Genomic DNA, 57,671 nt, shown 5'->3' on the forward strand with positions numbered 1-57,671 from the left:
GATAGTTTTCTGGCTGTTGGAACGCTGTGGACGACGTAGATCGCTTGCCGGTGATTTGTCCGTCTTCGTGTTCCCCCAACTCAAACTGGATACTCAAAAGGCGCATCAGGGCAACGTTTTCTGTTGAGCTTGCCTGTTCGTAATCAGACACCGGTCGCGGGGAAAAGTTCAAAAAAGAACCTCTTTTCCGATTTCGGGGTCGCTGTACCGAGCCTTTTGAGTGTCATCAGTCAACCAGTAGTCAGTCGTTGGATTCATGGCGGCTCCCGGGTGGGAGTCGCTGGATGACAGTCAGGGGAGTAAAGGATATGCGAGTCAGTATTTTTGGTTTGGGTTATGTCGGGGCGGTGTGTACCGCCAGTCTGGCCCAGCGGGGGCATCACGTGGTCGGTGTGGATGTGTCGCCCATCAAAATTGATCTGATCAACAGCGGCAGGTCTCCCATTGTGGAGCCGGGGCTGGAGGAGCTGCTCCGGAGCGGGCGCGAGAACGGATTCATCAACGGCGTTACCGACGGGCACATCGCGGTCCAGGAGAGTGAGCTGTCGATGATCTGCGTGGGCACGCCCAGCAAGCCAAATGGCGATCTTGATCTGCAGTTTGTCGAGAAAGTGTGCGGCGATATCGGTAATGCCCTGAAGGACAAGGGTGACTGGCACTTGGTAGCGGTGCGTAGCACGGTGCTGCCCGGAACGGTTCGTGAGGTGGTCATCCCGGCTTTGGAGAAAGCGTCCGGGAAACGCGCCGGCGTTGATTTCGGTGTGTGTGTGAACCCGGAATTCCTGCGGGAAAGCACGGCGATCAAGGATTATGACCACCCTCCGATGACGGTCATTGGTGAGCTCGACGAACGCTCCGGCGAGTTCCTGGCGCGGATATACCAGGACCTTGATGCCCCCATCATCCGTAAGCCCATCGAAGTGGCTGAGATGATCAAGTACACCTGCAACATCTGGCACGCGACCAAAGTCAGCTTCGCCAACGAGATCGGCAATATTGCCAAGTCGATGGGCGTGGACGGCCGGGACGTCATGGACGTTGTCTGCCAGGACAAGAAGCTGAACATTTCACGCTATTACATGCGTCCGGGCTTCGCCTTCGGCGGTTCCTGCCTGCCCAAAGACGTGCGGGCACTGACCTATCGGGCCAATCAGATGGACGTGAAGCACCCGCTGCTGAGTTCCATCATGAGCAGCAACAATGAGCAGGTTGCCCACGCCTTCAAGATCCTCACCAGCTATGGCTGCCGCAAGGTGAGCATGCTCGGCCTGAGCTTCAAGTCCAACACCGACGATCTGCGGGAAAGCCCGCTGGTGGAGCTGGCCGAGATGCTGATTGGCAAGGGGTATGACCTGCAGATCTTCGACCGCAACGTGGATTACGCCCGCACCCACGGCGCCAACCGCGAATACATCAACCAGAAGATTCCGCACCTCTCGAACCTGATGCACAGCGACCTGCGTGGCGTGATTGATCACGCGGACGTGATCGTGGTCGGCAATAACGACGAGCTGTTCGAAACGGTGATTTCGGAAGTGCCTGAGGGCAAGCGGGTGATTGACCTTGTGGGCTTCATGAAGACCACAAGTACCGAGGTGCTGGAAGGCATCTGCTGGTAGGTCTTCACCCCCATGCGTGACGTCCTGGTGCCCTGGTGGGGCGGGGCGTCACGCTCAGAAAACGCACGGAATGTTATTTCAGGAACGGACGGCATGTCTTATATCTCAGACAACATAGTGTCCAGAACAGGCGGTTGGCTGCTTTTTCTCTCCGTACTCGGGGCGTTGGCGATCTCTTTGCCCACTACCTACACGGTGAGGGGCGGCGCCCACTTCCTCCTGGTCATCGGGGTGATTGGTATCTGGCGGTACTCCGTTGGGTTTATCCACTTTTTGCGTGCGATGTATTTCCTTAAATGGGCATTCCCCAAGATTCGGCGCCGGGCAAAGGCGTTGGGCGAAGACGCCGCTCCGTCCCATGTCTATCTGATGGTGACCAGTTTCCGTATCGATGCCGACACCACGGCCATGGTTTACAACTCTATTATCCGCGAAGCGGTTGAGTGTGGTTGGCCGACAACGGTGGTGGCATCGGTGGTGGAGCTTTCCGATGAAATGCTCATGCGGGCAATGTGGCGGAAGCTTGACCCACCCAGCCACATCAGGCTCAAGATTGTGCGCATTCCGGGGACCGGTAAGCGGGATGGTCTGGCGTACGGCTTTCGTGCCATTTCACGGGATCTGCCTGACGAGAATGCCGTGGTGGCCGTGGTGGACGGCGATACCGTGCTGGAACCCGGAGTGGTACGTAAAACCGCCCCTTACTTCCGGTTGATGCCGAACATCGGCGCGCTGACCACCAACGAGTTTTGCGAGGTGCGCGGCAGCTATCTGATGTCTGAATGGCACAAGCTGAGGTTCGCCCAGCGCCACATGAATATGTGCTCGATGGGGCTGTCGTATCGGGTTTTGACGCTCACCGGTCGCATGTCGGTATTCCGGGCCAGCGTGGTTACGCGCCCGGAGTTCATCAGCGACGTGGAGTATGACTCCCTGAAGCACTGGCGGCTGGGCGAATTCCGCTTTCTGACCGGCGATGACAAGTCCAGCTGGTTCAGCATGATGCGCCTGGGCTACGACACCTTCTATGTGCCGGACGCCACGATTCGCACAGTGGAGCATCCACCTGACCCCAGCTTTATCCGTTCTGCCCGTCAGCTGATGTTTCGCTGGTATGGCAACTCCCTGCGGCAGAATTCACGGGCTACCAAGCTTGGCCCCCGGCGCCTTGGATGGTTTACCTGGTACGTGCTTTATGACCAGCGCATTTCAATGTGGACCAGCATCCTGGGGCTGACTGCGGCTATCGTCGCGTCCATCAAGTACTCCGGTATTGTGCTGGTGGCCTACCTGCTTTGGATCGGGCTTACCCGTTTGGTGCTGACGTTGCTGCTTATCACTACCGGACACTCGGTCGGGCCAGCCTATCCGTGCATTCTCTATTTCAACCAGATCTTCGGCTCGCTGGTGAAAATCTATGTCTTTTTCCGGCTCGACCGACAGTCGTGGACACGCCAGAAAACCCGGTTCAGCGCGAACAACGCGTCTTTCCAACAACGCATGAACCGTTGGTCGTCAAGAGTGATGACGATATCCGCAGGCAGTGTCTTTCTGGCGGTGGTGATGAAGCTGGTATAGCGCAAGGGGAGTTTTTCTTATGTACACCAATCATCGTTGGGACAACACACAAGGATCAAAGCAATGAATATGGCAGCAAGTAGGGCAGATATTGAACCGCAGTTTGTCCATGAATCCGAGGCACAGCGACAGTATGCCCGGGTAAGAATTCCGGCCAAGCTGTTTGTAAACCTTGGTGGCTCAACCCACAACTTTCCGGTGGCCGATCTTTCGGCCGGTGGGTTCAGTGTCAACACGGGCCTGGAGTCGTTTCGTCAGGGCCGGGTCTACAAGGGTCGCCTGGTGTTCAAGGTTGACGGCTTTGATCTTGCCATTGACGTGAACTTTGTCCCGCGCAGTTTCGATTCGATGAATGATCGCTGTGGGTGTGAGTTTCAGGATCTGGGAGCCCGGGAGGTTTCCGCCCTGAGATACCTCATTACCGCATTCCTCAGCGGTGAAGTGGTTTCCGCCGGCGATGTGCTCAACACGCTGTCCCGCGAAAACTTCACCAAGGCCCGCAAAGGCAAGGGCAGCAATGACCTTGGATTCTTCGGCAAGCTTCGCGCCATGGTCGGAAGCCTGATCGTGATGTTGATAGGTCTGTTTGCGATCAGCTTTGTGGTTTCCGAACTGTGGGACATCTACTTCGTAACCAAGGCGGAGTCCGCCATGGTGGCGTCGGAGCAGATTCCCCTGCGGATTCCCAAAGACGCAAAGGTCACAACGCTGGTCAAGCCTGGGCAGGAGGTTAAGGCGGGCGAGGCTATCGCTACTTTTGACGCGCCCATGATGTCTTATGTGAATGACCTGGTTGGAGAGGGCAACTACAGCGTCGGCCAGATCGAAGAGCTGTTGGACCAGCGGGTTCGGGGAACGATCACCAGCCCCTGTGACTGCAAGGTGGTGAACATGAGGCCGGCGGAAGACCAGTACATGAGCAAGGGTGAGCAGCTTGCGGTTATGGCGCCGATGGACTCGTCCGCCCACGTTGTTGCCAACTTCCCGTTTAATCAGGGTGAAAAGCTCGAAGAAGGGCAGCAGGTGATATTGCGGCTCCCCAACGGCAAGGAACAGACCGGGCACATTACGTCGCTGTATGTGAACTCCCAGGCTCAGGGCGGGCTGGTTGACGTTATCAGTGCGTCTATCGAATCCGCCGAACCGCTGCCGATTGAAGCAATCGGACGCCCCATTGGTGTCACGGTCGACCAGTTCCGGATGCCGAGCCTGCAGAAGGTTGTTGAACGGTTTTCGGAAGGTTGAGGGAGTTGCAGAGCATGAAGCGAGTAGCGTGCATTGCCGGTCTGTTCACTCTGGTGCTGTCTGGTTGCGGCAACCTGCCCGACATTCAGCGGGCTGAGAAGGCTGCTGCCGAAGGTGACGTTCAGGAGGCCCGGGCGCAGTTGGAAAAGCTGGCGAAGTTTGGCCTGGCGGACGCCCAGGTGGAGCTGGGGGATCTTTATGGTGCGCAGGACACACCGGAAGCACGCCAGAAGGCGCTGGATTGGTACAGGAAGGCCGCGGAGCAGGGTAGTGAACGAGCTGCTATCCGGATAGGCAAGATGAATGCGCGGGAAGGGGAAACCCCGGAGCAGCGGGCCAATGGCGCCCGTTACCTGCGCAAAGCGCTTGCGGAAGGTGATAAGACGGCGTTGATCCCGTTGATCAACCTGTACATCCATTTCCCCCGGGAGTTCCCCAACGGCAAACCGCTTGAGCTGATTCAGCAGGCGCGGGAAGCCGGCGATCCCAAAGGTGACGTGGCTCTGGCTCGCTACTACCTGCTGACGGACCAGTTCGAAAGCCACACGGATGAAATTGAAGGGCTGTGCGCGCCCATTGCCGAGGCCCAGCCCGAATGCTTCCAACTGCTCGCCAGAGTGTATCTGGTTGACGGCCGGAGTGAGGATCTGAAGGCACTTGTTGACCGGGCCAAGCAGGCCTGGGAGCAGGGCAGTATTGAAGATCGCGATCTGTACCTGTTCGCGCGGTGGTTGTCGGACGACGAAACCCCGCAAAAACAGGTGGCTGCCACCAACGAACTCTACCAGATGTTGACGCCCGACTACGTGCCCGCCCTGACGGCGCGCGCCAAGTTGATCATGGAGAACAACTACCTCGCTGAACCGAAGGTCGTTATCGAGATGCTTCGGGAGGCGCGAGCCAATGGTGACCTGAAGGCGTCGCTGTCACTGGCCCGGGCCTATGAGCGAGGCCGCATTGTGCCGACCGATCCGAAGAAGGCGATCGAGTACGCCATGGAAGCGCGTGAAAAATACCCCTCGGCGGAATACCTGCTCGGGCGCATCTACAAGCGTGGCTATCTCGGGGAGCCAGATCCCGAAAAGGCCAAGCAGCATCTTCTGACGGCGGCACGCCGAGGCTTTCCAAAGGCGGATTACGCCCTTGCCGAGCTTTACTGGGAAGCAAAAGGCATCGAGGTGAACCGTGTTTATGCCTGGAGTTTCGCGTTGCTGGCAGTGGAGGGCGGCGTTGAGCGTGCCAAAGAACTGATGGTGGATATGGTTCTGTCGCTACCCGAACACACCGAAAAGAGAGCTGAGGCCCTGTACAGGCAGGAACGTGCCGCGCGGCGACAGATGATCGCCGGAGGCACTTCAGGCCCGGCAACGACCACAAAACAAGGAGGATAAGCTCAATGCAGCTTATAACGAACTATCGATTAACTCGCCTCGCACTCTCTGTCAGTTGCCTGGCATCACTCGTCGTAGCGCCCGCCGCAGCGAAGTCTACAGACGAGGCGAACCAGAGTTATCCGCGGCTGGTTGAACAGAACATAAAGTCCAAGCTCAGTTTTATCAGCGAAGGCGACCGGCGCCTTGGACTGGGCTCCAATGGCGAGACCAAATCCAACGAAGCCGGCCTCGACATCAAGCCCGAGTGGGTCTGGCAATTGTCACCTCACTGGCGCTCAAAACTGCGTCTGCAGGCGTTTGGCGCAACCGGTCAGGTGGATGTTAGCGACGAAATCGGCGGCACGACCACCACCGACGGCTTTCTTGCGCTCAGGGAGGCTTGGCTGGATTACAACGGCCTGAGCGACTATCCCGGGGAGTCGATTCGCTTTGGCCGTGAGCGTCTGAAGGAAAACAGCGGTATGTGGTGGGACGACGATATTACCCTCACGCGCTGGATCTTCAACACGTCGCTGCTGGACACCACCGTGGGTGTCGCCCAGAAGTTCGCCGAGTTGCGGACTGACAACAACGAACTTCAGGACGAAGAGCAGGACATTGCTCGATTTTTTGCCCATACACGCTGGCAGTGGCGGAAAGGTCACTACCTGGGCTTCCTGGTGACCCATGGCCAGGGCTACGGAGATCAGGCTGAAGAATACGCATTGCGAGGCCAGACGCTGGATGAAGGTTTCACGGACTCGCTGACCTGGACGGCCCTCCAGGCGGATCGGAGCTATTTTGATTGGCACTCCCACGATACGTTCCAGTATTTCGCGTCGGTTGCGGCAGTGAATGGTACGGACACTGTGGTCGGCACAGACCCCAGTGCGCCCAATGGCTTCAGCGATCGTGAACGCGATGTCTCCGGTTGGGCGGCAGACCTGGGCGCGCGTGCCCAATTGCTGGATACGCCTCGCTGGGTTGTCGGCGCTCACGGTGCCGTTGCGTCCGGTGGTGGTGAGCCTGGCGAAAGTGATGCCTTTCAGCAAACCAGCCTGGAAAGCAACCGCTCAAGGTTTACCGGAACCCGCTCCCAGGTGCCTCGGTTTGGTGAAGCCATTCAACCGGAGTGGAGCAATATCCGGGTCTTGACCTTCTACACCGCATTGTCTGACCGCGATACCTGGGACGCCAACCTGCTGTACCACCGTTACTGGCTGAGTGATGAGAACGGCGCCGTGCGTTCCGACCTGGTCGAGCCAGGCTTTACCGGCAGCAGTGATGACCTGGGCCAATCTGTGGATCTGGTATTGGGCTACTACGGCGATAGCGCTTCAACCTCCTGGGCGGCGTTTGATGTCCGTTTGCGTGGTGGCGTTTTCATGCCAGGGGATGCCTACGGCGAGGACGCAGATGACGCCAGGCATCGGGTAGTTGTAGACGTGTCGAAGCGGTTCTGAGGAGAACTCATGAAAATCCTGGAAACCCGATGGGCTTTTTGCCTTCTTACCACGGTGCTCATATTGCCGCTGAATGCGTTGGCTGCAGCCAGCGCCGACGATGGCAATGTGGTAAATGCGCCGCCGGCGATTGCGCCCTTGGAGGAAGACTATGGCATCGAGATAAAGTCTGGCGAGGAGCTGTATTTGCCTGAGCCTGAGATCCCTGATGTATCCGGCTATAGCCGTGACGCCATCGAGGCAAAGCTTGCCGGTCGGCAGGATTCCGCACCGAATGTAACAGTGGAACGTATGGGCGGGGTCAGTGCACTGGGGGATTTCGTGGACGAAGGGCGGGCGCGCGAGTGGGTGATCCGTCAGTTTTCACATCCTCAGGCGATTATGGTTAACAGCGGAAAGGTGACGCTGGAGGATGTCTATCGGCAGGTGAATGATCGTCGCTACATGGAACAGGTCGGCGATGGTACTTACATCATTCGTTTGCCGCTGGCGGTCAAACAAGAGGCCACCCTGGTTCTGCGCGATGAGACCCTGCGGCTGTCGGAGGAGCGTGGTTCGTTTATTGCCAACGACGGCTGGCTGTTTGCCATTGACAGCAAGATTATTGGGTGGCGCGAGGAGGCCAATGGCCCGGCCACGTTCCAGAAGAAAAGCAACTTCCGTCCGTTCTATGTGGGCTGGGGCGGTAGCGAGAACTTTATTCTCGGCACCACCATGGCAAATCTGGGTTATCTCCAGAGTAAATCCTATGGGTTTACCGTGGCCCAGTACTCTGAGTACGACAACGCCCGTCTGCAGCGCAGCGCGCCCCATGCCTGGCTGGTGGAATCCACCTTCGAGGATCTCTATTACGGGTTTTACTGCTATGAGGCGGAAGACGTTGCCATCGTCGATAACGTCTACCGAGACAACATCGTGTATGGCATCGACCCCCATGACTACTCCAGCCGACTGCTGATTGCCAACAACGAGGTTTATGGCACCCGTGAGAAGCACGGCATCATCATCTCCCGCGAGGTAAATAACAGCTGGATTGTTGGCAACCGTAGCTACGACAACGGGCTATCCGGCATCGTTCTGGACCGTCAGAGCTCCAACAACGTGGTGGCCAATAACGTTTCCTATGACAACCAGGGTGACGGTATCGGGCTCTACGAGTCGCCGGACAACCTGCTCTGGGGCAACCGGTTGATGAACAATCTGCGCAATGGCATCCGTGTCAGAAACAGCAGCAATGTGAATGTCTACCACAACGTTGCGGTGCTCAACGGCACCTGGGGTATTTATGGTCAGTTGAAAGACCTGTCCGCCACCGACCGTAATTTCAAAGAAGACTTCTACTCCTACGAGGTGTCGATGAACGTGGTGGGCGGCGAATTAGCCTCCAACGCCAGCGGCCCCCTGTCGACCGACAACCCTGCTTACATCGCAATTTATGACGTTGGAATGCGATTCCCCAGGTCAGACGTGGGGATCCACTTCGAGGGTGTGCTTGGCAAATACCAGATGCAGATTTTTGACGCACTACGGAACCAGGGGCGTGCAGTATTCATAGAGCCCACGGCTGTGGTGTCGGGCCAGGTTACGCAGGCGGAGAACTGACATGGTTTTTTCATCCAATATCTTCCTGTTTCTGTTCCTGCCCGCCTTCCTGGGGCTGTATTACCTGACACCGTTCAGGCACCGCTCACTGGTTATCCTGATCGGCAGCTACGCCTTCTATGCCTGGTGGCGGGTGGATTTCCTGTTGCTGTTCGTGGCCGTGACCTTCTGGAACTATTTCATCGGCCTGGCAATACACCGCGCCGGTGTTGGCACCGCGAGTGCCCGCAAGTGGGTTGCCATCGGTGTTGGTGGTGACCTGGCGACGCTCGGCTACTTCAAGTACGCCAACTTTGGTGTCGACAGCCTGAACGACCTGCTGGTCAGCGCCGGCAGTCAGCCGCTGGAACTGGCGAATATCATCCTGCCCATCGGCATTTCCTTCTACATCTTCCAGGCCATTTCCTACGTGGTGGATGTGTATCGAGGGGATACCGAACCGACCCGGCGGTTTATTGATTTCGCGGCTTTCATTGCGTTGTTCCCCCAGCTTATTGCCGGGCCGGTGCTGCGTTACAAGGACCTGGCGGATCAGTTCACCTACCGCACCCATACCATGGAAAAGTTCGGTGAGGGCGCGTTCAGGTTCATGCAGGGCTTCATCAAGAAAGTCTTCATTGCGGATTCGATAGCACCGCTGGCGGACAGTGCCTTTGCGTTGTCTGACCCCAGTACGGCGGATGCCTGGCTGGGCATCCTGGCGTACACCGCGCAGTTGTATTTCGACTTTTCCGGCTACTCCGATATGGCCATCGGCCTGGGTCTGATGATGGGCTTCCGGTTTAACGAGAACTTCAACCAGCCCTACATCAGCCAGAGCATTACCGAATTCTGGCGTCGTTGGCACATCAGCCTGTCCACCTGGCTGCGGGATTACCTGTACATCCCCCTGGGCGGCAACCGCAACAGTACGGTCAAAACTTATCGCAACCTGCTACTCACCATGTTGCTCGGCGGCCTCTGGCACGGCGCCAACTGGACGTTCCTGTTGTGGGGTGCCTGGCACGGTCTGTTGTTGTCTGTGGAAAGGGCGCTGGGTGTGTCGGGCAGTCCGTCCGGATTCCGGTTCTTCCGGTGGGCGCTGACCTTCCTGTTCGTGATGCTCGGTTGGGTCACCTTCAGGGCCAGCACGATCACCGAGGCCTTCGGTTTCTACGGTGCCATGTTCAGCTTCGACGGTGCCGGCCTGAGTGATGTCTTTGTCCAGGGCATCCGGGACCTGAACCTGGCGATCCTGGTCGTGGCTTTCGGAGTGATCGCGATGATGGGGCTGAAGGATCGGCTCGGGCATCGTGAGGTTGGCCCCATCCTGTCCGGCTGGCGGTCCGCCGCTGCGCCGTTGCTGGTTCCGGTGTTTGCGCTCGCCGTGTTGAAACTGTCCGCTGAGAGTTTCTCACCGTTCCTGTACTTCCAGTTCTGAGGGTGGATTTGATGACTAAAACGTCTGCACGAATCACAGCTGTTCTCTTCATCGCGCTGGTTCTGGGGCTGGGTGTGCTGTCCTTGCGGCCCTTGCTGGGCTATCAGGCCGAAACGGGGCTGAGCCCAGTCAACGGTGAGTTGGCCCGCAACCTGGAGAGCCATTACGACGATCAGTTCCCGGCGAAGGATCTGGGAACCAATCTCTGGGCCGCGATCAACTACACGCTCTTTGACGAGGGCCGGAAAGGCGTTGTCGTGGGACAAGACGAGTGGCTGTTTACCGATGAGGAAATCTACCCGGCCAGCCGTGACGGCGAGGTGGTCGATCGCAACCTGAGTCGTGTACAGCGCGTCGCCGACTATCTGTTGGCCGAGGGCGTTCCGCTGGTTGTGCTGGTGGTGCCCGCCAAGGCCCGAATCCATTCGGACATGCTGGGCAGTACGAAGCCCGAACCGACGATGATGTCACTGTACGACCGGTTCCAGCAGTCACTGGCGACAGCGGGCATTCCCGCGCCGGAGCTGAAACCGTTGTTGGAGCAGGCGACACGTCATGGAGAGTCGGTGTTCCTGAGAACTGACACCCACTGGTCGCCGAACGGCGCAAACCTCTACGCGAAAGGCGCTGCCGAGTTCATCCGCGATCGCTTCAATGGCCTGTCCTGGGGCGAGCAGAGCTTTGTGACATCCATTGGCCAACCGGTCCAGCACCGTGGTGACCTGCTCAATTACATTCCAGTGGAGCCAGCGTTTACCGACTTCGGTCCTGCACCTGACCAACTGGAACCGAGAACGACGCGCGCCCAGAACGACGGCCAGGCGAACGCCAGCGCCCTGTTTGGCGATGACGTCACCAACACCGTTCTGGTTGGCACAAGTTACAGCGCCAATGAACAGTGGGATTTCCCCGGCGCCTTGCGAAAGCACCTGGGGCAGGACCTGATCAACGTGGCCGAAGAAGGCGACGGCCCTATCGTACCGATGATCGAGTACCTGAACTCTTCCGATTTCCGGGATCAACCGCCGCAATTGGTGATCTGGGAATTTCCCGAGCGTTACCTGGCACAGCCACTGGAGTCCGAACAGGCCCAGGCTTGGTTCCGCCGGGCTGATAACACGCTGACCGCGCAAGCGGATAGCCGTTCTGAAACCAACCCCTGAGGATGATGAAAATGAGAGCACTGATGCATACCGCTTTTTTTGCCCTGATCAGCAGTTTGCTGGTCTCCATGAACATGGCCCAGGCCGGCGAGGACGCGCTTTATGCCGCGGAGGCGCCGGACGGGGCGGCCTTCATTCGCGTGGTGAACGCGGATGCCAGCGGCGCCATCGCTCGCGCCTCTGTGGGCGACAAGGTGATCAAGGAAGTATCGCCGTTGGAGGCGAGCCCCTACATCTACCTTTCTGAGGGTAACTATCAGGTGGACGTTGCCGGTCAGAAGACGTCCGTCAACATGAAAAAGAACGAGTTCTACACGGTGGTTGTACTGGATTCCGGTGAGATGAAAGTGATGAAGGATGTCGCCTTCGACAACCCTCGCAAGGCACTGCTTTCATTCTACAACCTGACCAGCAATAGCGGGGTCACTCTGAAAACGTCCGACGGCAAGGTAGCCGTGATTGATGCAGTGGGCTCCCTTGATGTGGCCAATCGCGAAATCAACGCCGTCAGCATTGCGCTGGGCGCTTTCCAAAGCAACAAGGCGCTGGCAACCACCAGTGAAGTCAATCTGCAGCGCGGCAAGGTATTCAGCGTATTTGCCATCGACGTTGGTGGCGAGCCGAGGCTGGTTGTCGCTGAAAACCGAGTGGATACATCGGTATGAAGCAGGTGTTCAGAGGCCGTGGATTATGGGCGCTGGTTGCGCTCGGGCTGCTCGGCGTCGCGGGTGTAAAGGCCCGCGCCGCCGAGCTGCCCGAGTACAACATCGAACGCTGTTGTGACCTGTGCCCACTCACGGCATACCCATCCAGCTACGACACCGGTTATCTGAAGAACTTCAAGATGCTGGTTCAGGGCAAAGACGGTTGGCTGTTCCGTTCTGAAGCGGAACTGGTTGAGCAGTTCGGGCCGAACCTGGAAGGCCTGAAACACCTGAAGCGCTTTGCCAGGCACCTGAAGCAAACCACCGGTACCGAATTGGTGATGGTGTTCCAGCCGACAAAAGGCCTGGTTCATCCCAATCATCTGCCCGCGACATCGCCGGTGCCGTTCAGCTGGAACGTGGCCCGTAAAAATTACGCTGACGCGTTGATGCGTTTTCGCCAGGCAGGGCTGGTGGTTCCAGACCTGACGCCCCTTCTGGACGAAGAGACACGTGAAGACGCCTTCTTCTTTAAGCGGGATCACCACTGGACACCTTATGGTGCCCGGCGGACCGCGGAGGTCGTGGCGGAGCGAATCAAGGACATGCCGGCCTATCAGTCGCTGTCGCAGCAGGAATTCGTGACTCGTCGGTCCGGGTTGATCCGAAAGGACGGGTCGCTTCAGGACGCGGTTAAACGGATATGCGGTTTCGAGTACGGCTCGCAGTACGTGGACGAGTTTCGCACCGAGTCCTCCGGTACCGGCCAATCCGCTGAAGCCAGCGCCCTGTTTGGCGACCAGGACTTGCCCCCCATCACCCTGGTGGGCACCAGTAACAGTAAGGGTGCCCAGGACTACAACTTTGTCGGGGCGCTGCAGGAGTTTCTGGGTGTAGAGGTGCTCAACGTGGCGGTTGCCGGCGGTAGCTACGACGGCTCCATGTTCGAATACCTGCTTTCCGACAACTTCCGGGAGTCGCCACCCAAGATCATGATCTGGGAGGTGCCCGGTTACCACAACCTCGACAGTGCGGAGTTCTATCGGCAGGTCACACCGATGATCAGTGGTGCCTGTGAGAGCCAGGAGCCGGTGTTGCAGAAAACCACGCCGGTCAAGGCCGGGACCACCGAAGTGCTCTACAACGGCGGTGGACAGTTCATCGAAATGCCGAGCAACGAATACGTCGTCGACCTGCAGTTCAGTGACCCGGGGGTGAAAGAGGTTGATGCCTTCATCTGGTACGTGTTCGGGCGCAAGGACCGCGTGGATATGGAGTACGGCGATCGGGTTGAAACCCCTGGCCGGTTTGTCTTCGAGCTCCCGGAAGGGCCGAACTGGAACGATGAAATGTTCATGTCGCTGGACCTCGCGCTGAAACCGGAGCAGGTCTCGGAAGGCTTAACGGTAACCACGAAAATCTGTCGCCGTCAGGACATCTGACGCACATTCATCCAACGCATAGAGAGGATGGTTATGCGAATCCAACAACGCTCTGAACATCGACAATGGGGCCGGGTGCTGCTGTCTGCGGCGATAACCGCCGTCTTTGGTGTGAGCAGCGTTCACGCCGGGCAGTGCCTGAACGGACAACTGCGTGCTCCGGTGGGCTATTACCAGACGCCGGAAGACAAGGATGGCGGTGACTACGACTGCGAGCGGGTGGAGCCGCACGTCGGCTCGCTGTCGCTGACCAGTAAGTACAAGGGCAGTGACAGCGCTCGCAACAATCTGAACAAGCAGGCCTATGAAGAGTACAAGAAGGCCACCAGCAACGTGCGTGATTTCGAGAAGGCTGTTATCGCTGCCGCCGATGACTACCAGGTTGATGGCGATGGCCCCGAAGCGCTGGATTGCGTATTGGACAACCTCGACGCGTGGGCATCATCGGATGCCCTGTTGACGGATGACATCAATCACGTCGGTCAGGCGGTACGCAAATGGGCACTGGCAGCCGCTGCGAACGCCTATCTCAGGATGTGGACGTCGGCGCCGGAGGCCGCCATGGATCTGGAGCGGGCGCGCCGAATTGAAGACTGGTTTCTGCGCTTGAGTGATGGGGTCCGTGATTACTACACGGATCGAAAAGCCAAGAAGGTCAACAACCATGATTACTGGGCCGCCTGGGCCGTGATGTCGGCATCGGTGGCAACCCAGGACTGCGACGACTGGAACTGGTCGCTGGCCAAGTTCGATGAAGCCATGGGGCAGATCAATGAGGACGGTTACCTGCCCAAGGAACTCAGCCGGGAAACCCGGGCCTTGGAATACATGAACTACGCCATGCAGCCCCTGACCATGATCGCGCTGTTTGCCGAGGTCAATGGCAACTCTGTTTACGAGCGTTACCAGGACCAGTTTACGAAAATGGCCGGAAATGTCGTCGCGGGGCTGGATGATCCGGAACGAATTGAAGACATCACCGGAGACGAGCAGATTGTCGACGGGCTTTATAAGGCCTGGTCCCTGGCCTGGATGGAACCCTGGCAGGCCGCCTGGGGACCTGTTGAGGGAATGCCTGCCTTTCTGGATGAACTTCGGCCGATGAAATCCACCCGTCTGGGTGGCGATATTTCCTATCTGTACGGCATTAACCCGCTGTGGCCCGAGGGCGCGCAGCCGGATCCACCCAGCAACATCACCCTAAGTAAACGGTTCTAACGGGCCCTGGTTCAAGGGTCCAGATTAATACGCCAACGGACGTCCCTGTGGTACGTCTTTGTAGAGCAAAGGAGCAGAACGATGATTCCAGTCATACTCTCAGGTGGTAACGGTTCACGGCTTTGGCCCCTCTCGCGCCAGGCCTATCCCAAGCAGTTCCTCCCATTGGTGGGGGAACAAAGTATGTTGCAGGAAACTCTGTGCCGGCTGCCGGTCGACGACGCCGAGTCGCCGGTTGTGGTGGCCAACGATGAGCACCGCTTTATTGTCAAAGAGCAGTTGGAGGCCATAGGCCGTCAACCGTTGTCGATACTGCTGGAGCCGTTTGGCCGCAACACCGCCCCGGCGGTCGCGATGGCCGCTATCGAAGTGGCGCGAAAAGATCCCAAAGCCATCATGCTGGTGTTGCCCGCGGATCATGCCATTGAAAATGTCGAGGCGTTCCAGCGGGCTGTTGCCCAGGGGCAGGAAGCCGCCAGGTCCGGAGGGTTGGTGCTGTTTGGTATTACGCCAACCCGGCCGGAGACTGGCTACGGCTATATCGCTGCCGGCCAGTCCGGAGAGGCGCCCGGCGCTGCCCGGCCGGTGTCCCGCTTTATCGAGAAGCCGGACGCCGAAAAAGCCGCCGCGCTGCTGTCTGCCGGTGGTTACTACTGGAACAGCGGCATGTTCATGTTCCGGGCCGACAGCTACCTGGCGGAGCTGAAGAAACACAGCCCGGACATTTACGACACCTGTCTTCTGGCCGCCCGAAGCCTCGAGCGCGACATGGATTTCACCCGTATTCCCGCCGAGATATTCGAGCATTGCCCGGACGATTCCATTGACTACGCAGTGATGGAGAAAACATCGAAAGCCTTGTTGGTGCCGATGGATGCAGGCTGGAGCGACGTTGGCTCCTGGTCCACGATCTGGGATGTGACCGACAAGGACGAGAACGCCAATGCCATCCTGGGTGATGCCTGCCTGGAAGACAGTAACAACTGCCTGGTGCACACCTCGGACAAGCTGGTGGCCATGTTGGGCGTGAAAGACCTGGTGGTGGTCGACACCAAAGATGCGTTGATGGTTGCCCACAAGGACAAGGTGCAGGACGTCAAGAAACTGGTGAAGCGGCTGAACGGTGACCAGCGCTCGGAAACCCGCACGCACAGGCAGGTGTATCGCCCGTGGGGCAGCTACGACAGCATCGACATGGGCAACCGTTTTCAGGTGAAGCGCATAAGCGTCAAGCCGGGCGAGAAGCTGTCGTTGCAGAAGCACCATCACCGGGCTGAGCACTGGATCATCGTCAAGGGTACTGCCGAAGTGACCCGTGACGAGGAAACGTTCCTGCTGTCCGAGAACCAGTCCACCTACATACCGATCGGCGCGGTACACCGGCTGTTCAATCCCGGCCGCATTCCCCTGGAGCTGATTGAAGTCCAGTCCGGCGCCTACCTTGGCGAGGATGACATTGAACGCCTGGACGACCGGTACGGTCGCGCGGCGCCCACCCCGGACGTGGAGGAAGAGCAGATTCCGGTGATGTCGGAAAAGGTATAGGGCCAACGCGGCCCGCTTTGCAAAACCGCCAGGGGCAGCAGGGTGGGCCGCGCCATTGATCGAAGGTTAGACGGAGAAACAGCTATGGACGTGTCCTGTTTTAAGGCTTATGACCTGCGCGGCCGGGTTCCCGACCAGTTGAATCCTGAACTGGCAGAGCGAATCGGGCGTGCTTACGTGGAGCTGACAAGTGCCCGCCGGGTTGTGGTGGGGTATGACATCCGGTTATCGAGCCCGGAGATTGCAGAAGCGTTGACCATCGGGCTCAGGGCGGCGGGGGCAGATGTCTATGACATCGGTCTTTGCGGTACCGAGCAGATCTACTTTGCCACCAGTCATTACAGTATGGATGGCGGCATTATGGTGACGGCCAGCCACAACCCCAAGGATCACAATGGTATGAAGCTGGTTGGCCGCGAATCGCGCCCCATCAGCTCGGATAACGGCCTGAACACCATCCGTGACAGAGTCTCCCAGCCGTTTATGGATGCCGCCATCCCCGGGCGCCTGGAAAGCCTGTCAGTGGAGGCCGACTATATCCATCACTTGCTGGGATACATCGACGGCACCACGATTGGCCCTCTGAAGGTGGTGGTTAACGCGGGCAATGGCGGTGCGGGCCCGGTCATCGACGCGTTGTCACGATGGCTGCCCTTTGATTTCGTACAACTGCATCACGAACCCGACGGGCACTTCCCGAACGGGGTTCCCAATCCCCTGCTGGAGGAAAACCGGGCGGTAACGGCTGAGGCGGTTCTGCGCGAAGGGGCCGACATGGGGATCGCCTGGGACGGCGACTACGACCGCTGTTTTTTCTTTGACGAAAATGGCCGGTTTATCGAAGGCTATTACATCGTGGGCCTGTTGGCGGACCAGTTCCTGCAGAAGGTAGACGGCGGCAAGATCATTCACGACCCGCGGCTGACCTGGAACACCCAGGAGTTGGTTCGAAAGGCTGGCGGAACACCTATCGAAAGCAAAACCGGACACGCGTTCATCAAACAGCGCATGCGCGAGGAAGATGCCCTGTATGGGGGTGAAATGAGTGCCCACCACTACTTCCGGGACTTCGCCTACTGCGACAGCGGCATGATTCCATGGCTGCTGGTTGCCGAACGCCTGTGCCAGACTGGGCAGCCGTTATCGTCGCTGATCGACGCCCGCATTGACGCTTTCCCCGCCAGTGGGGAGATTAACCGCACGGTGGATGATCCGGCCCGGTTGCTTGCGGTGATCGAGGAGATCTATGGTGCCGATGCGGTATCTGTGGGACACGTTGATGGCCTGAGTGTTGAGTTTGAACGCTGGCGGTTCAATCTCCGGATGTCGAACACGGAGCCGCTGGTGCGGCTGAATGTGGAGTCACGAGGGGACATTGCCCTGATGAAGGAAAAGACCTCGGAGCTGCTGGCGGAAATGGCGCGGCTGGATCAGCCGGATACCCGTCGAACGGCTGCGGGGGCTCGCTGAAACGTCGGCTGTGCCCTATAGTCAGGTGTTGGATAACAACACCAGGAGACCAGTATGAACTCCATCTTCGACAAGGGATTAGAGCCAACCGACGCCAATAACGCCACACTGACACCGCTGGATTTCCTGGCCCGCACGGCCAGCGTGTACCCGGAATACCCGGCGGTGATTCATGGTGCCACACGCCGCAACTGGCAGCAGACCTACGAGCGTTGTCGCCGCCTGGCGTCCGCGCTGGCTGACAAAGGTGTCGGCAAGGGCGACACCGTGGCGGCCATGCTGCCAAACATTCCGCCCATGCTGGAGTGTCATTTTGGCATCCCCATGTTGGGGGCAGTACTCAATGCCCTGAACACCCGCCTGGATGCCAAAGCCATCGCCTTCATGCTGGAGCACGGCGAGGCGAAAGTGCTGATTGCCGATCGGGAGTTTGGCGACGTCATCAACGAAGCCGTCGGCATGCTCGACAACCCGCCACAGGTGATTGACGTCAACGACCCCGAATTCAGTGGTGCCGGAACCCAGGTGAGCGATCTGGATTACGACGCTTTCGTGGCCAGCGGCGACCCGGCCTTTGACTGGCAAATGCCGGCGGATGAGTGGGATGCGATTTCGCTGTGCTATACCTCCGGCACCACTGGTAACCCGAAAGGCGTGGTGTATCACCATCGCGGTGCCTATGAGAACGCCATGGGCAACCAGGCGGTGTGGTCCATGGGTATGCATCCGGTGTACCTGTGGACACTGCCGATGTTCCACTGCAATGGCTGGTGTTTCCCCTGGACCATCACCGCCTTTGCGGGTACCCATGTGTGCCTGCGTAAGGTAGAGCCGGAGAAAATCCTGCAGCTGATCAGCGAACACAAAGTCAGCCACATGTGCGGTGCGCCTATTGTATTGAACACCTTGCTGGGCGCTTCGGACGCCGCAAAATCCAGCTTCAGCCATACCGTTCAGGCAATGACCGCAGGTGCGGCACCCCCGGCAAAAGTCATCGAAGCCATCGAAAACATGGGCTTTCGCGTGACCCACGTTTACGGGCTTACCGAGGTGTACGGACCGGTCACGGTATGCGCCTGGAAATCCGAATGGGATGACCTGCCGGTGGAAGACCGGGCCAGAATCAAGGCACGGCAGGGCGTTCGCTACCATACCCTGGCCGGCATGATGGTGGGTGACCCGGAAACCATGGAAGCAGTGCCGAAAGACGGCACCACCATTGGCGAGATTTTCCTGCGCGGCAACACAGTAATGAAGGGTTACCTGAAAAACCCCAAAGCCACCGAAGAGGCATTCCGCGGCGGCTGGTTCCACACCGGGGACCTGGCCGTCTGGCATGAGGATGGCTACGCGGAGATCAAGGACCGCCTGAAAGACATCATCATTTCCGGCGGCGAGAACATCTCCACCATTGAGGTGGAGGACATACTCTACCGCCATCCCGACATCCTCGAGGCCGCCGTGGTGGCAAGGCCGGACGAAAAGTGGGGCGAAACACCCTGCGCCTTCGTCACCCTCAAGCCCGAAGCAGGGGACGTCAGCGAAGACGACATCATCGCCTTCTGCCGGGAGCGACTGGCGAAGTTCAAAGTGCCCAAGACCATTGTGTTCAGCGAACTGCCGAAAACCTCCACCGGCAAGATCCAGAAGTTCGTGCTGCGGGACGACGCCAAAAACCTCTGACCGCGCGTTATAAACCCCGGAGCTGCCAGCGATGCAGCCCCGGGGTGCCATTTTTTATCAAATTTCCTGCCCGGTTATGTCATGGCGCTCAGACCGTGACTGCGACAGACTGACCGTTATCCAATCAAGGCCACACTAATCACCGACGGGAGACACCCATGACCAGCGCTGTTGATAAAGAAGAACTCGACATGTTCCGGGAGTCCGTCATCAAGGCCCTGGAAACCGAAGTAACGCCCCACTATGAAGAATGGGAACACTCCGGCATCGTACCCCGGGAACTCTGGAACATCCTGGGCAACGCCGGCATGCTGTGCGTGGACGTACCCGAAGACTGGGGCGGCTGCGGCGCGCCCTTCCTGTACTCCGTCGTCGTGGGCGAAGAAATGGCCCGCATGGGCTTCGGCGCCCTGTCCACCAACGTCATGGTGCACTCAGACATCGTCGCCCCGTACCTCAGCCATATCGGCAACGAAGAACAGCGCCAGTACTGGTTGCCGAAAATGGTCTCCGGCGAAGCCGTGGGTGCCATCGCCATGACCGAACCCGGCGCCGGCAGCGATCTCCAGGCCATACGCACCAGCGCGGTGAAAGACGGGGACGACTACATCCTCAACGGCTCCAAAACCTTCATCACCAACGGCCAACACGCCGACATGGTCATCGTTGCCGCCAAAACCGACCCCAAGGCCGGTGCCCGTGGCATCAGCCTGTTCCTGGTCGACACCTCGTTGCCCGGTTACAGCAAAGGTCGCAACCTCGACAAAATCGGCCAGCACTCCGGCGACACCTCGGAACTCTTCTTCTCCGACATGCGCATCCCCGCCTCCGCGCTGCTGGGTGAAGAAGGCCAGGGCTTCATGTACCTGATGCGCGAACTCCCTCGCGAGCGCCTCGTCATCGGTGCGTTGGGTGTTGCTGCCGCCCGCGGCGCCCTGGACCTGACCATCAACTACGCCCAGGAACGGGAACTGTTCGGCCAGAAACTGGCCCAACTGCAAAACACCCGCTTCGAAATCGCCCGCATGGAAACCGACTGCCGCGTTAACCGCGCCTTCGTCGACGAGTGCATTGCGTTGTACGAAAAAGGCGAACTCGACGCGCCCACAGCTTCCATGGCCAAGTACAGCGCCACGGAAATGCAGTGCCGGGTAGCCGACGGTTGTTTGCAGTTGTTCGGCGGTTACGGTTACACCAGCGAGTATCCGATTTCGAGAGCGTTTATCGACGCGAGAGTGCAGAGAATTTATGGCGGCACTTCGGAAGTGATGAAAGAAATCATCGCACGGTCGGTTTTAGGTAAGGCTTAATCAGAGGATTGAAGACATGAATAGCAACGATGTAGTCATCGCAGGATCAGCAAGAACTCCCATGGGCGGCATGATGGGCGATCTCAGCTCCGTGCGCTCCCCGGATCTCGGCGCCATCTCCATCAAGGCCGCCATCGAAAGAAGCGGCCTGCAACCCGCCGACATCCAGGAAGTCATCATGGGCTGCGTATTGCCAGGTGGCCTCGGCCAGGCACCCGCACGCCAGGCCTCCCGCGCCTCCGGCATCCCCGACTCCAGCGGCTGCACCACCGTCAACAAAATGTGCGGCTCCGGCATGCAAGCCGTCATCATGGCCCACGACCAGATCAAAGCCGGCACCAACAGCATCATGATCGCCGGCGGCATGGAAAATATGAGCCAGGCACCTTACCTGCTGCCAAAAGCCCGAGCCGGCATGCGCATGGGCCACGGGCAGGTCATGGATTCCATGTTCCTCGACGGCCTTGAAGACGCCTACGAAGGCGGCCTCATGGGCGTTTTCGCCCAGCGCACCGCCGACAAATACGACATCAGCCGCGAGGCCATGGACAACTTCGCCATCGCCTCCCTCGAACGCTCCCTGTCGGCCATCAAGAACGGCGGATTTTCCGACGAAATCACCCCCGTGACCGTCTCCGGCCGTGGCGGCGACACCGTGGTGGATACCGACGAACAGCCCGGCAAAGCCAAACCCGAGAAAATTCCCCACCTCAAACCGGCCTTTGCCAAAGACGGCTCTGTCACCGCCGCCAACGCCAGCTCCATCAGCGACGGCGCCTCCGCGATGGTACTGGCCACCCGCGAAGAAGCCGAAAAGCGCGGCCTCACTCCCCAGGCCCGCATCGTCGCCCACGCGACACATGCCCGCCTGCCGGCCGAGTTCACCCTTGCGCCCATCGGTGCCATCGAAAAGGTACTGAAGAAAGCCGGCTGGAACCGCGACGACGTCGACCTGTTCGAAATCAACGAAGCGTTTGCCGTGGTTACCCTGGCCGCCATCAATGAGCTTGGGCTCGATGCCGACAAGGTCAACGTCCATGGCGGCGCCTGCGCCCTGGGTCACCCCATCGGCTCCTCAGGGTCGCGGATCATGGTCACCCTGATCAACGCCCTGAAGCAGCGTGGTCTCAAGCGCGGTGTGGCGTCCCTGTGTATCGGGGGCGGGGAAGGTACCGCTGTCGCGATCGAACTGCTGTAAGCGGAGAAAGAAGAACTACTGGTCCTGCTTGCGGTAGGCCAGTGGGCTGAGCCCGGTCCAGTGCTTGAAGGCACGGGAAAAAGCGCCGGGCTCGGTAAATCCCAGCTGTGATGAGATCTCCGACACCGTCAGGTTCTGCCGCGTGAGCATGATCACCGCCTGGTCCCGCCGCAGGTTGTCCTTGATCTTCTGGTAGGAACTGCCCTCCGCCTTCAGTTTGCGCGACAGGGTGTAGGCGGTCATATGCAGCTGCCCGGCGATCTGTTCCAGCGTGGGCAGGCGATCATCGTCCACGTTTTCCAGAATCTGCCGAACCTGGGTTGTCAGGCTGTCGTCCTCATCGGTCCAGATCAGCAGGTTGCGCGGCGACTTCTCAATAAAACCATCCAGTTCCTCCGGTGTTCGCGTCACCGGCATGTCCAGATAATTGTGGCTGAAAAACAGGCTGTTGCGGTCGCGGTTAAAGAAACACTGGCAGGGGAAAACAAACCGGTACTCGTCAAAGTGTCCGGGCAAATCATGCTGGAAGGTGGCGTGGCTGAGTACGATCTTGCGTCCGATCAGCCAGCCGATTAATCGGTGCCACACCATCAGTAGCCATTCCACCAGGAAGTTGTCCGGGTCCAGTTCCGGATGGCGGTGGGTGATGCTCAGCTCCACTTCATCGCCGCGGGTGTCCAGCTCAATCACCATGTCATCGGAGAACAGCCGGTAGCAGCGAATGCTCTGGCGGATCACCTCTTCCAGGTTGCTGCTGTGTACCGCCAACGATCCCATCAGGTGAAAGTGCCCCACGCGGCAGGGCTGTGTGGTACGGCCCATGAACTCGTCATCCAGTTTGCCCCACACCAGCCGGAACAGGCGGATAAACTGTTCCGTGGGCACCCGTGCCCGTGGCGAGTGGATGAACTCTGGGTCGATGCCATTATTGCGAAGCAGTTCGTCGGAATAGCCACCGGCCTTCTCCAGGCCATAAAGAACGGCCCTGGCGTAATGAGAGGAGAAGGTCAGGTTCTTCATAGGTGGTGTTCAGGCTCTGCCGGCAATCAGGTTCATGGACTGTATCTTACGGACGGACAGAGCTGAAAGACATAGGCGTCAGAAACCATTAGCCGGTCAGCGATTATATAGAGCTTGGACCCTCTTTGAGCCCGACGCCGCCGATTTTCCAGTCATCACCATTCTTGACCATATGGTAGTGGGCGATCCAGCGTTTGCCCTCCGGCCCCAACAACCGTACCACCTGAATCTGGAAACCGGGGTGGGGTATGCGCTCCATGAACTCAATGGACGAGGCCCGGTGGACGGGCGCATAGGATAGCTTCACCATATCGTAGAACGACTCTATCGAGCCGGATTGCTGCTTGATGCCTTCCGAGGCATGGTCCCAGGCAGCTTGCCTGTCGTCATTGGCGAAGGCTTCAATCTGCGACAGGATCGTGTTCTGGATGGCGTCATCGATATTGTCGTCGTCGGCATGACCACCCACGGCCAAGACGGCGAAGAACAGGAATACCGATATTAGTGCAAAGGCGCGTTTCATCGAATAGCCTCCCGATGACAACAGTATAGGTGATACGCGGGAGAGGAAGCGCTGGATTCACTGGCAGCCGATGCGACCTCCGAAGGGCTGCAAAATCTTACAATGTCGGTTTGGGCGGCATGTTATCTTTCGCCTGTTATACTTTTTCCAAAGCTCCTGACAGGTTTGAGGTTATGGCCGAGGGTACCAAACACCCCCAGAAACTGCTGTTGTTTTATCTGACCAATCAGAGGCCATTCGGCCTGGGCACCCTGAAAATCCGGGAAATCATGCCCTTTGTTCCGCTGACCAAGCTACCGCACAGCCATTCGGCGGTGATCGGTACCATGAGTTTTCGCGGCTCCGCCGTGCCGGTGATCGACATGGCTGCTGCCGTGGGTTACCAGCCGTTGACGGTGGAAGAACGCAAGACCGCTTCGATTATTGTGACCGATGTTCAGCGCCAGGAAATCGGGTTCCTTGTGCGCAGTGTGCGGAAAATCGTGGAAACCGAGTGGAAGAAGGTGATGCCCCCGCCGAAGAGTCTTGGCGACCGTGCCTTCATTACCGGCCTGGTGAATATCGATGATCAGATCGTGCAGTTGCTGGACGTGGAACTGTTGCTGGCACGGGTGTACCCGGAGTCCGTAAACCCCCGGGAAGTCACGCTGACAGACGTTCAACGGGAAACTCTGAAAGGCCTGAATATCCTGCTGGTGGACGACTCCCAGGTGGCTCGCAAACAGCTCTCGGACGCCCTGGACAGCAAGGATGTGAGCTATTTTGTCACCACCAACGGGCAGGATGCACTGGACCTGATGCTGAACGCCAACCGCGATGGAAAACCCATCAACATCCTGGTGAGCGACATCGAAATGCCCGGCCTGGACGGCTACGAGTTGACCTTCAATGTGAGGGACAGCGGCAACGCCCTGAAGCAGCCGTACATCATTCTGCATACCTCCCTGAACAGTGAAATGAGCGTGAGTTACGCCAAACAGGTGGGGGCAGACGAGGCATTGACCAAATTCGATGCCGAAGAGCTGCTGCACGCCATGCTGCGCGGGGCAGAGCAGGGGTGAGGGTTACTGGTCGGGCGTTTCCACCAGCCTGGCACGAACCCTTGGTAGATGCGCCGGAAACTGCGCCTGTATAAAGGTGATCAACCCCTCGCGGATGGCGCAGCGGAGATTCCAGAGTGAGCTTGAGTCCCTGGCACTGAGCAGGAAGCGCACCTCGATATTGGCCTCGCCGGCTTCGGTCACCTGCACGATCTTGGTCTTCCCGTCCCAGTCCGGCGCCTGTTCCAGCAGCCTCTCAAACTCGGTTCGTAGTGGTTCGATAGGCATGGAATAATCGACGGTGATGAACACCGTTCCCATCATTTCGGTGTCGTTTCTCGACCAGTTCTGGAACGGGTTTTCGATAAACCATTGCAGCGGCACTACCAGCCGCCGCAAATCCCAGACCCTCAGCACCACGTAGGTGGCGGTGACTTCCTCCACCCAGCACCATTCGCCCTGTACATGCAGCACGTCATCGATGCGGAACGGTTGGGTGAGGGCGATCTGCATGCCCGCTAACAGGTTGCCCAACACCGGTTTGGCGGCGAAGCCGAGAATAATGCCGCCAATGCCCGCAGATGCCAGCAGGCTGCTGCCAAGATGACGAACCGGCTCGAACGTGACCAGCGCGGCGCCCAGGCCCACGATGACGATGAGAATGTTCAGCACCCTCACCAGGAAGCGCGTTTGTGTCTCCACTTTGCGGGCGCGTTTCCACTGGCCTTCCAGGACTGGATTCAGAGAGACGATGACGTCGCCGATGGCTGACGTGCAGCGCACCAGCGCCCAGGTGACGGCCACAATCAGCAGCAGCGTGGCGGCGTGGCGGAAGTGGTTGATCAGAGGCAGGTCCTGGGACGCCGCTTCCAGGATGGCGTTGAGCACCACCAGGGTAATGGCAATGCCCAGAGCGGTTGATGAGGCATCCAGGAACAGGCGGGGAACTGTTTTGCTGCGGGTTAAGCGTTGAACCGTTGCCAGCAACCCCTTGTACACAAGAAAGGTGATAGCCATTGAGAGCAGGACGGTAACGCCCGGGTGCCACCAGGCTTCAAGGCCTGCCTTCAGCGTGTTCAGGGTTTCAAAATCAGTCATGGGCGATCGGCATTGAATCAGCGGGTGGGCCAGTCTGTTGTTGTCGTCAGTTTAAACTGCTTTTCAATGGCGTGATATGGTTGCGCTTCGTTCCTTGCTCCAAAATGCGTTTATGAAACTGATCCTCAGCCGTAAAGGCTTTGATTCCTCCGCAGGCGGCTGTCCCAGCCCGGTGTTCCCTGACAGGTCTTTCTATACCCTGCCGATCCCCGACTCGCGTTCCCGGATCACCTACCGTGATATCCATCACGATGGTCTGAATGTTGGCAAGCTGGTGGCCGACCTGACCGGCAACCGGCGTGGTGGCGCCCGAAAGGCCCACCTCGACCCGGACCTGATCGCTGACGCCTATCCCCGGGAAACCGGCTGGCGGCCCTGCCTGGGGCAAACCGGCGCCGCACAGGGGCACCTCCGTAAACAGCAGGTGGGGGTGGGGGATCTGTTCCTGTTTTTCGGTCTGTTTCGGAACGTGGAAAAACAGGGCAGACGTTGGCAGTTTGTAAAACAGGCCCGCCCGTTTCACGGGCTGTGGGGCTGGCTCCAGATTGGCGATGTTTACCGCGTTGATGAGTTGTCGGATCGTGACCTTCGGTGGGCCCGCTACCATCCGCACTTCCATGGTCAGCCAGATGGTGGCAATACGCTCTATGTGGCCTCCGATGCCCTGCAGCTTGAGGGGCGATCAACCGGCCTTCCGGGTGCCGGGGTGTTTGGACGCCTGGAGGAGCGGCAACGCCTGACGGCACCGGATGCCGCTTCGACCACGCAATGGCGATTACCCGGGTGTTTCTATCCGGATTCGGCGGACACCGCGATGAGTTTTCACGGTAACCTCGCCCGCTGGTCCCGGGTCGGGGAATACTGCACTCTGAAAAGTGCCTCGCGGGGGCAGGAGTTTGTGCTGGATACTAGTGGGTGTCCGGGTGTTGTTTCGTGGTTGAGGGAGATTCTATGAAAGTGATGCTATTGGGTGCCACTGGCCTGACCGGTGGCCAGGTGCTAAAGGGTCTGCTGGCGCGGGAAGACGTGTCATCGGTCGTCGCGCCCGTGCGTCGAGCGTTGCCGCTGAACCATGAAAAACTGCATCAGCAGGAAGTGGATTTCGACCGCCTGGATGAACACAGTGATCTGTTCGCGGTGGATGCCATCGTCTGTTGCCTGGGCACCACCATCAAGAAGGCCGGCTCTCGCGAGCAGTTCCGTAAAGTGGACTACGGTTACCCGATGAAAGCGGCGGAGCTTGGCCGGGCAAACGGTGCGCAGGTATTCGTGCTGATGTCTGCCATTGCCTCCTCATCGTCTTCCACCGTTTTCTACAATCGGGTGAAGGGTGAACTGGAAGACGGCATAAAGTCGCTGGGCTATCCCTGCCTGTCCATCTACCAACCCAGTCTGCTGCTGGGCGAACGCAGCGAGCAGCGCACCGCCGAAGCACTGGGCATAAAAGCCATGCCTCTCATCAACCGGGCGTTGATCGGCCCACTGGAAAAGTTTCGCGGTATTGAGGCGGTCACCGTGGCCAGGGCAATGGTTAATGAGGTGTCGGCGCTTGCTCAGCAGGCGCCCGCGCAATCGGAGGTTCGGGTACACGAGTACCCGGACATCAAGGCGTTGGCTGCCCAGGATGTAGCATCCTGACAGTCAGGATCCGTGAAATTCAGGGGGGCGCTTGGCCAGGAACGCGGCGACGCCTTCTGCGAAATCCCCGGTCCGGGTCAGTTCCAGGAACGCTTCCTTTTCGGCTTCCAGTTGGGCAGCCAACTGATCGCCACAGGCTCCGTCCGTAAGCCGTCGAAAGGCACCGAAGGCTCGGGTGGGGCCATTCGCGACGTTTCTCGTAATCTCAGTTACTCGTTTTTCAAAGTCGGCTTCCGTAACAGACTCGGTGATCATGCCCCAGTCCCTGGCTTCGGTCGCACTCAGGGTTCGGCCCAGCAGCATTAACTCGGCTGCCCGCCCAGCGCCGATCTTGTGGGCCAGGAACCAGCTACCACCACAGTCAGGAATGGCGCCAATGCCGTTGTAGGCCAGCAAGAACTTGGTGTCTTCCTGAGCAATGACAAGGTCCGCCATCAGTGCCAGGCTCAGCCCGGCACCAGCGGCAACCCCCTTGACCACCGCGATCACCGGGGCGTCCATGCTGCGCAACAGGAGGATGGCCGGGTTGACCGCACCCAGGATGGCGCTGACGGCTTTGCCCGCCTGTTCGGGAGAGCCGGTCATACTGGCGATATCCCCGCCCGCCATAAAAGCGCGCCCGGAGCCGGTCAGAACGATGCATCGAAGGCCTGATCGGTCTTTCAGTGCCTGAGCCTCCGCGAGAAAGGCTTCTGCCATGGGCACACTGATTGCATTCAGGGCTGCTGGCCGGTTGAAAGTCATCGTTGCGATGCCCGTATCGGCGTCGAATTCGGTGGTTACCAATGAGTCTGACATGGTGGATGTTTCTCTCATCGTAGTGGGCCATGGTTTCACTATTTGTTCAGCGCCCTTCGGTGTCTGACAGGTAACAGGGTAGAAGGGTTTGCCCAATGTTGCCTGAATGGACTACTTTTAATCTGGATCGGGGATCTCCCGATGACAAGAAAAAACAACAACGACAATCATCTTCGGGCGTGAGATGGGTACCAGCAGGGCGTGTTCGCGAGCCTGTCTGCCCGGCGCCAGGGGTGCCGGGAGGTAATGTGAGCATCCTTGAGATCAGTAACCTGTCTCTCTCATTTGGTGGCGTCAAGGCGCTGCAGGATGTCAGTTTTCAGGTGCCTGAAAACACCGTCACGACCGTTATCGGCCCGAACGGTGCGGGCAAGACCTCGCTTTTTAACTGCATCTCCGGCTTTTACAAACCGCAGCAGGGCACCATTCGCTACCATGGCCAAGAGTTGCCGGGCAGTATCAAGCCGCCGAGGCGAGCCGCCCTTGGCCTTGCCCGAACCTTCCAGAACATAGCCCTGTTTCGGGGTATGACAGTACTCGACAACATCAAGCTTGGCGCCCATGTGCACATGAAGAGCGGACTGCTCAGTGCGCTGGTTTATTTCGGGCCGGCCCGCCGGGAGGAAATGGCTGTTCGCAGGGAAGTGGAAGAGCGGATTATCGACTTCCTGGAAATCGATCATATACGACGCCAGCCGGTGGCCAGCCTCTCATACGGGCTTCAAAAACGGGTTGAGCTTGCCCGGGCCCTAGCCATGCAACCAAAGGTGCTGATGCTGGACGAACCGGTGGCCGGCATGAATCGGGAAGAGAAAGAGGACATGGCCCGATTTATTCTGGATATCCGGGAAGAGTGGGGCATTACCGTGCTGATGGTAGAGCACGACATGGGCATGGTGATGGACATATCCGACCATATCGCGGTGCTGAATTTCGGCCAGGTTATTACCGAAGGCGTGCCGGCGGATGTTCAGAACAACCCCGAGGTGATCAAGGCTTATCTGGGCAACAGTGACATCGACAGTTTGCGAAGAAAGCTCAATCCAGAAGGGGAGGTTGCCTGATGGATTGGTTGTTCTTTGGTGAAATCAGCCTCGCCGGTTTGGCCATGGGCGGGCTATACGCCCTTATCGCGCTGGGGTTTGTGATCATCTACAAGGCCACCCGGGTGATCAATTTTGCCATTGGCGAGATCATGATGTTTGCCGCCTATCTGTTCCTGGCCTTTGCTGGTGGCATGGAGTTGTCACCATGGATTGCCCTGCCGCTGGCGGTGATCGGTGGCAGTATTCTGGGCGGTGTGATCGAGAAGACCATGATCCGGCCCATGCTGGGTGAGTCCCCCATCTCGGTGGTGATGGTCACCATCGGCATTGGCAGTATCCTTGTGGGCCTGGTGGAGTTCATCTGGACCGCCGATCCGCAGTTGTTGCCCCGTTTTCTGCCACGGGAGCCGGTGTTTATCGGCCCACTCTACCTCGCTCCAAAAATTGCCTACGGCTTTCTGATCGGTTCGGCCCTGCTCATTATTTATCTGCTTTATTTCCGCTTCTCCAGGGGTGGCGTGGCCCTGAGGGCAACGGCCTCGGATCAGGCGGCGGCCTATTCCATGGGCATTAACGTGCGCCGGGTATTCAACATGGCCTGGGTGTTTGGCTCTCTTGCGGCATCGTTGGCCGGTGTGTTGGTGGCCGCCACCGGCGGCCTCAGTCCGCAGTTCGGGATCATTGGTCTGAGTGTGCTGGTGGTGGTGATCGTTGGCGGCCTGGACAGCATTCTCGGTGCCCTGGTGGCTGGCGTGTTCATTGGCTGGCTGGAAACGGTTGCCGGTGCCTACCTCGGGGGCGAGTACCGTATGCCGGCAACATTCCTGGTGCTGGCGGTGATCCTGGTGATCCGTCCCTACGGCCTTTTTGGCACCCACGAAATAGAGCGAGTGTAAGATGCGCATCGGTGACGCGAAACAGAGTTACGAGGCCGATGAGGCAATCTGGACCAGCCAGACCCAGAAGCTGTGGCTGGGTCTTTTCCTGCTGATTCTTGTGGTGTTCCCGTTTGCCGTCGACTCTTACCTGCTGTACCTGGGCTGCCTGGTTGGCATTGCCGTAATCAGCACCACCGGCCTGAACATCCTGACCGGCTTTACCGGGCTGATTTCCCTGGGGCAGGCGGGGTTCATGGGCGTTGGCGCCTACACGGTGGCCTGGCTGTCCATCAACACCGGCCTGCCGTTCCCGGTCACTCTGGTGCTGGCCGGGCTTATGGCTGCTGCCGTCGGGATTCTGGTGGGCCTGCCATCACTGCGGGTCAAAGGCCTGTATCTGGCCATCGCCACCCTGGCCGCGAGCGTGTTCCTGCACTTCATTTTTGCCGAGTGGGAATCCGTCACCGGTGGCATGGGTGGCCTGAGCCTGGAGCCAGCGCACCTGTTCGGGTTGACGTTCCAGAGTGATTTCATGATGTATTTCATCATCGTGCCGCTGGCGGTGCTGATGGTGCTGGCGGCCCGGAATGTGTTCCGGACACGAATCGGCAGGGCCTTTATTGCCATTCGAGACCGGGATATTTCCGCCGAGATTCTCGGCATTAACCTTCTGCGCTACAAACTGATGTCGTTCGCGCTCAGCTCGTTCTACGCCGGCGTGGCCGGTGGCCTGTTTGCCTATTTCTACCGTGTGGTTACCCCGGAGAGCTTTCCGCTTTCCATGTCCATTTTCTATCTGGCGGCGGTGATCGTGGGGGGCATGGGCAATCTGTTGGGGGGCATCCTCGGTGCTGCTTTCATGACCCTGGTGCCGGAAGCGCTGAAACTGCTGACAGCGGCCCTGACGCCGTTCTACCCCAACGCGCCCGTGTTCATGTCGCCGATGCTGGAAATCATCTTTGGCGCCCTGATCGTGGGCTTCCTGATTTTTGAACCTCATGGGCTTGCGGAAATCTGGCACCGTATCCGTCGCTTTTTCCGCCTCTGGCCGTTCCGGAATTAATGGTTCTCTCACGGGAACCCGTGCAACACCAACAACAAGAAGCCGCAAGGAGAATGAACATGTTCAGAAACATCCTCAAAAAAGGTCGCCGGCTTGCCGGGCTTGGTAGCCTGGTTGCTGCGCTGACAGTCGCCGCGCCGGTGATGTCACAGGACAAGGAGCCCGTCGTGTTTGGCGGCTCCATACCGCTCTCCGGCGTGTTTGCGTTTGCCGGTATTCACATCCACGCCGGTCTGACCGACTACACCAACTGGATCAACAGCCAGGGGGGCATCAATGGCCACCCGGTCGAGTATGTGATGGAAGACACCGCCTATGAGGTGGATCGTTCGGTGGCGGCCTTCAAGAAAATTTCCGGTAGCAGTTCCCCGGCTACCTATTACGGCGACAGCACCGGTTTCATGAAAGCCATTGCCGCTGAGCTCAATAGCCAGGGCAATACTCTGATGAGCGGGGCGTCGTTCGCGACCGCGCTGACGGATAACGAGCAATACCCTTACCAGTTCATTCCCGGCCCGAACTACAGTCAGATGTTCGGCATCATTCTGGAGTACATCGCCACCCAGGGTGAAGGCGGTGATATGCCTACCGTGGCCTTTGTTTACAGTGATACCGAATTCGGTAAGGACCCCATCGAAAACGGCAAAGCCCGCGCGGGCGAGCTGGGCATCGAGGTTGTCGAGGAGATTGTGACCAAGCCCGGCAGTGTGGATGTGTCCGCCGAGGTTTTGAAGCTTCGCCGGGTGCGACCGGACTTTGTGGTGTTTCATGGCTACGTACTGTCGCCGATCAACGAGTTCATGGTGCAGATGCGCCAGATGGGCCTCGATACCCAGTTCATGGGCACCTTCTGGTCCTCGGACAAACTGATCATCGACAAGATGGGAGCGGATGCCGATGGCTACATGGGCGTAATGCCCTACAACTATTACGACAGCGAGGAAAGCGGGCCCATGCTTAATGCCCTCCGTGCCCAGGCGGAGAAGAGCGATCCGGAAGCGGGCTACCGTCCTACCGGCTACATGCAGGGGTGGTTCAATGCCATGGTCTGGACAGAAGTGGTCAAGCGCACGCTCGATGCGGGGAAAGAACTGACCGGAGACAACATGGCGGAATCTCTTGCCTCTATTGAGGACTGGGATACTGGCGGCATCATCGGCATTCCGGTCACCGTGCGGAACATGTCCTTCCCGGTCGGCCGTATCTGGCGGGTGAATGCTGAAGAAGGCCGTTATGAGCCGGTATCGGACTGGATTCACCTCGACTGAGGGGCTGTATGGAAGCCTTACTGGAAATCGATAATATCGAGGTGGTCTACAACAAGTCGGTACAGGTTCTTCGGGGCCTGTCGCTGCGGGTGCCGGAGGGCGCCATTGTGGCGCTCCTCGGTTCCAATGGTGCGGGCAAATCCACCACGCTGAAGAGCGTCTCCGGCCTGCTGACCCTGGAAGACGGGGAGGTGACCGCCGGGGAAGTACGTTTCCGGGGCAGGGATGTAAAGGGTACGCCTCCCGAAAAACTGGTGCGTAACGGACTCTTCCATGTCATGGAAGGCCGCCGTGTCTTTGAAGACCTCACGGTGGAGGAGAACCTGGTTGCCGCCACCTACGCACTCAGTGGCAGCAAGCCCTCCCTGAGCGACAGCTACGAACTGGTCTATGACTATTTCCCGCGCCTCAGGGAACGTCGCAAGCAGTTGGCGGGTTACCTCTCCGGTGGCGAACAGCAGATGCTGGCTCTGGGCCGGGCGCTGATTGCCCAGCCGGACCTGATCATGCTTGATGAGCCGTCCCTGGGCCTGGCACCGCTGCTGGTGGAAGAGATTTTTACCATCGTGGCGCGGATCAACCGTGAACAGGGCACCGCGATTCTTCTGGTGGAGCAGAATGCGGCCGTGTCTCTGGCGATTGCCTCATACGGTTACATCATGGAGAACGGCAAGATCGTGATCGACGGCCCGGCGGATAAGCTTACGGCGAACGAGGACGTTCAGGAGTTCTATCTGGGTGTGGGCGGCAAGGAAGGTGAAGCCCGTAGTTACCGCGATATCAAGCACTATAAACGCCGTAAACGGTGGCTGTCATGACAACACCTTCCCTGCCTGATCTGACCCTGACCCAGATGCTGCGGGCCCATGCGCAAGAACGGCCGGATGCCCTGGCCCTGCGTCAGAAAGACTTTGGCATCTGGCAAGCCTATTCCTGGCGGGACTACTACAACCGCGCCCGGCATTTTGGTCTTGGCCTCCGCGCCATGGGGTTGGAGGAGGGCGGCCATGTGGCCATCATCTCGGAAAATCGGGTGGAGTGGGTGATTGCCCAGATGGGTATTGGCATGGTTCGGGGCATCTGTGTTGGGGTGTACCCGACCAGTCCCTGGAATGAAGTGGCCTACGTTCTCGAACACAGCGATGCAAGCATTGTGGTGTGTGAGGATCAGGAGCAGACCGACAAGGTGCTGGAAGCCTGGCCCCAACTGCCCCAATTGAAGCACACCATTGCCATTGATATGAAAGGCCTTCGCTACTATCCAGAGCCCCCGGCGGCGTTCGAGGACATTGAGGCCAGAGGCCGGGAGTATGAAAAAGACCATCCCGGACTGGTGGATGAATTGCTGGATGGCCAGCGGATGGATGACACCGCCCTGATGATCTACACCTCCGGTTCCACCGGACGGCCGAAGGGCGCGATGATCAGTTGGGGCAATCTTCACGCTGCCGCTCCCGGTCTTATTGAATTGCTGCAGGCGGACGATCGCGGTTCCAGCCTTTCCTACCTGCCTCTGTGCCATGTGGCGGAGCAGGCGGTAACCAACATTGCGCCGGTTTACGCAGGCAGCTCCGTCAGCTTTGGCGAGAGCCTGCGGACCGTTCAGGAGGATTTGCGGGAAATTGCGCCGACCTTTTTCCTGGGCGTGCCCAGAATCTGGGAGAAGCTGCACTCCGCCATCTATATCAAGGTCCAGGAAACCGGGCGTTTCCGCCGGGCATTGTTCGATTGGGCCATCCGCGCGTGTTCGCCTATGGCGACCAAATCCCGGGCGCAGTGGAGCCTGAAAGAAAAAGGCCTGTACAGCCTCAGTTACTGGCTGGTGTTCCGGGCCCTGCAGAATTTCATTGGCCTGCGCCGATGTACCATTGCGATGACCGGAGCGGCCCCCATTTCCACCGGGATTCTGGAATTCTTCCGGACTATTGGTGTTCCGCTGCTGGAAGTCTATGGCCAGACGGAAAGTACCGGCGTGGCAACCGCACAGCCGGTGGATGACGTGAAGCTGGGAACCGTGGGTGTCGCGATCGCCGGCGTTGAGGTCAAACTCGGTGATCAGAACGAGATCATTATGCGCGGTGGCAGCATGTTCAAGGGCTACTACAAGAGCGACGCGGCGACTGCTTCTACCCTGAAAGACGGCTGGCTGCATACCGGCGACGTAGGCGAGTGGCGGAATGGCCAGCTCAAGATTGTCGACCGGCTGAAAGACATCATGATCACCGCCGGCGGCAAGAACCTGTCGCCGACGGAGATTGAGAACACCATCAAGGCCAGCCCCTATATCAAGGAATGCATTGTGATCGGTGAGGCCCGGAAATACGTTTCCGCCCTGATACAGATCGATTTTGACACGGTGGCCAAGTGGGCCGAACAGCAACGGATTGCCTATACCACCTTCCGCAGCCTGACAGAACAGGCGCAGGTGAATGAACTGATCCAGGCCGAGGTGAGCAGGGGTAATGATCAGTTACCCCAAGTGGCACAGATCAAGCGTTTCCACCTGCTCACCAAAGAGCTCGACCATGACGACGATGAAGTGACAGCCACCATGAAGGTGCGCAGAAGCAACATCTATGAGAAGTATACGGATGTGATCGAGTCACTTTACGTTTGAACAAACCCGCGCTCTGCGACATGCCTCCAGCGCCTTGAGGGCATCGACCTTCAGTGGGAGATTGAGCGCCCACTGAATATCCGTCCTCTCGAAGCCGATGTCCGCCAGCATCTCGTCATCTTCCTTCAGCAAAGGCAGGAACAGGCGACGAAAATGGTGCCTGCGCCGGAAGATTCTGACCCAGAACTCAACCGTTGCCATGAACGCCAGTGGCGGGGTGGCCGGCATGTAAAGCTCCAGCTCCGGGGGCTTGGCGGGGGCGTCTGGACGAAGCTGGGGGCGGCGAAAATCCTGATAATGGCTCATCGTTTCAATCTCCAGTTCAGTCATCAGTATGGGTGCCCTCGCGTGTTTGCGGGGGCATGGTTATCAGCATGCAACGTCACCTTTGATCAAACAAACGAAAAGATTTAACATCTGAGTTAAGAAAAATTGAAAGGTGGCTTATGAACAGTACCGAACTTGCGCCTAACCGCGAGGTTGGCCCGCTACTGGATACCGACGTATTGAGAACCTTCGTGGCCATTGCCGAGAGCGGAAGCTTTACCCGGGCCGCGAAGCAGGTTTTTCGCACCCCTTCGGCCCTGAGCATGCAGATCAAACGGCTTGAGGAAATTCTCGGTCATGTCCTTTTTGTGCGCGAAGCCCGTCGCGTCCGGCTGACGCCCGAGGGAGAAGTGCTACTGGGGTATGGCCGGCGACTGCTGCGATTGAACGAGGAGGCTATCCGGCAGTTCCTCTCTCCCGTTTTGGAAGGCCGGGTCAGTTTGGGCACTTCAGACGATGTGGGGAGCCGTATCCTGCCGGGCGTACTGGCGCAGTTCGCGCGCTCGTATCCGGCGGTTCAGGTGGATGTGGTGGTTGGCTCCAGTCAGCAGAACCTGGACCGGCTCGATGCGGGAGAGCTGGATATGGTGCTGGTCACCATTGGCAATGAGGGGCAGGAGCGACGCGGTGAAGTTGTACACACCGAACCGTTGGTGTGGGCCGGCCGCGAAGGGGGTGTCGCTGCCAACCGGTCACCCCTGCCGGTGGCGCTTGCCAGCCATGGTTGCGTATGGCGCCGGGCCGCGCTGACGGCCCTGGATGACGCCCATATTTCCTATCGGGTTGCCTACACCTGCGATAATTGCTTCGGCCAGGAAGCGGCGATGTTGTCGGACCTGGCGGTTGCACCGTTCCCCGTCAGCCTGGTGCGCCCGCCGCTACGAAAACTCGACCGGGAAGGGCTGCCGGCGCTGGCGGAGTATCAGATCGCACTCGTGCGAAGTGGCAGCAATCCGGTCAACGATGCGCTGGCGGGGCATGTGAAGGATGCGTTTCTGGATTGGAGGTGATCTCCGGAGATCTCTTGGTCTCAAGATGGTCATATCGCTAAACATGTAATGTAATTGTTTCTTACAGTTCGTTGCCTTAACTGTACCTTAAGCTACTTATTTCCCCGATGGGTTGAGCATATATTGAGCAATGTGCTGCTTCATCCATCAGGGAGAGAATGTCATGTTTGGGCGCCATCGTATTGCGGAATTGACGGATCAGTTAACGGTCTCCAGGGGCGAACAGGAGAGGATTCGGCAAACCCTGAATGCCATTGCCTCCCAGATCGGGTATATCGAGTTCAGCCCTTCGGGAATTGTAGAGTCTGCCAATGATATCCTGCTATCCATTGTCGGGTACGAGCGCCAGGAGGTCATTGGCAAGCACCACCGGGCGCTGTGTGACTCAAGCTATACGGCGTCGTTGGAATACCAGCACTTCTGGGAGGATCTCGGGCGCGGTATCAAGAAACAGGGCACATTCCCCCGCTTTGCCAAGGATGGTCGGCGTGTCTGGCTGGAGGCCACCTATTTCCCCGTCACCGATGAGGACGGGAAAGTCTTCAAGGTCATCAAACTGGCAACAGACGCGACTGCCGCCCAGGACAAAGTGGCGGATGATACCGCCATGCTTGATGCCCTCGACCGCTACATGGCCGTCATCAAGTTCACGCCCGACGGCACGATACTGGAGGCCAACGAGAACTTCCTGGCCACCACCGGCTACGCCAAGGACGAGATCATCCATCAGCACCACAGGATGTTCTGCTTTGATGATTTCTATCGCGATAACCCTGACTTCTGGAAGCGGTTGGCCCGTGGTGAGAGTTTTTCAGGGCAGTTTGAGCGCAGGGACAGGAACGGCAAGAGTATCTGGCTGGAAGCCACCTACAGCCCTGTTCTGGATGCTGGCGGGCAGGTATACAAGGTGATCAAATTCGCCTCGGACATTACCGCGCGGGTGAACAACGCCCGCGAGGCAGCCGACGTTGCTGCCGCCACTTCCGAGGAGACCTCACAGATTGCGGCTGAAGCTACCCGTGCCCTCAACCTTGCGGTGGAAACCTCGGCGTCGGCTCTGGCTGAGGTGGCCAGCGCCACGGAGGTAAGCCGGGATCTGGAAACCCAGGCCGAGCAGATTGGCAGTATTGTCAGCACCATTCGCTCTGTGGCTGAGCAGACCAACCTGTTGGCCCTGAACGCTGCCATCGAAGCCGCCCGCGCCGGCGAAATGGGGCGGGGGTTCGCAGTGGTAGCCGACGAGGTACGTAAACTGGCTGCAAAGACCGCTGAATCCCTGGAAGAAATTTCCACGGTAGTGGGCAAGAACAGCCACTTGATCGAGTCCCTGCGCGCGAACATGGACGGGGTATCGACGCTGTCACGTCGCAGTTCGGATGAAATCTCGGGTATTGCTACCGGCATTCAGCAGGTGGAGAAGGGTATGACGGATCTGGCGGCTGTGGTGGCGCGGTTGATCAATGAGGAGTAATCAAAAAAGCCCCTACGCGAGGGGCAGAAGGTCACAACGATAACGCCGTGTGGAGCGTTGCAGGGCCGGGTCCTGGCCCCGCCGCCCGGTCAGAACTTCACACGTAGACCGGTGGTTACGATGGTGATGTCCTCGTATTCCGGGTTGTAGCAGGTTCTTCCGGAAGTGGTGCACCATTCGGCGCGCTCGAAGCTGTGTATCTTGGCGCCACCGTAGACGTCGAACATGTCCGTGGGGCTCCAGACGTAGCCAACCCCGATCACGGAACCTTTCTCGTCTTCCTTGTTGCGGTCGCGGTTCTCACCGTAGTGAATGTCGAACGCGTGCTGGCGATTCGGGCGATAGCCCAGTTTGACGTAGCGGAACTGTCCCAGTTCCGAGTTCGTTGCATCAAACGTGTCCGTTGCCTCCTCTTCCGTCAGTTCCTGGGCCCGGTTAACCGCTGCTAAAGACAGGTTCAGGCCGGTATTGCTGTGAAAGTACGAGACCGAACCACCGTAGATGTTGACGTCTTCTCCGTCTGAGCCACCCGGGTCCTCATTGTTCTGGGTCGCACGGGAATAGCCCACGCCGACCAGCATGCGGCCGCCCGGCACCCGGAGGCCGGATTTGACACCTACCTGCAGAACGGAGTTGTGCCCATCGTCACCATCGTGGCCGGCACTGACCGACACCGTGGCAGGGCCGATGCGGGGGCTGTCGTAGCGAATCCGGTTGTGCCGCCCTTCAAAATTGTAGTCACGAATACTGCCGGAAATGGACGACTCGTTCTGCGCGGGATTCGCCAGGTCGAACGGCTCATTGCCCGTGAAATTGCCGCTGCCGTCAAAGGTGCGCTTGAAAGAGGACGATTTCAGTTCGTAACGGAGGCTGCCACCGATCAGGTTCGGGTTACGAAAACTGATGACGCCTGTACCGGAATAATCCCGGCGTCCGGCATTGTAGGCTGCACCCTCGCCCAGGCCGAGGGTCACCTTGCCGTAGGGTGTATCCACAAACGCATCGGTAATGCGCTCATCCACTTCCGGCCCTGTGTTCTTGGCATCCGGGTCCACGTCGTTCGAGGCGTTGGAAAACACGCCCACTTCGATGAGCGCTCCGGCTGTCCAGCCGTCAAACAACCGTTGAGTACCGCCGATGTTGAAGCGCGTCGGGCTGTTGCGGTTATCCACATGGTAGAACTCGGTGTCCGAACCCACGCCCAGGTTGTTCGCGCTGTAGCCATCCTTGGCGTACATGACAGCGCGGTTTACCTGGCCGCCGACCTCGACTTCCAGCGCAGATACGGGGAGTGCCGTCAGGCCAACTACGCCAGCCGCCAGCATCGATTTGAAAAACCTCATATTGCCTCCGGTTTCTTGTTTTGTAAGGTTTCGTCCGCAGAGTTCACCTGTTTGTATTCGGCCAATTCGAGACGTGTCTTTGTTATCAGTCTGGTCTCATGGCGCTTTCCACGCTTACTTTATCGGCTACTATTGATACCTATGTAAATTGAAAACATTAGATAGGTATATGCGTTTTCTGCATGTAATTTGGAGAAGCCATTGAATATCAAAAAGTTGAAGTGCTTTCGCGCTGTGGTGATTCACGGCTCCCTGGTGGCGGCCGCCAATGTGATGAACCTGAGCCAGCCTGCGACCAGCCGATTGATCTCCACGCTGGAGGACGAACTGAAGTTGAAACTGTTCAAGCGGGAGAAGCGGCGCCTGGTGCTGACGCCGGAAGGCAAGGAGTTTTACCGGGAAACCGAGAAGATCCTGTCGAACCTGGATGATCTGCCCCGCATCGTGCAGGAGATCAAGGCGGGGGGGACCCGGACTCTGCGGATTGTGGCGTTGGCCAGGCTGGCGAACAGTCTGGTGTCGCCGGCATTGGCGCGATTCGTGAAGGAGCACCCGGACCAGCGCTTTAGTGTGGATGTGCGAGGGCATCGGGACATCGAGCAATGGGTGGCCGGTCGCCACTACGACATTGCCGTGGCGTTGACCAAGCCCTGCAATCACCCCTCCGTTATTCAACGGCCCTTTTTTGACACCGACGCGATGGTGATGATTCCTCGCGGGCATCCCCTGGAAGCTCTGGAATCCGTTTCCCCGGCCCAGATGGCGGAGCACGACATCATTGCCCTGGCGCCCGGGTTACGTCCCCGTTTCCAGATGGAGGAAATCTTCAACGCGGCCGGCGTCGCCCTCGATTGCAAGATCGAAACCACGTCCAGCGTGCTGGCGTGCCAGATGGTGGTGGAGGGGCTGGGGGTCACGATCATTGATCGGCTGGCTGCGCTGGCAGTGGACCAGTCACGGTTTTGCCTGCGCCCATTAAGCCCTAACTACCGGTTGCAGTTTGTGTTGCTGTTTCCGCCGGGTTTTGAAGAAACGCCGGCCACCACCAGCCTGGTGCGATGTCTTCAGGAAGAGGTGGCTTCCGCGTTGGGGGAGCACGCCACGATGACGGGCACCGCATAACCCGGGTGTTTATAGATGCATTAATTGCATAGAAATATGACTTATATTCAATTTTAAAATCAATTCGGCCTGCCTAGACTGATTTCCAATCCCTGATCTGGATGCGAACCAAACAACCATCAGGTGCTCCAATAATTACAACAGGAGGAGACATGAGGATCCGGCCCCCGGTGCCCATCGGTCACTGCCTTATTGGCTTGCTAGCCCTTTGCGTACTGCCTTTTCATGCCAGCGCTGGCCCGAAAGACGACACCCTGGTGGTGGCGCTTTCCAAGCCGCTGACAACGGTTGACCGGCTGTATTCCATTCAGCGCGAAGGGTTGATCCTTTCCCGGCTGACCGACGACGGCCTGTTCTTCGTGGACCCGGACACCCTCGAGTTTGTCCCTCTCGCGGCGTCCTCCTATGAATGGGTGTCAGACACCGAACTGGACGTCACTGTTCGTGACGACGTGGTGTTTCACGATGGCAGCTCGCTGACGGCGGAAGACGTTGTCTACACCTTCGAATGGGTGATCAACGAAGACTCGGACACCAGCCGTGGGCCGGTGATCCGTAGCTGGCTTGAAAGCGTCGAAAAGCTGGCCCCCGGGAAGGTTCGTTTTAACCTGAAGCTGCCTTACCCCATGGCGTTGCGCGATATGGCGATCAGCATACCGTTGCGCAGGCAGGGTACCTACGATGAGGCAGGGGACGAGACGGACGAGCAGCCGTTAAACGGGATCGGTCCGTACAAAGTGACGGCCTTCAGTGCTGGCCGCGAAATTGTCCTTGAGCGTTTCGAGGACTATTACCAGGCCAGTCCAAAGGCGAATCCGGCCATAGAGAACATGGTGTTTCGGGTCATCCCGGACCAGGGTACGCAACAGGCGGAACTGCTCAGTGGCGGTATCGATATCATGATGGACGTGCCGCCGGATGTGGCCGACAACGTCAGCCACCTGCCGGGCGTCAAACGCCTGGAGGGCAATGATATCCGCATCGGCTATATCACCCTGGATGCCGCCGGCTATGTCGACCCGGACTCACCGTTTACCAAGCTCAAGGTGCGCAAGGCCATCAATCACTCCATCAATCGTGAGGAAATCACCAAATACCTGATGCGTGGCAGTGCCGAGGTGGTTCATTTCGCCTGCCACCCACGCCAGTTCGGGTGCAATGCGGATGGCCCGCGTTATCCCTACAACCCTGAGAAGGCAAAACAACTGCTGGTCGAAGCCGGTTACCCGGACGGGTTCTCCTTCAAGCTGTGGGCCTACCGGGAAAAGATCATTGCGGAGGCCGTGGTCAGCAACCTGAAGGCCATTGGCCTGGATGTAGACCTGCGGTTCGTCAAGCTGAACGTGTTTTCCAAGGTTCGCAACAGCAAGGATATGCAGGCGTTCTTCGCCTCCTACGGCAGTGGCGGCACGGCGGACGCGTCTGCCTCTACCGGGGTTCATTTCGCGGCCAATTCCGCCCGTAATTACAGCGGTGACGAAGCGCTTGCGGAGACCGTGATCGCGGCGGAACAGACCATCGATGCCGAGGAGCGCAAGCGCCTGTATCGGCAGGCCCTTAACCGCATTGCGGAGCAGGCCTACTGGGCGCCGATGTTTTCCTACAGCCAGAACTTCCTATTAACACCCGAGCTGGAATTCTCCGTGCCCAAGGACGGCGTTCCCCGGTTCTGGCAAGCCAGTTGGAGGCAGTAATCATGTTGAACTATGTGCTGCGCAGAGGGCTCATGGCACTGCTGGTGGCCCTGACGGTGTCCTTCGGAACCTTTGCGTTGTTCCATTTCGCCACCGATCCGGCCCAAACCATTGCTGGCGAGGACGCGCCCCAGGAAATGGTGGATGAGATCCGCGAGCAATACGGTTTCGATCGCCCGGTGCTGGTGCAATACGGCGACTGGCTGGGCGGCGTGCTGCAGGGGGATTTCGGCAGGAGCTATTTCTGGAAGCAGCAGGTGGTTGAGCTGATCCAGGAACACGCCAAGGTCACCATCCTGCTCGCGCTGTCGGCCCTGATGGTGACGGTGGTGATTGCGCTGCCGCTGGGCATCAGTGCCGCCCTCAAACCCAACAGCTGGGTGGATCGCCTCGCATTATCAACGGCGGTGTCGGCCCAGGCCATACCCAATTTCTGGCTCGGGCTGATGTTCATCATCCTGTTTGCCGTCACCTTTCCGATCTTCCCGGTGTCCGGTGACGCCACCTGGAAACACTATGTGCTGCCGTCACTGGTGCTGGGTGCCAGCTCGGTGCCCGCTGTGATGCGGCTGACACGGACCGGACTGCTGGATGTGCTGTCGTCGGATTACATCCGCACCGCCCGCGCCAAGGGGTTCATGGGCTACCGCTTGATCCTTCAACAGGCCATGCGCAACGCGTTGCTGCCCATTGTCAGTGTGTTGGCGGTGCAGCTTGGCCACAAGCTGGGCGGCTCGGTGGTGACCGAATCGGTGTTCAGCATGAATGGCCTGGGCCGGCTGGCAGTGGAGTCCATCTTCAACTCGGATATCCCCACAGTGCAGTCGCTGATCCTGATATTCGTGTTGACCTTTGTATTGCTCACGTTGGCGGCTGACCTGATCAACGCCTGGCTTGACCCTCGGATCCGGATGGGGTGAATGATGACCACAAGACACGCACTCGGCGATGCCAGCATCGCAACCGTTGAAACACCGTCCGAGCTCGAGGAGGGCGGCCTGGGGCTGAGCCCCACCATGGCCGCCCTGAAGCGGGCCCGCAGACATCACGGCCTGAAGATCGGCTTTGGCATTCTGCTGGTGATGGCCGTGTTCGCACTGTTTGCACCCTGGCTGGCACCGCACGACCCGTACATGCAGAACCTGTCCCTGCGCATGCTGCCACCGGTATGGAACGAGGGTGGAAACTGGGAGTATCTGTTGGGCACTGACCACCTGGGCCGGGATTACCTCAGTCGCCTTATTCACGGTGCCCGCATCTCGATGACCATCGGTCTGGGCGCTGCGTCCATCGGTGCGGTGATTGGTGTCACCCTGGGGCTGATTGCCGGCTATTTCGGTGGCTGGATCGATCAGGCCGTCAACTTCCTGGTGACTTGCCAACTGGCCGTACCCAGCCTGCTGCTGATCATGGCGCTGGTATTTGTTATCGGCCAGTCGGTCACTGTGGTGATCTTTGTCATCGGCGCTACCCACTGGGTGTTCTATCTGGTGGTCACGCGCTCGGCCACGCTGCGGCTGCGGGAACTGGATTTCGTCGCCGCCGCCAACGCCATGGGCTGCAGCAAGTTCCAGATCGCCGTGCGTGAAGTACTGCCGAACCTGGTGAACCAGATCATGGTGATTTTCACCCTGGAAGTGGCCGTGGCCATCCTCAACGAGGCCACCCTGTCGTTCCTCGGCCTGGGCATTCCGTCGCCGCTTCCGTCCTGGGGGCTGATGATCGCCGAAGGTAAGACCGCCATGTTCTTCCAGCCCTGGCTGGTGATCCTGCCCGGTATTGCCCTGTTTATCCTCGTGATTGCCATCAACCTGCTGGGGGATGGGGTCCGCGATGTCACCGTTACCAACCGGAGGAACTGATATGACCACGGCTTCCATCCTGGATATCCAGGACCTGTCCGTCGAGATCCCCACGGACTCCGCCACACTGAAAGCGGTGAGGGGCATCAGCCTGGACCTCAAGCGCGGCGAGACTCTGGGTATTGTCGGCGAATCCGGTTCCGGAAAGTCCATGACCGCGCTGGCGATCATGAATTTGCTGCCGCCTTCCGCCAGGCGCGCTGCCGCCTGCATCAATTTTGATGGCAGCGACCTGACCCATTCCGGTGAACGGGAACTGGCCACCAAGGTGCGCGGCCAGCGCATTGGCATGATCTTCCAGGAACCCATGACCAGCCTGAACCCGGTGTACTCCATCGGACGCCAACTGACTGAAACCATGACCCTGCACCGCAATGTGTCCAGGGCCGAGGCCGAGCAACGTGCCATTTACCTTTTGGAGAAAGTGGGCCTGCCTGACCCGGCCAGTCGGTTGAAGCAATACCCCCACGAGCTCTCGGGTGGCCAGCGCCAGCGGGTGATGATCGCCATGGCGCTAATGAATGAGCCGGAATTGCTGATTGCCGACGAGCCCACCACCGCACTGGATGTGACCATCCAGGCACAGATCCTGTACCTGTTGCAGGATCTGCAGAAAGAACTGGGCATGTCGATGATCCTGATCACCCATGACCTGGGTGTGGTCTCCCGTTCAGCCGACAAGATCGCGGTGATGTACGCCGGCGACATTGTGGAAACCGGCACCGCGGAAGAGGTGCTCAAGAATCCTCAGCATCCCTATACCCAGGGCCTGCTGGAGTGTGTGCCGGGTTATCGCGGCAACGATGCCCACCGGTTGGGCTCGATTCCGGGCATTGTCCCCTCCATGACCGGCACCATTAGGGGATGCGCCTTTGCCTCCCGCTGCCCGAGAGCCGTGGACGCCTGCAAGATTGACCTGCCACCGAGAAAGCAGCTGGGGCCAGGGCGCACCTACGTCTGTCACGATCCGGACGCAACGCGAAACCAGGCTTCGTTCGGGTCTGAAGAAGCCGCCAACGAAGTCGCGGTGGAGCTTCCGAAAACGCCGGGTGACACGGTGCTGACGGTCGACAGCGTGAGCTGTACCTTCTCGGTACGTCGTGGGTTGTTCGGCAAGCGCAAGTCATTGAAAGCACTCGATAGTATCAGCCTGGATATCCGCAAGGGCGAGGTACTGGCGCTGGTCGGTGAATCCGGATGTGGCAAGACCACCCTGTCGCGAACCATCATGGGGCTGCAGCAACCGGATACCGGTTCCGTTAGCCTGGGCCAGCACGAGATCAGTACCCTGCCGGCCGGTCAGCGTGCCCGCATGATTCAACCGATCTTCCAGGACCCGTATTCCTCGTTGAATCCCCGCAAGACCATTGGCGACATTATCGGGCGACCCCTTGTCGTCAACTGTATGGGCACCAAAGCCGAACAGCTCGCCAAGGTCCACAAAATGATGGAGCACGTGGGCCTGCCACGGCGCGTGTTCAACAGCTACCCGGACCAGCTGTCCGGTGGGCAGCGCCAGCGGGCGGCGATTGGCCGCGCCCTGATCATGGACCCGGAGATCGTCATCTGTGACGAGCCCACGTCCGCACTGGACGTGTCGGTGCAGGCACAGATCCTGAACCTGCTGCTCGATTTGCGGGATGAACTGGACCTGACGTACCTGTTCGTCACCCACGACCTCTCTGTTGTTCAGCACATGGCCGACCGGGTGGCGGTGATGTACCTCGGGGAGATCGTGGAGTGCGGGGAACGTAGCCAGGTGTTGTCCAACCCCAAGCATCCGTACACCAGCGCGTTGCTGGACTCCGCGCTCAGCATCTCACCGGACCTGAGCATGCCAGCGCCCGGTTTGTCCGGCGAGTTTCCGAACCCGATGAACCGGCCATCCGGCTGCCCGTTCCATCCCCGCTGTCCTGTCGCGGAACAGCAGTGCCGGGAAGAGGTTCCCAAACCGGAAATCATCGATACCACCTTTGTGAAATGCTGGAAGGCACGGACTTTCAGCCATCAGGCAAAGCATCCATAAACAACAATAGGAAGGAATTTGCGCCATGAAGATGATCGCCATTTTTTTAGCCGCGCTTTTCTCGCTGCTGGCGGGCTGTCAGGCAGTCACAACCGAACCTGTCGCGTATTCGGAAGACAGTGAATCCGACCTTTTTGACCCGGAAACCTTCGAGCGCTACAGCTCGATCGTGGTCGAGGCCGGCACCCCGGAAAAGCCCGTGGACATGCGGCTGTGGTACACGCGCCCGGACGAACTGACCGCCGATACGCCGGTGATGATGGTAATGCATGGCGGCCGCCGTGATGCCGATGTGTACCGGGATTACTGGGGCGCCTACGCCAATGAATACGATGTGCTGATTGTGGCCCCGGAAATATCGGACGACGACTACCCGACCGGCTGGGGCTACCAGACCGGTAACTGGGTCACGCCGGATTCGTCCTCGGTGGACGAAACCAAGGGGCAGAGGAACCCGCCAGAGCAGTCCTCTTTCGCCGCTCTGGAGCGGGCGTTCGACAAGCTGCGGGACGCCTTCGCGCTGGAGGCCACCGAATACGACATCTGGGGCCACGGCAGCGGTGCCCAGTTTGTCACCCGCATGGTGATGCTCTACCCGCAGGCCCGGATTGGCACCGCCGTGGCCGCCAACTCCGGCACCTACACCTTCCCGGACTGGACCCTGCCGTTGCGCTACGGGCTCAAGAATACCGGTGTTGAGGAAGACGATCTCAAGCCCTCCTATGCGCATCACCTCGTCGTTATGCTCGGCACTGCCGACAACGACCCCTCACACCGCCTGCTCAGCAAGCTGGATATCGCCATCGCCCAGGGTGCCCACCGCCTGGAGAAGGGCAAGAACTTCTACGCCGCGAACAAGGCCAAGGCGGAAGAACTGGGTACGGAATTCAACTGGGAACTGGAAACCGTCTACGGCATCGGCCACAGCGGCCAGAAGATGTCGGTAGCCGGCGCCCGATACCTGCTGGCGGGTGAGAAGGAACGGGCACTGTTCCCGTTGGATGACGATTCCGACAGCGACGGTGGCAGTGAGACACAGGAAAAGAACGAGTTACTCCAGGGCTCCGGAGCGGAAGACGACCCGTTTGCGGACATGGACTGATTGATCCAGGACACGCTACACAGAGTGAGTTCCCACATGAACGATGCACGCAGTACACAAGGAGCGGCTCCGCGATTCGGGGTCAATCTGGACCACGGTTGGGTCAGCTTTCTGGAAAGTGGCGACGGTGAACCGGTGCTCTTCCTTCATGGCCTCAACGGCAATGCGTCCAGTTGGCAGGACCAGTTCAGTGAGCTGGCGCCGGACATGAAAATGGTCGCCTGGGATGCGCCCGGCTATGGCAAATCGGACGCCGCTGGCAATACGGTCGAGGCGCTCGCCCGCGTGGCGATCGCGTTTGCAAAACGGGTATGGCCAGGGCCCATCAACGTGGTTGGCCATTCCATGGGGGGGCTGGTGGCCATGAAGATGGCGGTACTTGAACCGCAACTGGTCAAGCGGCTGGTGCTGTCCTGCACCCATCCCGGGCATGGTCTGGGGCAGAGTGGTGGCGCCAACGAGCGCTATCGGCGCCGGCTTGAAGAGCTCCGGGACCTTCCACCGGAGGTCTACGGTGAACGGCGGGCAAAAGGCATGCTACCGGCGGGCACCGACGAGCGTATTTTCCGGAAAGTGGCTCGAGTTGCTGCGGAGTCCCGTTCAGAAGGCGTTGCCAACGCCGCCTGGGCGATACAGACCGAAGACCTGCAACCCGAGCTGACCAGAATCCAGGCGCCCACGCTGGTCATTACCTGCGATGAGGACAAGGTGGCGCCATTGGCCAAAGCGCAGCCGTTGCTGGACCGGATACCGGATGTGCGGCATGTGGAACTGGCCGGCTTGGGGCACGCGCCCTATATGGAGAATGCACGTTGGTATAACACGGTGTTAAAGGAGTTCCTGATCGCGGGGGCATAGGGGCTTGCCTCCCAGTCGTTGTTCCAGAATCAGCTAACCTGTCGAGACACCGGGCTTGAAATTCCGGTGTCGCGATAGAACATGCGAAGGGATACAGCGACTGAACTAGGAGAGCAAATGGAATACATAAGCCCCATCAGCAGCGCCGTCATGGCGGTTATCTGGATCGTCTATTTTCAGTTGTTCCTGATCCAGTACCAGCGCAATAACCGCCCCTATATGGTTATTCACCATGCCCAGAACGAAAACCCGGACGCCCTGTGTCTGCTGGTGAATATGGGCAAGGAAACCATCCATGTGCAGTGTGTGCAGGTGGTGCTGCAAACCCGTAGCGGTGAAGAGAGAACCCTGACCGTTACCGAGTATCGCCGGGTTGGGGCAGACGACAGCAATGTACACCAGGTTCTGCGGCAGGGGCCGCTGCAGCCAGGTGGCTACCTGGTGCTGGGGTCGTTCCGCAACATCATCCTGGGCCGCCGAAGTGACGATAGCGACAGTGACAGCGACTACCTGTTCGAGGATGTTACTGCTGTAGAAATTCGGGCCGCAGTGGTTCACGGCCCCAGCCGCTATGCCGTGGGTGTACGCCGGCGTTTCTGGCTAAGACATGACGGTGCATCGGAAATTTTCCCCCGCGATATCCACAGTGAACAGCTCAACCGCAGGCGTCACCGGCATGAAGTGCGCCGTTGGCTGGAAACGGAGCTGTGCCCTCAGTAGCCGTGATCAGTTCGGGCCAGAATACGGCGAGAGGGTCAGTGTCACTGAGTGTTTTTCGCCTTTTGCCGTTTGAGAAAGTCCACTTTCCATTGCTCCATGCCAAAGTACTCGGTGCCAATGTTGGCCTCTACCCGATGCTTGGCCTTGATCGCCGCGACCTGTTCGTGGCGCTCATCAAGGAAACTGTCGAAGCGTGGCAGCAAATCCCCATGCCTGATCGTTGAAAGCCGGTAGGAGCTTCGGGTATGCGGGAGGTTGGGGTCGAACACGAGAACGCCCGGTCTTACCCGAACATTGTTGATGTGGTGCAGGGCGACCACCACGTTGTAGTAAGCGCCGTCGCTGTTCTTCAGCAACGCCTGGTGAATCATTTCGGGCAGGCTGTCGCTGGGCACCGGAAGTATCTGTGAGGCTTCGATCTTTTCCTCGTATCCCCGGGCCGTCCAGCCATCGACAAGGCCGATGCGTTTGAGGTGGTCCCCATCCAGGCCGAGTCGCCGCGGAGACACCAGAACGCCGTCAACATATTCCACGATGGGGCGGCTGTAGCTGATCCTGTCCTCGGTTTTTGCCGAACGGGCCCAGTCGGGATGATCCGGGTACTTGAAGTCCACCTCGCCTTCGACGAGGGCCGGCATCAATTCATCGACCGGCAAGGGTTTATAGATGAAGGTTACACCGGCATGTTCGGCGAAAAGGTCCAGTAGTTCACGGGCGAAGCCATTGTATTGGCCTTGTTCGTCAACCCCGTAATGGGGCAGGAAGTTTCCCTGTTCTACTCCAACCACGTATGTCTGCGCAGTTGCCTGGGCGGTCAAGGCAAACAGCAGGCAGGCGGCGAATATCTGTTTCACTGATGGCTCCCTCTAGTTAGTCGTTGTTGGATGAGCTGTATAGCGCCCGAATCTTTTCTTCATTAAGTCAGTCTTCACGGTCGAGCCGGAACGCTTTCATTTGAGCTTCAAGCTTTTCCGCCATCGCACGTAATTCTTCAATTTCACGGCTGGCTGCCGTCATGTCCTCACTCGAACGTGCACTGAGATGAGAGATGTCCTGAACGTTTGAGCTGATCTCCTCGGTGACGGAGCTCTGTTCTTCGGTTGCTGCAGCCACCTGGTGGCTCATCTCTACAATCCGGTCCACGTTCTCGCCGATTCCATCCAGGGCTTTGCCCATGCTGGCGGAGGTACTGACGGTTTCTTCGGTGGCTTTCTCGCTTGTGGCCATCGTCTCGACCGCACGCTCGGAGCCCTCCTGCAAACGCTCGATAATGGTTCGAATTTGCTTGGTAGATGATTGCGTCTTCTGTGCAAGGCTGCGAACTTCGTCAGCGACCACCGAGAACCCGCGCCCATGTTCACCGGCCCGGGCTGCTTCGATCGCTGCGTTCAAAGCCAGTAGATTGGTCTGATCGGATATGGCATTGATCACTTCGATCACCTGGCCAATATCCCGCGCTTCGGTAGCCAACTGCTGGATCGCCGAGGCCGATTCGCGGATGTTATTCGCCATTCCCTCGACCTGGGCGATGGAACGCGACATGCCTTCACGAATGTCACTGGCGCTGTTGCCGACCTGCTCCAGCTGGTTTGCCGTTTCCGTGGCGCTTTTGGCAATCTCCTGAACCGTGGCTTCCATCTCGCACACCGCCGTGGCGACGGAGTCCGTCAGGCTGCTTTGTTCCTTGGCCCGGTCGGTGTTGGCCGTCATCACGGTGGAGGTTTGATCGACAAAGGCCTTGAGCCGGATTGCCGTCTCCAAAAGACCCCGAACCATCTCTCGTTGTGCCCCGACAAACTGGTTAAACCCGGTCGCCAATTGGCCCAGCTCGTCTTTGCGTTCAACCGCCAGTTCCTGGGTGAGATCGCCGCCACCCTTGGCAATTTCGGTCAACGCCCGAGTGATTTTCGTCAGTGGCTTCGTCATGCGAGTGGCGACCAAAGCTATGATGCCGAGGAAAACAAGAGCCACGAGGACGCCGACGAGCAAGGAGGTCTGGTTGGCCCGGCTGGCTTCGCCGTAGATCTCGGTAGACGGAACCTCTACAACGACACGCCAGTCCGTGATCGACAGAGGCAGGCTGGCGGCGATGAAGCGACGGCCATCACGATCAAACTCGGTCAGATGGTATGTCGGGTCTTTCAACAGTTCGGCGGCGGCTGTTGGAGAAATAACCTTCGATAGGGGCTGATCTGTCTGCTGCAGGTCAGGATGAATGTTGACCTGGCCGGTTTCAGACACGAGGTAAACGATACCGGTTTCACCAAAGCGGAATTCCCTGATTCGCTCAGCCATCTGATCAAGCCCGATTCCAACGCCGGTTACTGCGATAGCCTCGCCGCCATCCTCCATGCGGGCATTGATGAAGAGGGTAGGTTTACCCGTCGCTTTGTCCACGTCCAGCGATAGCTCCATCGTCTCGCCGCTTTCCAGGAAATTATAGAACCAGCGGTCCGCCTGGGGAGTCACCACCCTGTCGATGCCCTGATGGGTGTAGTAGTTGCCCGTGTTTACCGACACGAAGTGTGCGGAGGCGGCCTCCTGGCTACGTCTGACCCCCTCGAGATACCGGGTGGCGGGGGCGAGCCCCTGCTGTGGTTCGTTGTCGCCTATCCACTCTTTGAGGTAGCTGTTCCCCGCGATCAGCCGTGACGCTGTAATAGGCGCCTGGAGGTCACGCTCAACGGAATTTGCTATGGCCTCCAGGCTGGATGGCAGGGCGGAGTTGAGCAGGTATCGATCAAGAAGCCCGCGCATCTGGACGATATTAAGGGAAACCAACAGCAACGTGCTGGCAAGCAGTGCTGCCCCCATGCCGATGATTAGCTTTAGGCGAATGCTCATGGATACTCCAGTGCGATGGCTTCAGTGGTTAATGGGGCAATCCACTTTTCAAAGGCGATTCACGGGTGAGGTGATCGCCTCAATGCCAGCCTTGGCTATCCGCACATCCTGATCGGGTTTGACGCCGGAGACTCCCACGCTTCCGGCCACCTGATCGTCCAGGATCACCGGCACGCCGCCGGCGAGAAGCCCCTGGAGCGGTGCTGAAAGAAAAGCATTTCGCCCATTGTTGATCATGTCTTCGAAAATCTGTGTCTCTTTTCGGCCCATGGCGGCGCTACGGGCCTTTTCCATGGCGACATGCGCGGTGAATGGCGCCGTTGCGTCCAGCCGACGCAGCCCCAGGACATGGCCGCCATCGTCCGCTACCGCGATGGTCACCGGCCAGCCGTTGGCGTCGGCCTCCTTCTGAGCCGCGTCGAGAATCAGATTGACGTCTGTTAAGCCTAGCACTGGTTTTGTTTTCATCGAGTTATCCTTGGTTTATCGCTGGGAAACATGGCCGTCCGGCCCTCAATCACCCAGATATTCAAAGTGAGTCCGGCCTCATTTCCGTGCTCTTGGAGCTTTCAGGGCATTCAGAGCTATCGGGCACCGGGTTTGGGATTTTGGGAAGAATAAGGTTCAGCGCGATGGCGGTAATGGCCCCGGGGATCAAACCGGATTCGATCATCGCTTGCAGGTTTTCGGACAGGTTGGCATAGAGCCCTTCTTGCGCCGGAAAACCCACCGCGATGGTCAGCGAGGTGCCAATGATCAGCATGTTGCGCTTGTCGAACGGCACCTGGCTGAGCATCTTAATGCCGGCACTGGCGATCATACCGAACATCAGCAGTACCGCACCGCCGAGCACCGCGTTAGGAATACTGGAAACGAGACCGCCGAGCTTTGGCAACAGGCCGGCCAACACCAGGAATCCGCCGCCAATCGCCACCACATAGCGGCTAACGACGCCCGTCAATGCAACCATGCCTACGTTCTGGCTGAAACTGATCTGGGGGAACGCATTGAAAACAGCGGCAAACACGCTCGCGATGCCATCGGCCATGACGCCGCCGGAGAGTTCCTTCTTGGTGGGTTCACGGTTCAGCCCGCCCGCGGTGGTGCCCACTATATCGCCGATGGATTCGGCCACGGTGACCAGCGACAGCACCACCACGGGGATGATGGCGGCCATATGGAACTCGATACCAATGCCCAGCGGGGTGGGGAACGTCACCCAGTCGGCATCGCCCACCTTGGAGAAATCGACATAGCCAAAAGCCGCGGCAGCAACGAAGCCAACCAGCAAACCGGCCAGTGGGGCAACTTCACTCCAGATACCTCGGCCGAACTGGTGAAGCCCCACGGTGACGACGAGAACAAGCGAGGCCAGTCCGATGTGATGGGGGGCGCCGAAATCCGACACGCCGAAACCACCACCGGCGTAGGCAAGACCAACGGGCATCAACAGAATGCCCAGCATCACGACAAAGGTTCCAGTCACCACTGGCGGGAACAAAAACCGGAACCAGGGAAGAAACAACCCCATTAGCGCCATCGCGACGCCACCGCACAACGCTGCTCCAAGGGCGGCGGGCAACCCCATGCCGATGGCTATGGGAATCAGGACCGGTACGAATCCGAAGCTGGTCCCCATAACAATAGGAAGGCGAGCACCGATGGGCCCCAGGCCCAGGGACTGCAACAGAGTAGCGATGCCAGCGACAAACATCGCGGCCTGAACCATAAAAGCCGTCTGATCGGGAGGCAGGTCCGCCGCCCCGGCGATGATGATTGGCACGGTCACGTTGCTAACGAACATCGCCAGAACATGTTGAATGCCCAGCGGTATCGCACGGCGCAAGGGCGGCATGGAATTAACGTCGCGGGTGCTATAACGGTCACCTGGACCGGTATCTGGCCGTTCGGATGTACTTGTTGTCATGAGTCTCTCCTAGGTGTTGTTTTTGTAGGAATGCCTGACTGTTGACTACCAATAGCTCTACAAAGATTTTCTAAATAGCTCTCCTTAGTTGGCGGGCTGCTTCATCATGGCGTGCCATCAACGCGTCAAGATCGACGTCGCAGGGCAGGCCGCCGGTCACTCTCCAGCGCCCGGCGACCATGACCCGGTCAGCGCGTTGTGCACCACACAGCAGCAACGCCGCCAGTGGATTCTCCGCGCCTGAGAAACGCGGCTCATCAAGTTTGAACAGCGCCAGGTCAGCCTGCTGGCCTGGCTCCAGTCCACCGATATCGGTTCGTCCCAGGCAACGGGCCGAGCCTTGCGTTGCCCAGCGGATGACGGCTTCGTGTGTTACCTGGCTCGGCGAGTAACGCAGGCGGCCCAGAAGCAGTGCCTGACGCATTTCCGAGGCAAGGTTCGAGTGGTCGCTCGATGCTGATCCATCGACCGCCAATCCGACCGGTGAGCCCGCCGCTTCGAGTTCCAGGGTCCGGCACAGCCCTGAGCCCAGAACCATGTTTGACGAGGGACAGTGAGCGATGCCCGTGCCTGCACGGCCAAGGCGCTGAATTTCGTCGTCATTGAAATGAATGCCATGGGCCAGCCACGTGCGATCGGTGAGCCAGCCACTGTCCTCGAGATAATCCAGCGGGCGCATGCCAAACAGCTTCTGGCAGTAAGCGGTCTCATCTTCGGTTTCGGCAAGATGGGTGTGGAGGCGAACGTCGTTGTTCTCTGCAAGCCGCGCGCTCTCGCGCATCAATGCCCGGCTGACTGAAAACGGTGAACAAGGCGCCAGGGCGATGGTGGTCATGGCCCCTTCAGCACGCTGGTGGTAACGGTCGATAAGACGCTGGCTGTCATCGACAATGGTTTGCTCGTCCTGCACCACGGTCTGTGGCGGCAGACCGCCATCGTCGCGCCCGACGCTCATGGACCCGCGAGTCAGTGCCGCTCGAACGCCGAGGCGCTGGGCGGTTTCGACCTGGCAGTCAATCGCGTTTACCAAGGCACCGGAAAAGACGTAATGATGGTCCGCTACGGTGGTGCATCCCGACATCAGCAGCTCGACCATCGCCAACTCGCTGGCCAGGGCCATCTGGCTGTCGTTGAGATTGGCCCAGACATCGTAAAGCGTGGTCAGCCAGGGAAATAACTCTTTATTGAGCGCGGGGGAATAGGCTCGGGTCAGGGTTTGGTAGAAGTGATGGTGGGTATTTACCAAGCCGGGTAACAGGACATGCCCGGAAGCATCAAAGGTCTCGTTAACGGGCTGGTGAGGTTGCTGCCCCCTGGCCACTTTTTCCACAATTCTTGTTCCCGTGACGACAATACCGCCGGCTGCGCCTGGGTCAGAGCAGGCAAGCGGATTGTGAATCCATAATCTGTGGTCTGTTTCGGTCATTCCTACAGCTCTTCGTTGTATACATTATGACCGATAACTTCGTACAAATATGTATTACTTGTCAAGAAAAATTGTGAGCAAATTGAACTTTTAATGACAGGGTATTTACCGGGCCAGCGCTCAAACGGGCGCCGGCCCGGGGATTAGCAGCGATGTCAGGTTGTCTGCTGGGTTACGTTTTCTGGCCCGCGACTTCAACCTCGTTAGGCTTAACTTCTTTCGTAAGCGCTTTGAGAGCCCCCCAGGAGAGGCCTCGTTTTGATGGTTTCTCGGCCGTGTCGGAAGCGACCAGGCTAAGAAGCTCGGCGGAAATGGACACCGCGACTTCCATGGGCCGCTTACCCGGGATGTCACTGCGCCCGACGGGGCACCGGATGCGGTCGATATCGGCTTCGGTATACCCGCGGTGAGCAAGGCGTTGGCGAAAACGCTCCGCCTTGGTTTGCGAACCGATCAGGCCAATCGTGCGCACATCATCCCGTTTCAGCAGCGCCTGGCAGAGGTCATAATCCAGTGCGTGGTTGTGGGTCAGAATCAGTACATGGGCGTTGCTGCACAGTTCGGGAACGTCCCCAACCGGGTCGTCGGTGCAATGAACCGTGGTGTTGTCGGGCGTCCTGTCCGGAAAACATTCCTGCCGGGAGTCGACCCAGGTGATCTGCCAGGGCAAATCACCCACGATACGCATCAGGGCATGGCTGACGTGACCCGCACCAAAGACCACAAGGCGGGCATCGCCGCCGGACTGGGCCTCCAGCAGGACCGCCACGCTACCACCACAGCATTGTCCAAGGCTGGCACCCAGAGGGAAGTGCGCCAGCTCGTAGCTGTATTCGTGGTTTGCCAGGCGCTCGCGGGCGCGGGCGATCACCCGGTATTCCAGGTGGCCGCCGCCGATGGTGTCGTAGCTGTGTTCCCGGGTGACGACCATCTTACTGGCCGGCTCCCGTGGTACCGAGCCTGTTACGCCCAGTACCGTGACCAAAACATAGGGCTGACCGCGACGCTCGCAGTCAGCAACGGCTTGGATCCAGGTCAGGCGTTCTTGCATGACGGTTCCCCCTGCGCTGCTACCCAGCGCTCGGTTGCTGTGACAGCCTGGAGCACCCGCTCTGGTGTCGCAGGCGTGTCCAGGGGCGGGCTGTAGCGATAGTCCGCCACGCTCGAAACAGCGTCACGCAGGGCAGACCATACTGCCATGCCCAGCATGAGTGGCGGTTCGCCCACAGCCTTTGAGCGGAATACGGTGGCTTCCCGGTTGGGGCTGTGAGGCAGCAGGGCCACCCGGAAATCCGGTGGCGCGTCTGACACAGCCGGGATTTTGTAGGTCGCCGGGCCGTTGGACAACAGTCGGCCTTCGTCGCTGTATACCAACTCTTCGGTGGTGAGCCAGCCCATGCCCTGAACAAAGCCGCCTTCAATCTGGCCAATGTCCACGGCCGGATTCAGCGACTGCCCCACGTCGTGAAGGATGTCCACCCGCATGGTCTTGTACTCTCCGGTGAGGGTATCAACCACCACCTCTGCGCAGGCAGCCCCGTTGGCGTAATACAGGAAGGGCCGGCCTTGACCGGTTTCTCGGTCATAGTGAATCTTGGGTGTACTGTAGAACCCGTTGGAAGACAGCGAAACCCGCGCCATGTAAGCCTGCTGCACGAACTCCGCCCAGCCGAACTGCTGCTCACCGACATTGACCTGGTTGTTTTCAAACCGTACCGAGTCCGCGCTCACGCCGTAGGTTTCGGCGGCAAACTCGACCAGGCGCTGCTTGATTTTCTCGCAGGCATCCAGGGCAGCCATGCCGTTCAGGTCAGTGCCCGAGGAGGCAGCCGTTGGTGAGGTGTTGGGCACCTTGTCGGTCCGGGTCGCGGACACTTTTACCCGGTCCAGGTCTACCTGGAAGGCCGCGGCTACGACCTGGGCTACCTTGATGTAAAGCCCCTGGCCCATTTCGGTGCCGCCGTGATTGAGGTGAATGCTGCCATCGGTGTAAACGTGCACCAGTGCGCCGGCCTGGTTGAGGTGCTTGGCCGTGAATGAAATGCCGAACTTCACCGGTGTCAGGGCCAAACCCCGTTTCAGGATCGAGTTTTCTTTGTTGAACCTGGAAATCTCGGTACGACGCTGACGGTAGTCCGAGCTGGCCTCGAGCGTGTCGATCAGGTCCGGTAAAACGTGCTGCTCGACGATTTGACCATAGTGGGTTACATCACGGCCAGGTCCGTACAGGTTGCGCTTGCGCACATCCAGCGGGTCCATGCCGAGATGGCGGGCGATATCGTCCATTGCCCGCTCAATGATCATCATGCCCTGGGGGCCACCGAAGCCTCGGAAGGCGGTATTGGAAACCGTATGGGTTTTGCAGCGGTGGCCAACAACACGCGCCTGCCCCAGGCTATAGGCGTTGTCGGAATGAAACATGGCGCGGTCGACGATGGCATCGGACAGGTCGGGCGAAAAGCCACAGCGTCCAGCCACTATGATGTCGGCCCCCCGCAGCACACCCTCGTTGTCGAACCCAATGTCATAGGTGTTGAAAAAGTCGTGTCGCTTGCCCGTTTGTACCATGTCGTCGTAGCGCGCCATCCGGTATTTAACGGGCCGCCCGGTGCGTCGGGCAAGCAGGGCCGAGATACAGGCCAGCGGTGCGGCCTGGGTTTCCTTGCCGCCGAAGCCGCCACCCATGCGCCGTACTTCCACCTGGACTTCATGAATGGGGAGGTCAAGGACTTCGGCCACCAGCTTTTGCACCTCGGAGGGGTGCTGGCTGGAGGTATGAACAAACACGCCCGCGTCTTCGGTAGGCTCTACCAGGCACGCCTGTCCTTCCAGGTAGAAATGCTCCTGTCCGCCAACGTGCATCTGGGCCTGTAGGCGATTCGGCGCTTCGGCAAGCGCTTTATCCGGGTCGCCCCTCAGCTGGGTATGACTGGGGCGCACGAACAACTGCTGATCAAGCGCGGCCTCCGCGGTCAAC

Annotated in this window: 48 protein-coding genes and 1 pseudogene (1 of these 49 only partly in view); 36 read left to right on the plus strand and 13 right to left on the minus strand. The window is 58.9% G+C overall.

Annotation, left to right across the window (positions count from 1 at the left end):
- Positions 1–308: 308 nt before the first annotated feature.
- The 16 genes from ACTRWH_RS05165 (at position 309) to ACTRWH_RS05240 (ending at position 21,973) form a co-directional block, all read left to right on the plus strand.
- Positions 309–1,619, plus strand: coding sequence for a nucleotide sugar dehydrogenase (locus ACTRWH_RS05165; protein ID WP_007153314.1), 1,311 nt, complete (start codon positions 309–311; stop codon positions 1,617–1,619).
- A 93-nt stretch (positions 1,620–1,712) separates the two neighbouring features.
- Positions 1,713–3,197 carry a glycosyltransferase family 2 protein gene (locus ACTRWH_RS05170; protein WP_041334401.1) on the plus strand — a complete coding sequence of 495 codons (1,485 nt, stop codon included), beginning with the start codon at positions 1,713–1,715 and terminating at the stop codon, positions 3,195–3,197.
- A gap of 63 nt (positions 3,198–3,260) precedes the next feature.
- Positions 3,261–4,442 carry a PilZ domain-containing protein gene (locus ACTRWH_RS05175; RefSeq protein ID WP_051946516.1) on the plus strand — a complete coding sequence of 394 codons (1,182 nt, stop codon included), beginning with the start codon at positions 3,261–3,263 and terminating at the stop codon, positions 4,440–4,442.
- Positions 4,443–4,456: 14 nt separating this feature from the next.
- Positions 4,457–5,833: a tetratricopeptide repeat protein gene (locus ACTRWH_RS05180; RefSeq protein WP_036202674.1), complete on the plus strand. Its 1,377-nt coding sequence runs from the start codon at positions 4,457–4,459 to the stop codon at positions 5,831–5,833.
- Between the two features lie 5 nt (positions 5,834–5,838).
- Positions 5,839–7,278 carry an alginate export family protein gene (locus ACTRWH_RS05185; RefSeq protein ID WP_462826038.1) on the plus strand — a complete coding sequence of 480 codons (1,440 nt, stop codon included), beginning with the start codon at positions 5,839–5,841 and terminating at the stop codon, positions 7,276–7,278.
- Positions 7,279–7,287: 9 nt separating this feature from the next.
- Positions 7,288–8,880 carry a right-handed parallel beta-helix repeat-containing protein gene (locus ACTRWH_RS05190; protein WP_085681794.1) on the plus strand — a complete coding sequence of 531 codons (1,593 nt, stop codon included), beginning with the start codon at positions 7,288–7,290 and terminating at the stop codon, positions 8,878–8,880.
- A 1-nt stretch (position 8,881) separates the two neighbouring features.
- Positions 8,882–10,300 carry an MBOAT family O-acyltransferase gene (locus tag ACTRWH_RS05195; protein ID WP_434050122.1) on the plus strand — a complete coding sequence of 473 codons (1,419 nt, stop codon included), beginning with the start codon at positions 8,882–8,884 and terminating at the stop codon, positions 10,298–10,300.
- An 11-nt stretch (positions 10,301–10,311) separates the two neighbouring features.
- On the plus strand, positions 10,312–11,463 hold the full coding sequence (locus ACTRWH_RS05200; RefSeq protein WP_462826039.1) for an alginate O-acetyltransferase AlgX-related protein: 1,152 nt from the start codon (positions 10,312–10,314) through the stop codon (positions 11,461–11,463).
- Between the two features lie 11 nt (positions 11,464–11,474).
- Positions 11,475–12,128, plus strand: coding sequence for an alginate O-acetyltransferase AlgF (locus tag ACTRWH_RS05205; RefSeq protein ID WP_041334419.1), 654 nt, complete (start codon positions 11,475–11,477; stop codon positions 12,126–12,128).
- Positions 12,125–13,549, plus strand: coding sequence for an alginate O-acetyltransferase AlgX-related protein (locus ACTRWH_RS05210; RefSeq protein ID WP_462826040.1), 1,425 nt, complete (start codon positions 12,125–12,127; stop codon positions 13,547–13,549). The genes ACTRWH_RS05205 and ACTRWH_RS05210 overlap by 4 nt, the downstream gene beginning before the upstream one ends.
- 33 nt (positions 13,550–13,582) lie before the next feature.
- Positions 13,583–14,767 carry an alginate lyase family protein gene (locus ACTRWH_RS05215; RefSeq protein WP_157665625.1) on the plus strand — a complete coding sequence of 395 codons (1,185 nt, stop codon included), beginning with the start codon at positions 13,583–13,585 and terminating at the stop codon, positions 14,765–14,767.
- An 81-nt stretch (positions 14,768–14,848) separates the two neighbouring features.
- Positions 14,849–16,312: a mannose-1-phosphate guanylyltransferase/mannose-6-phosphate isomerase gene (locus ACTRWH_RS05220; RefSeq protein WP_036202691.1), complete on the plus strand. Its 1,464-nt coding sequence runs from the start codon at positions 14,849–14,851 to the stop codon at positions 16,310–16,312.
- 84 nt (positions 16,313–16,396) lie between these two features.
- Positions 16,397–17,782, plus strand: coding sequence for a phosphohexomutase domain-containing protein (locus ACTRWH_RS05225; protein WP_041334423.1), 1,386 nt, complete (start codon positions 16,397–16,399; stop codon positions 17,780–17,782).
- A 54-nt stretch (positions 17,783–17,836) separates the two neighbouring features.
- Entirely contained in the window at positions 17,837–19,465 is a 1,629-nt protein-coding gene (locus ACTRWH_RS05230; RefSeq protein WP_091643330.1) for an acyl-CoA synthetase, read from the plus strand.
- 158 nt (positions 19,466–19,623) lie between these two features.
- Positions 19,624–20,775, plus strand: coding sequence for an acyl-CoA dehydrogenase family protein (locus tag ACTRWH_RS05235; protein WP_462826041.1), 1,152 nt, complete (start codon positions 19,624–19,626; stop codon positions 20,773–20,775).
- 16 nt (positions 20,776–20,791) lie between these two features.
- On the plus strand, positions 20,792–21,973 hold the full coding sequence (locus ACTRWH_RS05240; protein ID WP_036202703.1) for a thiolase family protein: 1,182 nt from the start codon (positions 20,792–20,794) through the stop codon (positions 21,971–21,973).
- Positions 21,974–21,988: 15 nt separating this feature from the next.
- Here ACTRWH_RS05240 and ACTRWH_RS05245 read toward each other — a convergent pair whose 3' ends face one another.
- Positions 21,989–22,993 (minus strand): AraC family transcriptional regulator ligand-binding domain-containing protein, encoded by a 1,005-nt coding sequence (locus tag ACTRWH_RS05245; RefSeq protein WP_462826042.1) that lies wholly within the window; start codon positions 22,991–22,993, stop codon positions 21,989–21,991.
- Positions 22,994–23,096: 103 nt separating this feature from the next.
- Positions 23,097–23,516: a DUF4864 domain-containing protein gene (locus tag ACTRWH_RS05250; protein WP_041334429.1), complete on the minus strand. Its 420-nt coding sequence runs from the start codon at positions 23,514–23,516 to the stop codon at positions 23,097–23,099.
- A gap of 173 nt (positions 23,517–23,689) precedes the next feature.
- Between ACTRWH_RS05250 and ACTRWH_RS05255 the strand changes: the two genes are divergently transcribed.
- The gene (locus ACTRWH_RS05255) at positions 23,690–24,577 is read left to right on the plus strand and encodes a chemotaxis protein (RefSeq protein WP_041334433.1); all 888 of its coding nucleotides are present in this window, start codon (positions 23,690–23,692) and stop codon (positions 24,575–24,577) included.
- Between the two features lie 3 nt (positions 24,578–24,580).
- On the opposite strand, the gene ACTRWH_RS05260 is transcribed toward ACTRWH_RS05255, so the two are convergent.
- On the minus strand, positions 24,581–25,654 hold the full coding sequence (locus tag ACTRWH_RS05260) for a mechanosensitive ion channel family protein (RefSeq protein ID WP_041334436.1): 1,074 nt from the start codon (positions 25,652–25,654) through the stop codon (positions 24,581–24,583).
- Positions 25,655–25,766: 112 nt separating this feature from the next.
- On the opposite strand from ACTRWH_RS05260, the gene ACTRWH_RS05265 reads away from it, so the two are divergent.
- Both ACTRWH_RS05265 and ACTRWH_RS05270 read left to right on the plus strand, forming a co-directional pair.
- On the plus strand, positions 25,767–26,609 hold the full coding sequence (locus ACTRWH_RS05265; RefSeq protein WP_462826044.1) for an Nmad3 family putative nucleotide modification protein: 843 nt from the start codon (positions 25,767–25,769) through the stop codon (positions 26,607–26,609).
- The gene (locus ACTRWH_RS05270) at positions 26,606–27,292 is read left to right on the plus strand and encodes an NAD-dependent epimerase/dehydratase family protein (RefSeq protein WP_041334439.1); all 687 of its coding nucleotides are present in this window, start codon (positions 26,606–26,608) and stop codon (positions 27,290–27,292) included. Before ACTRWH_RS05265 ends, ACTRWH_RS05270 begins: the two co-directional genes overlap by 4 nt.
- A 3-nt stretch (positions 27,293–27,295) precedes the next feature.
- Here ACTRWH_RS05270 and ACTRWH_RS05275 read toward each other — a convergent pair whose 3' ends face one another.
- Complete coding sequence (locus ACTRWH_RS05275; protein WP_213479972.1) at positions 27,296–28,090, minus strand: enoyl-CoA hydratase/isomerase family protein; 795 nt, start codon at positions 28,088–28,090, stop codon at positions 27,296–27,298.
- A gap of 248 nt (positions 28,091–28,338) precedes the next feature.
- On the opposite strand from ACTRWH_RS05275, the gene ACTRWH_RS05280 reads away from it, so the two are divergent.
- Genes ACTRWH_RS05280 through ACTRWH_RS05305 form a run of 6 tightly spaced genes read left to right on the plus strand, consistent with a single transcriptional unit; the run spans position 28,339 to position 34,962 of the window.
- Positions 28,339–29,154 carry an ABC transporter ATP-binding protein gene (locus ACTRWH_RS05280; RefSeq protein ID WP_213479971.1) on the plus strand — a complete coding sequence of 272 codons (816 nt, stop codon included), beginning with the start codon at positions 28,339–28,341 and terminating at the stop codon, positions 29,152–29,154.
- Positions 29,154–30,032 carry a branched-chain amino acid ABC transporter permease gene (locus tag ACTRWH_RS05285; RefSeq protein ID WP_036202727.1) on the plus strand — a complete coding sequence of 293 codons (879 nt, stop codon included), beginning with the start codon at positions 29,154–29,156 and terminating at the stop codon, positions 30,030–30,032. Before ACTRWH_RS05280 ends, ACTRWH_RS05285 begins: the two co-directional genes overlap by 1 nt.
- A 1-nt stretch (position 30,033) precedes the next feature.
- Positions 30,034–31,077, plus strand: coding sequence for a branched-chain amino acid ABC transporter permease (locus ACTRWH_RS05290; protein WP_041334440.1), 1,044 nt, complete (start codon positions 30,034–30,036; stop codon positions 31,075–31,077).
- A gap of 59 nt (positions 31,078–31,136) precedes the next feature.
- Positions 31,137–32,345: an ABC transporter substrate-binding protein gene (locus ACTRWH_RS05295; RefSeq protein WP_379866399.1), complete on the plus strand. Its 1,209-nt coding sequence runs from the start codon at positions 31,137–31,139 to the stop codon at positions 32,343–32,345.
- A gap of 8 nt (positions 32,346–32,353) precedes the next feature.
- A complete protein-coding gene (locus ACTRWH_RS05300) occupies positions 32,354–33,163 on the plus strand; it encodes an ABC transporter ATP-binding protein (protein WP_036202733.1) in 810 nt (269 codons plus the stop codon).
- Positions 33,160–34,962 (plus strand): AMP-dependent synthetase/ligase, encoded by a 1,803-nt coding sequence (locus ACTRWH_RS05305; RefSeq protein WP_036202736.1) that lies wholly within the window; start codon positions 33,160–33,162, stop codon positions 34,960–34,962. Before ACTRWH_RS05300 ends, ACTRWH_RS05305 begins: the two co-directional genes overlap by 4 nt.
- On the opposite strand, the gene ACTRWH_RS05310 is transcribed toward ACTRWH_RS05305, so the two are convergent.
- Positions 34,948–35,292 (minus strand): DUF1127 domain-containing protein, encoded by a 345-nt coding sequence (locus ACTRWH_RS05310; protein WP_051946521.1) that lies wholly within the window; start codon positions 35,290–35,292, stop codon positions 34,948–34,950. The two genes, ACTRWH_RS05305 and ACTRWH_RS05310, sit on opposite strands and share 15 nt — an antisense overlap.
- 116 nt (positions 35,293–35,408) lie before the next feature.
- Between ACTRWH_RS05310 and ACTRWH_RS05315 the strand changes: the two genes are divergently transcribed.
- On the plus strand, positions 35,409–36,299 hold the full coding sequence (locus ACTRWH_RS05315; RefSeq protein ID WP_075195350.1) for a LysR family transcriptional regulator: 891 nt from the start codon (positions 35,409–35,411) through the stop codon (positions 36,297–36,299).
- A gap of 163 nt (positions 36,300–36,462) precedes the next feature.
- Positions 36,463–37,770, plus strand: a complete 1,308-nt coding sequence (locus ACTRWH_RS05320) for a methyl-accepting chemotaxis protein (protein ID WP_462826046.1) — start codon at positions 36,463–36,465, stop codon at positions 37,768–37,770.
- 89 nt (positions 37,771–37,859) lie between these two features.
- Here the strand turns inward: ACTRWH_RS05320 and ACTRWH_RS05325 are convergent, their stop codons facing one another.
- A complete protein-coding gene (locus tag ACTRWH_RS05325; protein WP_228210316.1) occupies positions 37,860–39,113 on the minus strand; it encodes a porin in 1,254 nt (417 codons plus the stop codon).
- A 201-nt stretch (positions 39,114–39,314) separates the two neighbouring features.
- Between ACTRWH_RS05325 and ACTRWH_RS05330 the strand changes: the two genes are divergently transcribed.
- The 9 genes and pseudogenes from ACTRWH_RS05330 (at position 39,315) to ACTRWH_RS05370 (ending at position 48,497) form a co-directional block, all read left to right on the plus strand.
- Positions 39,315–40,235, plus strand: a complete 921-nt coding sequence (locus tag ACTRWH_RS05330; RefSeq protein ID WP_228210317.1) for a LysR family transcriptional regulator — start codon at positions 39,315–39,317, stop codon at positions 40,233–40,235.
- A 152-nt stretch (positions 40,236–40,387) separates the two neighbouring features.
- Positions 40,388–41,929 (plus strand): ABC transporter substrate-binding protein, encoded by a 1,542-nt coding sequence (locus ACTRWH_RS05335; RefSeq protein WP_228210318.1) that lies wholly within the window; start codon positions 40,388–40,390, stop codon positions 41,927–41,929.
- A gap of 2 nt (positions 41,930–41,931) precedes the next feature.
- Positions 41,932–42,849, plus strand: a complete 918-nt coding sequence (locus ACTRWH_RS05340; RefSeq protein WP_228210319.1) for an ABC transporter permease — start codon at positions 41,932–41,934, stop codon at positions 42,847–42,849.
- Positions 42,850–43,791, plus strand: coding sequence for an ABC transporter permease (locus tag ACTRWH_RS05345; RefSeq protein ID WP_228210320.1), 942 nt, complete (start codon positions 42,850–42,852; stop codon positions 43,789–43,791). It begins immediately after the preceding gene.
- 1 nt (position 43,792) lies between these two features.
- Positions 43,793–44,767 (plus strand): annotated as a pseudogene (locus ACTRWH_RS05350) (ABC transporter ATP-binding protein); the annotation flags it as partial.
- 51 nt (positions 44,768–44,818) lie between these two features.
- Positions 44,819–45,817, plus strand: coding sequence for an oligopeptide/dipeptide ABC transporter ATP-binding protein (locus ACTRWH_RS05355; RefSeq protein ID WP_462826067.1), 999 nt, complete (start codon positions 44,819–44,821; stop codon positions 45,815–45,817).
- 25 nt (positions 45,818–45,842) lie between these two features.
- Entirely contained in the window at positions 45,843–46,919 is a 1,077-nt protein-coding gene (locus tag ACTRWH_RS05360) for an alpha/beta hydrolase family protein (protein ID WP_462826047.1), read from the plus strand.
- Positions 46,920–46,955: 36 nt separating this feature from the next.
- A complete protein-coding gene (locus tag ACTRWH_RS05365) occupies positions 46,956–47,777 on the plus strand; it encodes an alpha/beta fold hydrolase (RefSeq protein WP_462826048.1) in 822 nt (273 codons plus the stop codon).
- 117 nt (positions 47,778–47,894) lie between these two features.
- Entirely contained in the window at positions 47,895–48,497 is a 603-nt protein-coding gene (locus ACTRWH_RS05370) for a hypothetical protein (protein WP_036202760.1), read from the plus strand.
- Positions 48,498–48,538: 41 nt separating this feature from the next.
- On the opposite strand, the gene ACTRWH_RS05375 is transcribed toward ACTRWH_RS05370, so the two are convergent.
- The 7 genes from ACTRWH_RS05375 to xdhB all read right to left on the minus strand — a co-directional run.
- Positions 48,539–49,351 carry a substrate-binding periplasmic protein gene (locus ACTRWH_RS05375; protein ID WP_126810700.1) on the minus strand — a complete coding sequence of 271 codons (813 nt, stop codon included), beginning with the start codon at positions 49,349–49,351 and terminating at the stop codon, positions 48,539–48,541.
- A 67-nt stretch (positions 49,352–49,418) separates the two neighbouring features.
- Positions 49,419–51,341: a methyl-accepting chemotaxis protein gene (locus ACTRWH_RS05380; protein ID WP_126810699.1), complete on the minus strand. Its 1,923-nt coding sequence runs from the start codon at positions 51,339–51,341 to the stop codon at positions 49,419–49,421.
- Positions 51,342–51,389: 48 nt separating this feature from the next.
- Entirely contained in the window at positions 51,390–51,809 is a 420-nt protein-coding gene (locus ACTRWH_RS05385) for a GlcG/HbpS family heme-binding protein (RefSeq protein ID WP_085681764.1), read from the minus strand.
- A 61-nt stretch (positions 51,810–51,870) separates the two neighbouring features.
- Positions 51,871–53,268, minus strand: a complete 1,398-nt coding sequence (locus ACTRWH_RS05390) for a solute carrier family 23 protein (RefSeq protein ID WP_462826049.1) — start codon at positions 53,266–53,268, stop codon at positions 51,871–51,873.
- Between the two features lie 70 nt (positions 53,269–53,338).
- Positions 53,339–54,694 carry an 8-oxoguanine deaminase gene (locus tag ACTRWH_RS05395; protein WP_228210327.1) on the minus strand — a complete coding sequence of 452 codons (1,356 nt, stop codon included), beginning with the start codon at positions 54,692–54,694 and terminating at the stop codon, positions 53,339–53,341.
- Positions 54,695–54,866: 172 nt separating this feature from the next.
- A complete protein-coding gene (xdhC, locus tag ACTRWH_RS05400) occupies positions 54,867–55,745 on the minus strand; it encodes a xanthine dehydrogenase accessory protein XdhC (RefSeq protein WP_075195343.1) in 879 nt (292 codons plus the stop codon).
- A protein-coding gene (gene xdhB, locus ACTRWH_RS05405) for a xanthine dehydrogenase molybdopterin binding subunit (protein ID WP_228210328.1) crosses the window boundary here: on the minus strand, positions 55,730–57,671 show its 3' portion. Its footprint extends 425 nt past the window's final position; the window shows 1,942 of its 2,367 coding nt (coding positions 426–2,367); its start codon lies beyond the right edge, outside the window; its stop codon occupies positions 55,730–55,732. The genes xdhC and xdhB overlap by 16 nt, the downstream gene beginning before the upstream one ends.

This window comes from Marinobacter sp. G5_S1_61_S3, from assembly GCF_054968585.1.

What these genes read in the sequence shown, in the direction of transcription:
- ACTRWH_RS05165 (WP_007153314.1), top strand. Translation starts at nt 309, where the DNA reads ATGCGAGTCAGTATTTTTGGTTTGGGTTATGTCGGGGCGGTGTGTACC.
- ACTRWH_RS05170 (WP_041334401.1), top strand. Translation starts at nt 1,713, where the DNA reads ATGTCTTATATCTCAGACAACATAGTGTCCAGAACAGGCGGTTGGCTG.
- ACTRWH_RS05175 (WP_051946516.1), top strand. Translation starts at nt 3,261, where the DNA reads ATGAATATGGCAGCAAGTAGGGCAGATATTGAACCGCAGTTTGTCCAT.
- ACTRWH_RS05180 (WP_036202674.1), top strand. Translation starts at nt 4,457, where the DNA reads ATGAAGCGAGTAGCGTGCATTGCCGGTCTGTTCACTCTGGTGCTGTCT.
- ACTRWH_RS05185 (WP_462826038.1), top strand. Translation starts at nt 5,839, where the DNA reads ATGCAGCTTATAACGAACTATCGATTAACTCGCCTCGCACTCTCTGTC.
- ACTRWH_RS05190 (WP_085681794.1), top strand. Translation starts at nt 7,288, where the DNA reads ATGAAAATCCTGGAAACCCGATGGGCTTTTTGCCTTCTTACCACGGTG.
- ACTRWH_RS05195 (WP_434050122.1), top strand. Translation starts at nt 8,882, where the DNA reads ATGGTTTTTTCATCCAATATCTTCCTGTTTCTGTTCCTGCCCGCCTTC.
- ACTRWH_RS05200 (WP_462826039.1), top strand. Translation starts at nt 10,312, where the DNA reads ATGACTAAAACGTCTGCACGAATCACAGCTGTTCTCTTCATCGCGCTG.
- ACTRWH_RS05205 (WP_041334419.1), top strand. Translation starts at nt 11,475, where the DNA reads ATGAGAGCACTGATGCATACCGCTTTTTTTGCCCTGATCAGCAGTTTG.
- ACTRWH_RS05210 (WP_462826040.1), top strand. Translation starts at nt 12,125, where the DNA reads ATGAAGCAGGTGTTCAGAGGCCGTGGATTATGGGCGCTGGTTGCGCTC.
- ACTRWH_RS05215 (WP_157665625.1), top strand. Translation starts at nt 13,583, where the DNA reads ATGCGAATCCAACAACGCTCTGAACATCGACAATGGGGCCGGGTGCTG.
- ACTRWH_RS05220 (WP_036202691.1), top strand. Translation starts at nt 14,849, where the DNA reads ATGATTCCAGTCATACTCTCAGGTGGTAACGGTTCACGGCTTTGGCCC.
- ACTRWH_RS05225 (WP_041334423.1), top strand. Translation starts at nt 16,397, where the DNA reads ATGGACGTGTCCTGTTTTAAGGCTTATGACCTGCGCGGCCGGGTTCCC.
- ACTRWH_RS05230 (WP_091643330.1), top strand. Translation starts at nt 17,837, where the DNA reads ATGAACTCCATCTTCGACAAGGGATTAGAGCCAACCGACGCCAATAAC.
- ACTRWH_RS05235 (WP_462826041.1), top strand. Translation starts at nt 19,624, where the DNA reads ATGACCAGCGCTGTTGATAAAGAAGAACTCGACATGTTCCGGGAGTCC.
- ACTRWH_RS05240 (WP_036202703.1), top strand. Translation starts at nt 20,792, where the DNA reads ATGAATAGCAACGATGTAGTCATCGCAGGATCAGCAAGAACTCCCATG.
- ACTRWH_RS05245 (WP_462826042.1), bottom strand. Translation starts at nt 22,993, where the DNA reads ATGAAGAACCTGACCTTCTCCTCTCATTACGCCAGGGCCGTTCTTTAT.
- ACTRWH_RS05250 (WP_041334429.1), bottom strand. Translation starts at nt 23,516, where the DNA reads ATGAAACGCGCCTTTGCACTAATATCGGTATTCCTGTTCTTCGCCGTC.
- ACTRWH_RS05255 (WP_041334433.1), top strand. Translation starts at nt 23,690, where the DNA reads ATGGCCGAGGGTACCAAACACCCCCAGAAACTGCTGTTGTTTTATCTG.
- ACTRWH_RS05260 (WP_041334436.1), bottom strand. Translation starts at nt 25,654, where the DNA reads ATGACTGATTTTGAAACCCTGAACACGCTGAAGGCAGGCCTTGAAGCC.
- ACTRWH_RS05265 (WP_462826044.1), top strand. Translation starts at nt 25,767, where the DNA reads ATGAAACTGATCCTCAGCCGTAAAGGCTTTGATTCCTCCGCAGGCGGC.
- ACTRWH_RS05270 (WP_041334439.1), top strand. Translation starts at nt 26,606, where the DNA reads ATGAAAGTGATGCTATTGGGTGCCACTGGCCTGACCGGTGGCCAGGTG.
- ACTRWH_RS05275 (WP_213479972.1), bottom strand. Translation starts at nt 28,090, where the DNA reads ATGTCAGACTCATTGGTAACCACCGAATTCGACGCCGATACGGGCATC.
- ACTRWH_RS05285 (WP_036202727.1), top strand. Translation starts at nt 29,154, where the DNA reads ATGGATTGGTTGTTCTTTGGTGAAATCAGCCTCGCCGGTTTGGCCATG.
- ACTRWH_RS05290 (WP_041334440.1), top strand. Translation starts at nt 30,034, where the DNA reads ATGCGCATCGGTGACGCGAAACAGAGTTACGAGGCCGATGAGGCAATC.
- ACTRWH_RS05295 (WP_379866399.1), top strand. Translation starts at nt 31,137, where the DNA reads ATGTTCAGAAACATCCTCAAAAAAGGTCGCCGGCTTGCCGGGCTTGGT.
- ACTRWH_RS05300 (WP_036202733.1), top strand. Translation starts at nt 32,354, where the DNA reads ATGGAAGCCTTACTGGAAATCGATAATATCGAGGTGGTCTACAACAAG.
- ACTRWH_RS05305 (WP_036202736.1), top strand. Translation starts at nt 33,160, where the DNA reads ATGACAACACCTTCCCTGCCTGATCTGACCCTGACCCAGATGCTGCGG.
- ACTRWH_RS05310 (WP_051946521.1), bottom strand. Translation starts at nt 35,292, where the DNA reads ATGACTGAACTGGAGATTGAAACGATGAGCCATTATCAGGATTTTCGC.
- ACTRWH_RS05315 (WP_075195350.1), top strand. Translation starts at nt 35,409, where the DNA reads ATGAACAGTACCGAACTTGCGCCTAACCGCGAGGTTGGCCCGCTACTG.
- ACTRWH_RS05320 (WP_462826046.1), top strand. Translation starts at nt 36,463, where the DNA reads ATGTTTGGGCGCCATCGTATTGCGGAATTGACGGATCAGTTAACGGTC.
- ACTRWH_RS05325 (WP_228210316.1), bottom strand. Translation starts at nt 39,113, where the DNA reads ATGAGGTTTTTCAAATCGATGCTGGCGGCTGGCGTAGTTGGCCTGACG.
- ACTRWH_RS05335 (WP_228210318.1), top strand. Translation starts at nt 40,388, where the DNA reads ATGAGGATCCGGCCCCCGGTGCCCATCGGTCACTGCCTTATTGGCTTG.
- ACTRWH_RS05340 (WP_228210319.1), top strand. Translation starts at nt 41,932, where the DNA reads ATGTTGAACTATGTGCTGCGCAGAGGGCTCATGGCACTGCTGGTGGCC.
- ACTRWH_RS05345 (WP_228210320.1), top strand. Translation starts at nt 42,850, where the DNA reads ATGATGACCACAAGACACGCACTCGGCGATGCCAGCATCGCAACCGTT.
- ACTRWH_RS05360 (WP_462826047.1), top strand. Translation starts at nt 45,843, where the DNA reads ATGAAGATGATCGCCATTTTTTTAGCCGCGCTTTTCTCGCTGCTGGCG.
- ACTRWH_RS05365 (WP_462826048.1), top strand. Translation starts at nt 46,956, where the DNA reads ATGAACGATGCACGCAGTACACAAGGAGCGGCTCCGCGATTCGGGGTC.
- ACTRWH_RS05370 (WP_036202760.1), top strand. Translation starts at nt 47,895, where the DNA reads ATGGAATACATAAGCCCCATCAGCAGCGCCGTCATGGCGGTTATCTGG.
- ACTRWH_RS05380 (WP_126810699.1), bottom strand. Translation starts at nt 51,341, where the DNA reads ATGAGCATTCGCCTAAAGCTAATCATCGGCATGGGGGCAGCACTGCTT.
- ACTRWH_RS05385 (WP_085681764.1), bottom strand. Translation starts at nt 51,809, where the DNA reads ATGAAAACAAAACCAGTGCTAGGCTTAACAGACGTCAATCTGATTCTC.
- ACTRWH_RS05390 (WP_462826049.1), bottom strand. Translation starts at nt 53,268, where the DNA reads ATGACAACAAGTACATCCGAACGGCCAGATACCGGTCCAGGTGACCGT.
- ACTRWH_RS05395 (WP_228210327.1), bottom strand. Translation starts at nt 54,694, where the DNA reads ATGACCGAAACAGACCACAGATTATGGATTCACAATCCGCTTGCCTGC.
- xdhC (WP_075195343.1), bottom strand. Translation starts at nt 55,745, where the DNA reads ATGCAAGAACGCCTGACCTGGATCCAAGCCGTTGCTGACTGCGAGCGT.